Origin of the sequence: Lactococcus garvieae subsp. garvieae (assembly GCF_029024465.1) — a bacterium.
Classification (GTDB): Bacteria; Bacillota; Bacilli; order Lactobacillales; family Streptococcaceae; genus Lactococcus; species Lactococcus garvieae.
Genome location: NZ_CP118950.1, coordinates 1611131 through 1668801 on the forward strand (window position 1 = coordinate 1611131; position 57671 = coordinate 1668801).

General features: G+C 36.7%; 51 protein-coding genes and 2 pseudogenes (2 of these 53 running past the window's edge). 14 read left to right on the forward strand and 39 right to left on the reverse strand.

Annotated elements, in window-relative coordinates; translation table 11 throughout:
* The 10 genes from PYW30_RS08075 to glmU all read right to left on the reverse strand — a co-directional run.
* A protein-coding gene (locus PYW30_RS08075; RefSeq protein WP_042219062.1) for a YggS family pyridoxal phosphate-dependent enzyme crosses the window boundary here: on the reverse strand, nucleotides 1–385 show its 5' portion. Its footprint begins 287 nt before the window's first position; only the first 385 of its 672 coding nucleotides appear in the window; its start codon is at nucleotides 383–385; the stop codon falls past the left edge of the window.
* Nucleotides 385–1659 carry a cell division protein FtsZ gene (gene ftsZ / locus PYW30_RS08080; RefSeq protein WP_014025324.1) on the reverse strand — a complete coding sequence of 425 codons (1275 nt, stop codon included), beginning with the start codon at nucleotides 1657–1659 and terminating at the stop codon, nucleotides 385–387. The genes PYW30_RS08075 and ftsZ overlap by 1 nt, the downstream gene beginning before the upstream one ends.
* A 28-nt stretch (nucleotides 1660–1687) precedes the next feature.
* Complete coding sequence (gene ftsA, locus PYW30_RS08085; protein WP_023889782.1) at nucleotides 1688–3049, reverse strand: cell division protein FtsA; 1362 nt, start codon at nucleotides 3047–3049, stop codon at nucleotides 1688–1690.
* A 119-nt stretch (nucleotides 3050–3168) separates the two neighbouring features.
* The gene (locus tag PYW30_RS08090) at nucleotides 3169–4041 is read right to left on the reverse strand and encodes a DegV family protein (RefSeq protein ID WP_042219064.1); all 873 of its coding nucleotides are present in this window, start codon (nucleotides 4039–4041) and stop codon (nucleotides 3169–3171) included.
* 10 nt (nucleotides 4042–4051) lie between these two features.
* On the reverse strand, nucleotides 4052–4780 hold the full coding sequence (gene rlmB / locus PYW30_RS08095; RefSeq protein ID WP_003133457.1) for a 23S rRNA (guanosine(2251)-2'-O)-methyltransferase RlmB: 729 nt from the start codon (nucleotides 4778–4780) through the stop codon (nucleotides 4052–4054).
* 49 nt (nucleotides 4781–4829) lie between these two features.
* Nucleotides 4830–6140 carry an aminopeptidase C gene (pepC, locus tag PYW30_RS08100; protein ID WP_042219066.1) on the reverse strand — a complete coding sequence of 437 codons (1311 nt, stop codon included), beginning with the start codon at nucleotides 6138–6140 and terminating at the stop codon, nucleotides 4830–4832.
* 75 nt (nucleotides 6141–6215) lie between these two features.
* Nucleotides 6216–6896 carry a 5'-methylthioadenosine/adenosylhomocysteine nucleosidase gene (locus tag PYW30_RS08105; RefSeq protein WP_003133455.1) on the reverse strand — a complete coding sequence of 227 codons (681 nt, stop codon included), beginning with the start codon at nucleotides 6894–6896 and terminating at the stop codon, nucleotides 6216–6218.
* Between the two features lie 96 nt (nucleotides 6897–6992).
* A complete protein-coding gene (macP, locus tag PYW30_RS08110; RefSeq protein ID WP_003133453.1) occupies nucleotides 6993–7271 on the reverse strand; it encodes a cell wall synthase accessory phosphoprotein MacP in 279 nt (92 codons plus the stop codon).
* On the reverse strand, nucleotides 7264–7848 hold the full coding sequence (locus PYW30_RS08115) for an NUDIX hydrolase (protein WP_042219068.1): 585 nt from the start codon (nucleotides 7846–7848) through the stop codon (nucleotides 7264–7266). The genes macP and PYW30_RS08115 overlap by 8 nt, the downstream gene beginning before the upstream one ends.
* A 32-nt stretch (nucleotides 7849–7880) precedes the next feature.
* Nucleotides 7881–9257, reverse strand: coding sequence for a bifunctional UDP-N-acetylglucosamine diphosphorylase/glucosamine-1-phosphate N-acetyltransferase GlmU (gene glmU, locus PYW30_RS08120; protein WP_042219070.1), 1377 nt, complete (start codon nucleotides 9255–9257; stop codon nucleotides 7881–7883).
* A 157-nt stretch (nucleotides 9258–9414) separates the two neighbouring features.
* Here glmU and proC point away from each other — a divergent pair, with 157 nt between their 5' ends.
* The gene (proC, locus tag PYW30_RS08125; protein WP_003133449.1) at nucleotides 9415–10206 is read left to right on the forward strand and encodes a pyrroline-5-carboxylate reductase; all 792 of its coding nucleotides are present in this window, start codon (nucleotides 9415–9417) and stop codon (nucleotides 10204–10206) included.
* Between the two features lie 143 nt (nucleotides 10207–10349).
* Nucleotides 10350–10619: a 30S ribosomal protein S15 gene (gene rpsO, locus PYW30_RS08130; protein WP_003133448.1), complete on the forward strand. Its 270-nt coding sequence runs from the start codon at nucleotides 10350–10352 to the stop codon at nucleotides 10617–10619.
* An 82-nt stretch (nucleotides 10620–10701) separates the two neighbouring features.
* Here the strand turns inward: rpsO and pknB are convergent, their stop codons facing one another.
* The 12 genes from pknB to metK all read right to left on the reverse strand — a co-directional run bounded on the left by pknB (nucleotide 10702) and on the right by metK (nucleotide 24741).
* Nucleotides 10702–12660, reverse strand: a complete 1959-nt coding sequence (gene pknB / locus PYW30_RS08135; protein ID WP_023889766.1) for a Stk1 family PASTA domain-containing Ser/Thr kinase — start codon at nucleotides 12658–12660, stop codon at nucleotides 10702–10704.
* A complete protein-coding gene (locus PYW30_RS08140) occupies nucleotides 12660–13433 on the reverse strand; it encodes a Stp1/IreP family PP2C-type Ser/Thr phosphatase (protein ID WP_023889765.1) in 774 nt (257 codons plus the stop codon). Before PYW30_RS08140 ends, pknB begins: the two co-directional genes overlap by 1 nt.
* Nucleotides 13434–13453: 20 nt before the next feature.
* On the reverse strand, nucleotides 13454–14725 hold the full coding sequence (gene rsmB, locus PYW30_RS08145; RefSeq protein WP_023889764.1) for a 16S rRNA (cytosine(967)-C(5))-methyltransferase RsmB: 1272 nt from the start codon (nucleotides 14723–14725) through the stop codon (nucleotides 13454–13456).
* On the reverse strand, nucleotides 14715–15668 hold the full coding sequence (gene fmt, locus PYW30_RS08150) for a methionyl-tRNA formyltransferase (RefSeq protein WP_042219072.1): 954 nt from the start codon (nucleotides 15666–15668) through the stop codon (nucleotides 14715–14717). The genes rsmB and fmt overlap by 11 nt, the downstream gene beginning before the upstream one ends.
* A gap of 310 nt (nucleotides 15669–15978) precedes the next feature.
* Nucleotides 15979–16458 (reverse strand): nucleoside 2-deoxyribosyltransferase, encoded by a 480-nt coding sequence (locus tag PYW30_RS08155; RefSeq protein WP_023889762.1) that lies wholly within the window; start codon nucleotides 16456–16458, stop codon nucleotides 15979–15981.
* Entirely contained in the window at nucleotides 16442–16996 is a 555-nt protein-coding gene (locus tag PYW30_RS08160) for an LOG family protein (protein ID WP_014025335.1), read from the reverse strand. Before PYW30_RS08160 ends, PYW30_RS08155 begins: the two co-directional genes overlap by 17 nt.
* Entirely contained in the window at nucleotides 16993–17649 is a 657-nt protein-coding gene (locus PYW30_RS08165) for a deoxynucleoside kinase (protein ID WP_042219076.1), read from the reverse strand. Before PYW30_RS08165 ends, PYW30_RS08160 begins: the two co-directional genes overlap by 4 nt.
* A gap of 247 nt (nucleotides 17650–17896) precedes the next feature.
* Nucleotides 17897–20224 (reverse strand): primosomal protein N', encoded by a 2328-nt coding sequence (locus tag PYW30_RS08170; RefSeq protein WP_042219078.1) that lies wholly within the window; start codon nucleotides 20222–20224, stop codon nucleotides 17897–17899.
* A gap of 144 nt (nucleotides 20225–20368) precedes the next feature.
* Nucleotides 20369–20728 carry a DNA-directed RNA polymerase subunit omega gene (gene rpoZ, locus PYW30_RS08175; protein WP_003133436.1) on the reverse strand — a complete coding sequence of 120 codons (360 nt, stop codon included), beginning with the start codon at nucleotides 20726–20728 and terminating at the stop codon, nucleotides 20369–20371.
* 116 nt (nucleotides 20729–20844) lie between these two features.
* Nucleotides 20845–21474 carry a guanylate kinase gene (gene gmk, locus PYW30_RS08180; RefSeq protein WP_003133435.1) on the reverse strand — a complete coding sequence of 210 codons (630 nt, stop codon included), beginning with the start codon at nucleotides 21472–21474 and terminating at the stop codon, nucleotides 20845–20847.
* 158 nt (nucleotides 21475–21632) lie between these two features.
* The gene (rny, locus tag PYW30_RS08185; protein ID WP_003133434.1) at nucleotides 21633–23249 is read right to left on the reverse strand and encodes a ribonuclease Y; all 1617 of its coding nucleotides are present in this window, start codon (nucleotides 23247–23249) and stop codon (nucleotides 21633–21635) included.
* A 298-nt stretch (nucleotides 23250–23547) separates the two neighbouring features.
* A complete protein-coding gene (gene metK / locus PYW30_RS08190; protein ID WP_003133433.1) occupies nucleotides 23548–24741 on the reverse strand; it encodes a methionine adenosyltransferase in 1194 nt (397 codons plus the stop codon).
* A 145-nt stretch (nucleotides 24742–24886) separates the two neighbouring features.
* Here metK and PYW30_RS08195 point away from each other — a divergent pair, with 145 nt between their 5' ends.
* A complete protein-coding gene (locus PYW30_RS08195) occupies nucleotides 24887–25636 on the forward strand; it encodes a biotin--[acetyl-CoA-carboxylase] ligase (protein ID WP_042219081.1) in 750 nt (249 codons plus the stop codon).
* Nucleotides 25637–25703: 67 nt separating this feature from the next.
* Here PYW30_RS08195 and PYW30_RS08200 read toward each other — a convergent pair whose 3' ends face one another.
* From PYW30_RS08200 to PYW30_RS08215, 4 genes are all read right to left on the reverse strand, one after another.
* A complete protein-coding gene (locus PYW30_RS08200) occupies nucleotides 25704–26063 on the reverse strand; it encodes a PspC domain-containing protein (protein WP_003133431.1) in 360 nt (119 codons plus the stop codon).
* Nucleotides 26064–26097: 34 nt separating this feature from the next.
* Nucleotides 26098–26298, reverse strand: a complete 201-nt coding sequence (locus PYW30_RS08205) for a PspC domain-containing protein (RefSeq protein WP_016171039.1) — start codon at nucleotides 26296–26298, stop codon at nucleotides 26098–26100.
* Between the two features lie 37 nt (nucleotides 26299–26335).
* Nucleotides 26336–27424: a DUF4097 family beta strand repeat-containing protein gene (locus PYW30_RS08210; protein ID WP_003133430.1), complete on the reverse strand. Its 1089-nt coding sequence runs from the start codon at nucleotides 27422–27424 to the stop codon at nucleotides 26336–26338.
* Nucleotides 27425–27572: 148 nt separating this feature from the next.
* A complete protein-coding gene (locus tag PYW30_RS08215) occupies nucleotides 27573–29075 on the reverse strand; it encodes a glucosaminidase domain-containing protein (RefSeq protein WP_042219085.1) in 1503 nt (500 codons plus the stop codon).
* Between the two features lie 224 nt (nucleotides 29076–29299).
* On the opposite strand from PYW30_RS08215, the gene PYW30_RS08220 reads away from it, so the two are divergent.
* On the forward strand, nucleotides 29300–30031 hold the full coding sequence (locus PYW30_RS08220; RefSeq protein ID WP_042219087.1) for an alpha/beta fold hydrolase: 732 nt from the start codon (nucleotides 29300–29302) through the stop codon (nucleotides 30029–30031).
* A gap of 16 nt (nucleotides 30032–30047) precedes the next feature.
* Here PYW30_RS08220 and PYW30_RS08225 read toward each other — a convergent pair whose 3' ends face one another.
* The 5 genes from PYW30_RS08225 to PYW30_RS08245 form a co-directional block, all read right to left on the reverse strand.
* On the reverse strand, nucleotides 30048–31484 hold the full coding sequence (locus tag PYW30_RS08225) for a glycoside hydrolase family 1 protein (RefSeq protein ID WP_042219089.1): 1437 nt from the start codon (nucleotides 31482–31484) through the stop codon (nucleotides 30048–30050).
* Between the two features lies 1 nt (nucleotide 31485).
* Nucleotides 31486–32931, reverse strand: a complete 1446-nt coding sequence (locus tag PYW30_RS08230) for a glycoside hydrolase family 1 protein (RefSeq protein ID WP_042219091.1) — start codon at nucleotides 32929–32931, stop codon at nucleotides 31486–31488.
* A gap of 14 nt (nucleotides 32932–32945) precedes the next feature.
* Nucleotides 32946–34871, reverse strand: coding sequence for a beta-glucoside-specific PTS transporter subunit IIABC (locus PYW30_RS08235; protein WP_042219093.1), 1926 nt, complete (start codon nucleotides 34869–34871; stop codon nucleotides 32946–32948).
* 78 nt (nucleotides 34872–34949) lie between these two features.
* Entirely contained in the window at nucleotides 34950–35789 is an 840-nt protein-coding gene (gene licT, locus PYW30_RS08240) for a BglG family transcription antiterminator LicT (protein WP_023889892.1), read from the reverse strand.
* A 193-nt stretch (nucleotides 35790–35982) separates the two neighbouring features.
* Complete coding sequence (locus tag PYW30_RS08245) at nucleotides 35983–36474, reverse strand: YcjF family protein (protein WP_003133417.1); 492 nt, start codon at nucleotides 36472–36474, stop codon at nucleotides 35983–35985.
* A gap of 375 nt (nucleotides 36475–36849) precedes the next feature.
* Between PYW30_RS08245 and PYW30_RS10735 the strand changes: the two are divergent.
* Nucleotides 36850–38010, forward strand: a pseudogene (locus PYW30_RS10735) (IS110 family RNA-guided transposase).
* 183 nt (nucleotides 38011–38193) lie between these two features.
* Here PYW30_RS10735 and PYW30_RS08255 read toward each other — a convergent pair.
* On the reverse strand, nucleotides 38194–39729 hold the full coding sequence (locus PYW30_RS08255; protein ID WP_042219099.1) for a MucBP domain-containing protein: 1536 nt from the start codon (nucleotides 39727–39729) through the stop codon (nucleotides 38194–38196).
* A 915-nt stretch (nucleotides 39730–40644) separates the two neighbouring features.
* Here PYW30_RS08255 and PYW30_RS08260 point away from each other — a divergent pair.
* Nucleotides 40645–41844: pseudogene (locus tag PYW30_RS08260) on the forward strand (IS3 family transposase).
* Here PYW30_RS08260 and PYW30_RS08265 read toward each other — a convergent pair.
* The 5 genes from PYW30_RS08265 to PYW30_RS08285 form a co-directional block, all read right to left on the reverse strand.
* Entirely contained in the window at nucleotides 41793–43904 is a 2112-nt protein-coding gene (locus PYW30_RS08265) for an AAA family ATPase (RefSeq protein ID WP_096822687.1), read from the reverse strand. The pseudogene PYW30_RS08260 and the gene PYW30_RS08265 overlap by 52 nt on opposite strands.
* Before the next feature lie 290 nt (nucleotides 43905–44194).
* Nucleotides 44195–46246, reverse strand: coding sequence for an AlwI family type II restriction endonuclease (locus PYW30_RS08270; protein WP_042219559.1), 2052 nt, complete (start codon nucleotides 46244–46246; stop codon nucleotides 44195–44197).
* Between the two features lie 67 nt (nucleotides 46247–46313).
* Nucleotides 46314–47258 (reverse strand): Dam family site-specific DNA-(adenine-N6)-methyltransferase, encoded by a 945-nt coding sequence (locus tag PYW30_RS08275; RefSeq protein ID WP_042219561.1) that lies wholly within the window; start codon nucleotides 47256–47258, stop codon nucleotides 46314–46316.
* Nucleotides 47259–47266: 8 nt separating this feature from the next.
* A complete protein-coding gene (locus tag PYW30_RS08280; RefSeq protein ID WP_042219563.1) occupies nucleotides 47267–48463 on the reverse strand; it encodes a DNA adenine methylase in 1197 nt (398 codons plus the stop codon).
* 225 nt (nucleotides 48464–48688) lie between these two features.
* Nucleotides 48689–49726: a DUF6287 domain-containing protein gene (locus PYW30_RS08285; RefSeq protein ID WP_042219565.1), complete on the reverse strand. Its 1038-nt coding sequence runs from the start codon at nucleotides 49724–49726 to the stop codon at nucleotides 48689–48691.
* Nucleotides 49727–49967: 241 nt separating this feature from the next.
* On the opposite strand from PYW30_RS08285, the gene PYW30_RS08290 reads away from it, so the two are divergent.
* The 8 genes from PYW30_RS08290 to PYW30_RS08325 all read left to right on the forward strand — a co-directional run bounded on the left by PYW30_RS08290 (nucleotide 49968) and on the right by PYW30_RS08325 (nucleotide 55291).
* On the forward strand, nucleotides 49968–50273 hold the full coding sequence (locus tag PYW30_RS08290; protein ID WP_232254556.1) for a helix-turn-helix domain-containing protein: 306 nt from the start codon (nucleotides 49968–49970) through the stop codon (nucleotides 50271–50273).
* Nucleotides 50274–50367: 94 nt separating this feature from the next.
* Nucleotides 50368–50763: a hypothetical protein gene (locus PYW30_RS08295; protein WP_042219569.1), complete on the forward strand. Its 396-nt coding sequence runs from the start codon at nucleotides 50368–50370 to the stop codon at nucleotides 50761–50763.
* Nucleotides 50764–50898: 135 nt separating this feature from the next.
* A complete protein-coding gene (locus PYW30_RS08300) occupies nucleotides 50899–51264 on the forward strand; it encodes a hypothetical protein (protein WP_232254537.1) in 366 nt (121 codons plus the stop codon).
* A complete protein-coding gene (locus PYW30_RS08305) occupies nucleotides 51264–51791 on the forward strand; it encodes a hypothetical protein (protein ID WP_042219573.1) in 528 nt (175 codons plus the stop codon). The genes PYW30_RS08300 and PYW30_RS08305 overlap by 1 nt, the downstream gene beginning before the upstream one ends.
* A complete protein-coding gene (locus tag PYW30_RS08310) occupies nucleotides 51784–52548 on the forward strand; it encodes an AAA family ATPase (RefSeq protein ID WP_042219575.1) in 765 nt (254 codons plus the stop codon). The genes PYW30_RS08305 and PYW30_RS08310 overlap by 8 nt, the downstream gene beginning before the upstream one ends.
* Nucleotides 52549–52724: 176 nt before the next feature.
* Nucleotides 52725–53639 carry a rolling circle replication-associated protein gene (locus PYW30_RS08315; protein WP_042219576.1) on the forward strand — a complete coding sequence of 305 codons (915 nt, stop codon included), beginning with the start codon at nucleotides 52725–52727 and terminating at the stop codon, nucleotides 53637–53639.
* A gap of 54 nt (nucleotides 53640–53693) precedes the next feature.
* Nucleotides 53694–53942: a hypothetical protein gene (locus PYW30_RS08320; protein WP_042219578.1), complete on the forward strand. Its 249-nt coding sequence runs from the start codon at nucleotides 53694–53696 to the stop codon at nucleotides 53940–53942.
* Nucleotides 53942–55291 carry a tyrosine-type recombinase/integrase gene (locus tag PYW30_RS08325; protein WP_042219580.1) on the forward strand — a complete coding sequence of 450 codons (1350 nt, stop codon included), beginning with the start codon at nucleotides 53942–53944 and terminating at the stop codon, nucleotides 55289–55291. Before PYW30_RS08320 ends, PYW30_RS08325 begins: the two co-directional genes overlap by 1 nt.
* Before the next feature lie 257 nt (nucleotides 55292–55548).
* On the opposite strand, the gene PYW30_RS08330 is transcribed toward PYW30_RS08325, so the two are convergent.
* Both PYW30_RS08330 and thrS read right to left on the reverse strand, forming a co-directional pair.
* Nucleotides 55549–56445: a class II fructose-bisphosphate aldolase gene (locus PYW30_RS08330; protein ID WP_003133412.1), complete on the reverse strand. Its 897-nt coding sequence runs from the start codon at nucleotides 56443–56445 to the stop codon at nucleotides 55549–55551.
* 156 nt (nucleotides 56446–56601) lie between these two features.
* Nucleotides 56602–57671, reverse strand: the 3' portion of a protein-coding gene (gene thrS, locus PYW30_RS08335; protein ID WP_023889894.1) for a threonine--tRNA ligase. The gene runs 871 nt beyond the window's last position; only the last 1070 of its 1941 coding nucleotides appear in the window; its start codon lies beyond the right edge, outside the window; its stop codon occupies nucleotides 56602–56604.

Here is a 57671-nt window from a genome sequence, read left to right on the forward strand (position 1 = left end):
TCGCTTCACCAGAGATATTAACTTCGAGGAAACATTTTATCATATGTTCCGCACGTTTTTCAATTTCTTTGGCAAGCTTGACCGAATCTAAAGCATGAAAGTAATCTACTAAATTAATGACATCTTTTACTTTACGGCGTTGTAAATTTCCGATGAGATGCCAAGTAATATCTTTGTTTTCAAAAGCCTTATATTTTTCAAGAAATAAATCTGTACGATTTTCTGCTAAATGATGAATACCTGCTTCAACTACTTGTGCTGCTTTTGCAGTATCGACATACTTAGTTACGGCAATCACCTGAACGTCTTGATTTGAATAAGGAGATGTAGCTTTTGCCACATCTACCTTGTTCAAAATATTTTTAACATTTTCTGCTATACTCATTATTTACGGAAAAATGGTGGAGTATCGATATCTTCATCTGTAGATGGGACACCTGAGAAGCTTGTAACATTTGATGAGTTTTCACGGTTTTGATTTCCGTTTTGACGCGGTGAAGCATCACGACGAAGATCCCAATCACCAAAAGCTGATCCTGATTTTTGTGCAGGTGCTTGTTGTGTTTGTGAAGGTTGTTTAGCTTGTGCTGGACGTGAAGTTGGCGCTGAGGCTTGTTTCATCGAAGTGTGTTGAAAGTTAGGTTGACGACGTGGCTCTTCTACAACTGGAGCTGTTGAAGCACCTAAGTATTCATCAGTGGCATCTTGTGAAACACCTGTTGCTACAACAGTAACACGAATTTCATCACTAAGTGAATCATCAATAGATGTTCCCAATAAAATGTTTACATCATTACCTGCAGCTTGAATAACGATTTCTGAAGCATCTTGAGCTTCAATAAGACTCATATCCATACCACCAGTAACATTGAGGAGCACATTTTCAGCACCTTCAATTGTTGTTTCAAGCAATGGTGAGTAAATCGCTTTACGTGTTGCTTCAATGACACGGTCTTCACCAGTGGCAACACCGATACCCATAAGGGCATCTCCTTTGTTGGCCATAACTGTTTTCACATCGGCGAAGTCAAGGTTAATCATACCTGGGTTTGTGATCAAGTCAGTGACACCTTGGACACCTTGGCGGAGAACATTATCCGCTTCACGCAATGCTTCAGTCAAAGGTGTTTTCTTATCAACGATTTCAAGCAAGTTATTGTTTGAGATGATAAGTAATGTGTCTACGTTTGCACGAAGATCTTCAATACCTTCTGTTGCAAAGTAGCTACGTTTTGAACCTTCAAAACCAAATGGACGTGTTACAACTGCAACTGTCAAAGCACCAATTTCTTTTGCAATTTGAGCGATTACAGGAGCAGCACCTGTTCCTGTTCCACCACCCATACCAGCAGTGATGAAGACCATATCTGCGCCTTCAAAAGATTGGGCAATTGTTTCTGCAGATTCTTCTGCTGCACGGCGACCAACCTCAGGTTGTGCACCTGCACCAAGTCCACGTGTCAATTTAGGGCCAAGTTGAATTACTGTATCCGCTTTTGAACTGCGTAAAGCTTGTACATCTGTATTAGCTACGATAAAGTCAACGCCAGAAACGCCTTCTTCAATCATGCGGTTAACTGCGTTACCACCGCCGCCACCAACACCGATAACTTTAATTACAGCGCCTTGAGCGATTTCTGTATCAAATGAAAATTCCATGTTTTTATTTCTCCGTTATTAAGTCGTTTTAGTCAAAAAGGTTTGAGAACATGTTGCGCATACGATCCACAACACCTTCTTTTTCTTCTTCAGGTTCAGCTGCTGGTTGAGCAACTGGACGAGTTGGAGCTTCTGTTTGGTAGAAGTTATTTTCTTCATAATCCATTGTATCTGTTGCTGGAAGAACAGGTTCTTCATATTGTGCAACAGGGGCAACATATGTGCTATCAGAAGCAATGGCTTGTGATACAAGTCGATCAATATCTGTGCGCTCACCAACGTAGTTGACAACACTGATTACTTGAGCGAAGGCTGGATTACGTAAGCCCATTTCGCTTGGTACGAAAAGACGCGCGTTCATGCCAATAACTTTTGTTGCAAGATTCACTGTGCCAGGCATTGCCGCAGCTCCACCAAGCACCACAATACCACCAGGGTAGTCCAATGAACGTGTGTTTTCCAAATCAGATTTCACACGGCTAAAAATTTGTGTTAAACGTGCTTCAATAATTTGGGAAAGGTAATATTCTGTGATTTCTTCTGGGTCTGTTTGTCCAACAACGTCAACCGGGAAGTATTCTTCTTGACTGGCGCGTTCTGTACTTGCTTCACCATAATTCAGTTTCAAATCTTCTGCTTCACTCAATGAAGTATTGAGCACAGTAGAGATGTCACGTGTCACATAATCGCCACCTTCTGGGCTTGTATGTGCAAACTTCAATTGTTGATCACGAACAGCTGACACTGTTGTTTGGCCTGCACCAAGATCAATCATTACTGTACCAAACTCACGTTCTCCTTCTGAAAGAACATAGTGACTCATGGCCAGCGGAGCAATCACGAGATTGTCCACAATCAAGCCCGCACGTTCCACAACTTTACGAATGTTATGGACTAATGTTTTTGGACCAGTGTAAATGATACCACGCATACCTAAACGTACACCAAACATCCCACGTGGGTCAGAAATCCCAGTGAAATCATCAACTGTAAACTCAGTTGTCTCTACAGAAATAATTTCACGTTCAGGCACCACACCGCGCATCAATGCATTTTGTACAGTTTGCATGACATCATCTTCTGTAATTTCTTTTGAAGTCCCGATAATTGGAACCATGCCTTGGCAATTTTCCATTTCGAGTTGGTTGGCAGGAATGCTGACATTAATTTTGTCAATCGTAATCCCCGCACGTTCTTCAGCAGCATTAACAGCTTTGCGTAAAGCTGTTGCCACCTTTTCAATATCTACAATAATTCCGTTTTTTAGACCGTCAGATTTCGCATTTCCAACGCCAATTATATTCATTTCGTCTGAGACGTACTCCGCAACCAACACTTTAATAGTATTTGTACCGATGTCAACGCCCGTATAAAGTCCACTTTTTAGCATAAAAGCGACCCCTTTCCTCACATATCACAATTCATATTTTCAATTTATCGAGTTTACACTCACTCTATATTTTAACACAAAATCACAGTAAAACAAGAGTTCAACTGTGATTTTTTATATTAATTTCTATTTTTTTTAGCAATTGAAAAAATTGCTAAAGTTCCAGAACCTGTATGAGTGACAATCGTTGGACTCAGAGGACGGATGTCAACCGTGTCAACATGGTGTGCCAAGAAGGTGTCTTTTACTTCTTGAGCAACTGTTTCACTCCCTGAATAAGCCACAATTACACGTGAATAATCTGGATCCATCTCTTCAAGCGTCATGTCAACTAAACTTTTTATTGCTTTTTTCTTCCCACGCACTTTGGTCAGTTGTGTCAACTTGCCTTCTGCATCTACAGTAAGGAGGGGTTTAATGTTGGCCATCGTCCCAACCATAGCAACAGCTTTTGGAATACGTCCTCCGCGTGCAAGGTGATTCAAGTCGTCAACCATAAAAAGGCTCTTGAGGCGTAAAATAAGAGCTTCAAAAATAGGCAACGCTTCTGTCAAGCTCTTTCCTGATGCTCGTAGATTTACCATTTCTTGGACCAAGAAACCTTCTCCCGAAGCTGCACCCAACGTATCCACTACCGTAATTTTAGCTTTTGGATATTCTTCTAAGACCATTTCCCGGGCGATAAGGGCAGATTGATAAGTTCCTGATAATCCTGATGAAAAGGCCAAGTATACTATTTCTTCTTCTGGATTTTGGCTTATAAATTTTTTGAATAACTCGGAAAACTGCCCCGAGTTAATTTGTGAGGTCTGAACAGTTTTACCTGCTTTAATTTCTCGGAGAAGGTGTTCATTGCTCAGGCTATTTTCACCAATAGTTGGATAGGTTTGCTCGCCAATAGTGACCGTCATTCCTAATACAGTTATATCATGCTTTTGCAAATAATCTTCACTCAAATCCGCTGTTGAATCGGTAACAATGCGAAAAGTCATCTTTTTCCCCTTACATCTTATTTCTAAAAATTTCGTACATCAAAATGCTGGCAGCAACGCTTGCATTCAAGCTTTGAACATGACCAACCATCGGAATAGTGATCATTTCGTCCACTTGTTTCTTAAGATTTTGCCCAATACCTTTTCCTTCATTCCCAATCACCAAGGCAACTTTCCCCGAGGTATTCCATTTAGAATAAGTTGTACCATCCATGTCTGTTCCAAAAGTCCAAAAACCAGCTTCTTTTAATTTATCTAACGTTTGAGAAAGGTTAGTGACACGTACGACAGGCACGTGTTGCAAAGCACCTGTACTTGCTTTTACTGCGGTTGGAGTGATGCCTACCGCACGGTGTTTCGGAATAACAATTGCATCTACTCCTGTTGCATCTGCTGTTCGTGCAATTGAGCCTAAATTGTGAGGATCCGTCAGCTCATCCAAAATTAAAATTGTTGCAGTTTCTTTATCCGCAACTTGTGCTAAAATTGTTGCCAATTCTGCATAAGCAAATTCTGCAACACGTGCAACAAAACCTTGGTGTACTCCGTTTTCTGATATTTTATTTAATTCAGTTTTTGGTGTCCAAGAGATGTTTACTTTTTTTTCACGCGCAAGTTCCTTGATTTTCTCAACGTTCTTACCACGTAATTTTTCCTCGACATAGAGTTTATTGACTACCCCTGCATTGAGTGACTCTGTTACAGCATGTAAGCCGTATATGATATCCGTATTTTCCATAATATTATTATAGCAAAAAAGATGCCCATATGGGACATCTTCTCTTCTTTTAAGCCAAAGCTCCCATGGGATCCCAAGGTAAGAGGATCTGAGGTTCAGCATTGTAGGCCGCAAGCTCTTCTGGAGTGAGCAAATCTTTACGGACTACGATTTGGTAGGTATATTCATCCATCCAAGCATCAGAGGCCACAAAATAGCCTTCCTTACCAACATCTTTCCCCCAAGAATTTTCCACTTTCCATTTTGTAGGTGCTCCATTTTCATCCAAATCTACACCTGTCAAAACCATAGCATGTGTCATCAAAGATTCAGCATAATCTAAGCGTGAGGCTTTATCCTGTGTAAACTGAATATCAAGTGCTGTCTCAAAATTATAGGCATCAAGAGTCAGCAAGCCATCCTTACGATTTGAGACTTGCCCAACATCACACCCAAACCACACTGTTTCACCTGCTTGCATTTGTGCAATTGCGAGTTTTTTGAAACGATCCATGTCAAGGTTCAAGTGTTTAACATCACGAGCTCCAACCACATTTCCTAGAAATTCAACCGTGTAGGATTTGTTGTAAGGTTTATCTTCTGTTGGTGCATTAATGACTGAAACATAGTCATCAAGTTTGATGTCCACATATTGAGCATAAAATTCTTGAGCTGTGCCTGAGAATTTTTCTAATGTGTTTTCTTTGTCACGGAATGCATAATCAAAATGTTGCGGAGGAAGTCCAAGAGTTGCAGCTAAAAAGTTAAAAATTTCTTGTAACAAGTTTTCTTTAAGAGCTTGTACATCTTCGCCCTTTGCCAGTGCTTCTCTCAATAATTGCGCATCTTGGCGCAACAATTTATCCAAGTACTGGTTGAGTTCACGTGAATTAGAAGATGCTGCTGATTCAGGATAAATATCTTTAGGAACGACACCATATTTTTCAAAAAGTGCAACAACCATATCCCATTGTCCACCATCTTGTTGTGGAGTTTGGAGTAAAAATTTCAAGCGACGATCGTCCATGTCCACATGGTTAATGATTTGTTCCATAAACCAATTTGACTTTTCGTATTTGTCCCAAAAGAAAGTGTAAGCCTGTGACAGTTCAAAGTTTTCTAACTTAAATTGCCCAATCATTTTATGACGGAAAGTATTCAGGGCAGCAAACATCCAACAACGCCCTGATTGCTTTTGATTCGTTACTTTGTCCTTGGTAAGGTCAATTGAAAACTCTGGAATATTGTTGGCATGTGAGCTACGTACTTCCAAGGCATTAAGAAGACCATTTTTCGTCGCTGCGTTTTCAACAGCACGAAATTTAGGGTTTTCCGCAAAGTTGTCATAAAGTTTTTGTGTGAAATCTTGAGTAATAGTCATTTCATTCTTCTCCACTTCCATGTATTGATTTTATTATTATAACTTTTTCTAGTGAAAAAGTCAGCTAATTATCGTTTATTCCATATTGTTCAGAAAATTCATTAATGTTTGGGCAGATTTGCGTCCTGCTTCAATAATAAATTCATCGAATTTCACATTTGCATCGTGGCTTGCTGTATCCGACATCGCACGAATAATGACAAAAGGTTTTTTCAAGGCTGTTGCTGCTTGGGCAATAGAAGCCCCTTCCATTTCAACGGCCAAAACCTCTGGAAAGTGTTTTTTAATTTCAGCAATGCGACCATCGCTAGAAATAAAACTGTCCGAGCTTGTAATCAAACCAACTACAGGGTTCTCAATCGCTTTTTTAAGCTCTGAGACGAAATATTTACTGCTCTCAAAATAAAGCGGTTGTTGCGCCATTTGCCCAAAAGCATAGCCAAAGGCTGTAACATCTACATCATGATAAGCCAATCTGTCCGCAACAACAACATCACCTATTTTTAATTCGTGATTGACCGCACCAGCTGAACCGGTATTGATAATCCCGTCAACGGAAAAAACTTCAACCAACAAAGTAACTGCCATTGCAGACATCACTTTACCTATTCCTGATTGGACAAGTACAACTTCGTGACGGCCTATTGATCCTGTATGAAAGACATAACCGTGGCGTGTAATCTTACTTGCATGGTCAAGATTTTCTACAAGAGTACGTAGTTCTTCTTCCATTGCACAAATAATTCCTAATTTCATTTTTTTATTCTCCTTTTTCTTTCATTGTGGTAAGTACATTATATAGTATAAAAGATTAAAATAAAACCCCACATCTCTGTGAGGTATAAATATCATTTAGAAGTAATACCAGAAAAACAAAATTCCTATCCCAATTACAACAAGAGAAGTAATCAGGAGCCATTTGTTGACACGACTGCTTCGTTTTTTCTGCTTGGCATTTTCAATGCGACGACTTTTATAAACCGCATTTTTAGATAAATCACGTTCAAGCTTATCGTACTTCTCTGAAATTTCTCGATCTTGCTCTAATTCTTCTTTGAGACTTCTCTCCAAACGTCTTCTTTTTCGCTCTGCATCCTCAATGATATCATCTGTCAAAAGTGGTTTAGGCATCTAAATCTCCTTGTGCTTTCAGATTTTTCAGTTCCCAGTACCAAACAGCCACGATTGTCTTAGCATCACAAATTTGCCCTTCTTCAATCATTGTCTTAGCTTCCGGAAGTGTCACTTCAATCATTTCAAGAAATTCTCCTTCGTCTTTAGGACGAGGGTTTTCGACCTTCGTGAGTCCAATAGGGAAATAAAGATATGTTTTTTCAGAAGAAAAACCCGGTGTACCATAAAAGCTCGTAATTTCAACAAGTTGTTCAGCTGTGTAGCCCGTTTCTTCTTCTAATTCACGTAAAGCAGCAGCTTTAGGATCATCCAACTCATCAGCTTCAAGTTTCCCCGCAGGCACTTCATAAATAAATTTTTCAAAAGCTTTACGATATTGTCCTACCAATACAAGCTTGTCTCCACTTATTGGTGCCACAGCAACACCACCATTATGAAAAACTAACTCTCTCGTTGCCATTGTATCATCCGGTAAGCTTACTAAGTCTTTTACCACTCGAAAAATTTGTCCGTGAAAAATTTGCTCACGAGACAAAGTGGGTTCTTCAAACTTTTTCTCGTCAAATTCTCGCATGTTTATCTCCGTTATCTTTATTTTCTTATGTCTTACTCACCACGAAAATGTGGCAAGCGGCGTGCAGCACCTGACTTTTCAACTTGACGTGAACGTCCAATTGCGATACTTTCTGGTGCCACATCCTTAGTAATGGTTGAGCCGGCAGCAGTCAAGGCGTTTTTACCCACACGAAGGGGTGCAACTAATGTTGAATTGGAACCAATAAAGGCAAAATCATCAATTTCTGTATTGTATTTGTTTTGACCATCATAATTTACAGTAATTGTTCCAGCACCAAAGTTTACTTTTTCACCAACTGTTGCGTTACCGATGTAAGTAAGGTGTCCGGCTTTTGTTCCTTTACCGAGTGTTGATCCCTTGATTTCCACAAAGTTACCCACATGAACTTTTTCGCTGAGAACTGTTCCTGGACGCAAGTGAGCATAGGGACCAACATTACTCATGATGTTCATTTTACTGCTTTCAATCCATGAAGAACGAATTTCACAATGAGAGTGAATTTCTGAATCCTCAATGCGGCTGCCACTTGTAATCAAGGTTTTTTTACCAATAACGGTATTCCCCATAATTTGCACATTTGGTTCAATGATCGTTTCTTCACCGATTTCGATATCTGCATCAATATAAGTTGTTTCCGGATCAATAAGCGTTACACCATTGACCATATGTTGATGGTTGATGCGACGGCGCATAATTTTTTCTGCTTGTGCTAACGCCACGCGATCGTTTACACCAAGACTTTCATCGAAATCTTCTAAAATATGAGCGGTAACTGTTTTTCCTTGCTTTTTGAAAATTTCGATAACATCTGTTAAGTAGTACTCGCCTTGTGCGTTGTCTGTTGTGAGATTTTCAAGTGCTGAGAACAAGGCCTTGTTATCAAAGATATAAGTACCTGTATTGATTTCTTGGATCGCTTGTTCTTCTGCAGAAGCATCTTTTTGCTCCACAATTTTTTCCACACAGTCCTCAGCATCACGGATGATACGACCATAGCCTGTGGGATTGGGTGCAAGAGCTGTTAAAATAGTTGCGGTCGCTTTTTGTGCGACATGATACTCAAATAATTGTTCTAAAGTTTCGCCTGTAATTAAAGGGGTATCTCCCGCAATAACCAATGTTGCGCCTTCTTCATTTTCAAGCAAATCTGAGGCAATACGCACGGCATGACCGGTTCCTAATTGCTCATCTTGTTTCACAAAGTTTGTTCCTTTAGGAAGAGTTTCAATGACTTTATCTGCTTCATGTCCAACAATCACGATGCGTTTTTCCATATCCACTTGATTCACACTTTGTAAAACGTGACCGAGCATTGTTTTGCCCGCCACCTTGTGAAGAACTTTTGGTAAAGACGATTTCATGCGCGTCCCTTTTCCAGCCGCGAGTATAATTGCATATTTTTCCATTTTATATGGCCTCCAAAACTTGTTAAATTTCTAATAGAATATACATCGATTATATCACATTCTAAGAGTATTTCTAATTATTGTCTTTGTTTCTATAAATATGCTAAAATATATGCTAAAATGAAGGAAGTTCTACTATAAAGAAAATGGAGATAAAATGAAAACAATTGGTTTTATAGGTGTCGGTAAGATGGCATCTGCTATCATTACTGGATTGGATAAGTCGAAAGCCCGCGTGCTTATTTCGGGACGTGATTTGAGAAAGACACAGGAACAAGCTGATAAATTAGGCGTGTTTGCGAGTCACTCACATGGTGAGCTCGTTGAACAGTCTGATCTTATCGTTATGGCTGTTAAACCTCAAATTTTGCCTGACATTATGGAAGAGATTTCCCCTCTGTTTACGAAAGATAAAACCCTTATTTCTATCGCAGCCGGTTTCGATTTAGAAGCCTTATCAGACATGTCTAAAACATATGACTTCCCTATCATTCGCGTAATGCCAAACATTAACGCACAAATTCAAAAATCAACTTCTGCAATTGTACGTAACGAATACGTAAGTTCTGATATCTACCAGTTGACTCAAGAAATTTTCTCTTCAATCGGTACTGTTCATGAAGTTGCCGAAAAAGATTTTTCTACTTTTACAGCGATTGCTGGTTCTAGTCCTGCATATATCTATATGTTTGTTGATGCTTTGAGCCGCGCTGGTGTTCTTCATGGCATTCCTAAAGATCAAGCGACAAAAATCGTTGCAGAAACCGTTGCGGCCTCTGCTCAAATGATTTTGGAATCAGGTGAAGGCCCTTGGACCTTGGTGGATAAAGTCTCAAGTCCTGGTGGGACCACTGTTGCTGGTGTTGTTTCTTTAGAACAAAATCATTTTGTAGCTACAGTGATCGATGCCATCACTGCAACGATCGAAAAAGAAAACACATTAAACTAAAACCGCTTTTGTTACCCAATAAGCTTGTAAAAAGTCTAAAAATAGTGTAAGATAAGTAGGTAGTTTTTTACAACTCATTCTTGGTTTTGCGCTTTGCCTGCGCTCTACTCGGTATGAGCACTAAATAAAAAGGAGAAAAACTCATGGCAATCTCAAAAGAAAAAAAACAAGAACTCATCAAACAATACGCACGTACTGAAGGCGATACTGGTTCACCTGAAGTTCAAATCGCTGTTTTGACTTGGGAAATCAACCACCTTAACGATCACATCAAATCACACAAAAAAGACCACGCTACTTACCGTGGATTGATGAAAAAAATCGGTCACCGTCGTAATCTTCTTGCTTACCTTCGTGAAAAAGATGTTCAACGTTACCGTGAACTTATCGCTTCACTTGGTCTCCGTCGTTAAGACTCAGAAAAAACTGTCTGTAGACAGTTTTTTTATTTTACTCTATAAAAAAACTTCCAGAGTATCTGGAAGTTTTTTTGTCTTAAGACGACTGCTCCGTTGTACTATTCGTATTTCCATTGTTGGAAGAAGAATCTTTTTCTTGGTTTGAAGAGTCCTTACCTTGTTCTGGTGAAGTCGCTGGTGTTGTTTCTGGAGTCGTCGCCGGTGTTGTTTCCGGAGTGGTTTCAGTTGTTGTTTCTGGCGTTTGATTGCCACCGGTATTACCATTGCTAGCTTTAGCCACTGTCAAAGTAATTTTTGTATTTGAAGGATTAAATTCTTTTCCTGATTCAGGACTGGTTTGCGTTACGTAGTAACCATCGAGGTTAGAACTTGAAACCTTGCTCGCCGTGCTGGCATCAACAAATGTTATATTTGATGTCGGTACGCCAAGACTTTCCAGCTGATTGAGGTAACTGATTGCTGATGTTGAGCTTAACCCACCTGAAGTAAGGGCAAGTGCAGGCATAATTACTGTCTCCCCTTCAGATACATCAAATGTGATTTGATCGTTACCTGTCGGATCGAAAAACTCTCCTTTAGCTGGCGTTTGTTTCACAATAGTGCCAGAATCTTCAGAGCTTGTCACGTAGTTTACCTTAATTTGGCTCTTACTGATATTTTTATTCAAAACAAGCTCGTCAACAACGTCTTCATATTTTTGACCCACATAGTCGTCCATCTTGAAGCCAGTTGCACCTTGTGAAACATAGATATCTACTTTGCTATTTTTTCGAACATTTGAACCAGATTCAGGATTTGTACGTGTTACTTTATCTTTTTCAACTGTTGTACTTAATTCGGGAATAATATTTCCTACAGCAAGATTTTTCTCTTTCAGTTTACTTTCTGCTTCTGCCTGTGTCATATTTGTCACATCAGGAACCGAAACATTTTGAGGCGTTGTAATCATCCAAGCTGTAACACCTCCTGCGATAAGCACAAGAGCAAGAATAATCCAAGCAATCAAGCGTTTATGTGATTTTTTCTTTTTCTGCTCAGAATCTGCTTGTGCCTTATCTTCAGTAGCTTTATCTTTCGCTTCATCCTTTTGCTCAGATTGAGAATGATCAATGAGCGGTTTTGTATCATAAGGATTGATTAACTTACTAGGCAAAGCTTTAGTAGCATCTAAATCCTTATCAAAGGTAAGCTTCGGCTCTCCTTTACGATCCAAACTGGTAGCTGTAGCAAGATCCGTCATCATCTCTTCAACATTTGCATAGCGATTGTTGATATCTTTAGCTGTTGCTTTGATGACGACATTTTCCAATGCTTGAGGGACATTTTTATTGATGTTGATAATGCTTGGAACATTTTCTTGGAAATGTTTCAAGGCAATGGCTACTGCAGAATCCCCATCAAACGGGATCTGTCCTGTCAACAACTCAAATAAGATAATACCAATGGCATAAATATCGGACTGGAGTGTTGCATTTGCACCACGCGCTTGTTCTGGCGATAAGTAGTGCACACTACCAAACATCGTGTTGGTTTGTGTTAAACTCGTTTCTGTCAAAGCCTTGGCAATGCCGAAGTCCGTCACTTTCACGTTACCACTTTGCGAGAGTAGCACGTTTTGCGGTTTCAAATCCCGGTGAATAATGCCGTGGTTATGTGCACACTCCATAGCCGAAAGTATTTCTGAAGTAATGTTCACTGCTTCGTCATTTGACAAAGGGGCGTGTTCATTGATGTATTGTTTTAAAGTCATGCCATCAACATATTCCATAACGATATATTGTTGATTTTCAGACTCTCCTACATCAGAAATACTCACGATATTAGGGTGAGAAAGTTCTGCCATTGCGAATGCTTCTCTTTGAAAACGAGCAATGGCAATATTGTCATTTTCAAAATTAGAACGCAAAACTTTAATAGCGACTTGACGATTATCAAGATAAGTATCCTCACCTTGATAAACATTGGCCATACCCCCACGACCAACTTCTTTAATGATTTTATAGCGATCTGCAAAGATTTTTCCGATTTGAATCATCAGTCAACCTCCACATCTTCGTTTACCACCGCAGACTCTTCGTCAATTTTCACCAAGATTACTGTGATATTGTCATGACCACCTGCTTCATTTGCAAGGCCTACAAGTATTTCCGTTTTCTCTTCAATACTAGCATCAGAATAAACAACTTCTAAAATTTCCTCAGAAGAAATCATATTGGTCAAACCATCAGAATTCATCAGCAGATAATCCCCTGGCTGAACGTCAACAGCTTGTAAGTCAGCTTGTACTTCGGCCGACTGACCAAGAGAACGTGTGATGATATTTTTGTTAGGGTGTATTTCAGCTTCTTCTTCAGTAATTTGACCTGCATCAACAAGTTCTTGAACTAAAGAGTGGTCTGTTGTAATTTTTTGCAACTGACCATCACGAATGAGATAGGTACGACTGTCCCCAACGTGGGCTGAAATGACTTGTCCTTCTTGCATCACTAAAGCTTCAAGCGTTGTTCCCATCCCTTGATATTCATCAAGTTTACCTAAATCTGCAATATTTTCACTTTCATTACGGATTTGGTTGCGAAGCCATGTTTCCATTGTCGCAACAGGTGTGCCCTCATCAAAAAATGATTCAGACCACAATTTTCCCAAATCCTCTACGGTTAATTTACTCGCGACATTGCCTGCTTTATGACCGCCCATACCATCTGCTAAAAGAAAAAGACGATAACCTGCGCGGTTAACATAAGTGCCTGCAAAGTCTTGGTTGGCAGTACGTTTCATACCAATGTCTGATAAAATACTATATTCCACTTTTGCTCCTTATAAAAGAATTAAAGTTTTCTGAATTTCGCAATAAAGAAACCATCTGTATGGTACATTTCCGGTGTAATGAAAATACAACCGTCTGTGACAACATCCTCTTTTTCGTGCGAAATTTCAACCTGTTCAAATTCTGGATGAGACTCAAGGAACTTATTCACCACCTCGAAGTTTTCTTCATCAAAAATTGTGCAGGTACTGTAGACCATTATACCATTTTTCTTTAGCTTTTTCGAAGCACTATCTAAAATTTTCAGTTGAATTTCCTGTAAATTAAGAAAATCAGAGCTTTCTTTACGATAGCGGATATCAGGTTTACGACGAATCAAACCAATCCCCGAGCAAGGTGCATCCACCAAGATGCGGTCAAAGTCCTCTTCATCCGCAAAACGTTCTGCTAATTGTGTTGCATCAGCTTTGACTGTCGTAATTTTTTCCCACACGCCTTGACGTTCCGCATTATCTTCAATGAGCTTTAGTTTGTGATCGTATAAATCACAGGCTGTAACATGTCCTGTATCAAGATATTGAGCGATATGCGTTGTTTTTCCGCCTGGGGCAGCACAAGCATCAAGGACACGTTCACTCCCCGTTAAATCAAGCTGTGGTGCTACCAACTGACTCGTCTCATCCTGAATGGTAATTTTCCCTTCAATAAATGCTTGGCTATGTGCAAAATTACCATGGTCTGCTACACGGCCAACTGGCGAGAGTTCTGAAGGAACTGTGTCAGGAACTGTGACTTGTGGATCAATTATTCTGAGACTGGCTTTGCTTGGTGTTTCTAAGCTCTCTAAAATCATCCCTGTACGTTTTCCACCAAACTGACGTACCATTTTATCCAAAAGAAGTTTCGGCATAGAGTATTTGATTTCCCAAGTTTTTGGCTCTTCATTTCGGCGTTCTGAGCGCATAAAATTACGCAAAACAGCATTAATAAAGTTTCCTGCTTGCTGTCCATCCTTACGTTTAGCTATCTTCACAGCTTCATCAACGGCAGCTGAAGTTGGTACTTTATCCATAAAAAGGATTTGATATATGGTCATTATCAAAAGCATCTTAGCCCAAGGTTTCGGTTGTTTTTTAAAGAAGGGCTCTAGATACCACTCCAAAAGTTTTTCCTTGGACACGACACCATAAACCAAAGCCGTTACAAAATTACGGTCTAAGTCCGAAAGCTGCACCTCACGTAAGGTTCTGTCTAAGGCGATATTCGCATACGCATCATTCCCAAAAATATCATTAAGCACATCGAGTGCGACTTGTCTTGCATTACTTGCCAAATTGATCACCTATATTTACTTTCTGTCCTAAGCCATTGAGGAAACTAACAATATCCATTTTAGGCTTTCCAGCGGGTTGTACTTCCAGAAGTTCTAAAGCCCCCGAGCCTGTCGCCACTACAAGCGATTTTTTTGTTTTATCAATAATCTCGCCAGCTTGACCGTTTTTTTCTGTGTCAATTGGACGACTATCGTAGATTTTGAAACGTCCTTCATTCCAGGTGGTATGTGCCACGGGGAAAGGATTCATTCCGCGAATCTGATTAAAGATTTGACGGTTACTTTTCGTCCAATCAATTTTTTCTTCTTCAGGGCTAATGTTTGGAGAAAAGGTTGCTTGGGTCTCGTCTTGTGCTTCTGGCTTGATTTCTCCTGCAACATAGAGAGGGAGAGTTTCAAGAAGAAGGTCACGACCGACAACAGCTAATTTTTCAAACATTGTACCTACATTATCTTCTTCTAAAATCGGAGTCGAAGCTTTTGCGACCATATCGCCTGCATCCATTTTTCTAACCATCTCCATAATGGTTACACCTGCTTCTTTCTCGCCATTCATAATTGCATAATGAATAGGTGCGCCACCACGATATTTAGGCAATAAAGACGCGTGGACATTTACCGCAAAAGCCATTGCATCAAGCAATTTCCCTGGCAAAAATTGTCCAAAAGCCGCTGTCACAATACCTGCACCTCGTGCGCCAAAAGCTAACAATTCTTCCATTTCAGGTGAACCAGATAATTTCTCTGGTTGTAAAATTTTCAAGTCAGCTTTCAATGCCAACTCTTTGACAGGTGTTTGCCGAAGTTCTTGCTTACGCCCTACCTTGCGATCCGGTTGCGTTACCACAGCTAAAATATCATAACGTTGGCTATCAATTAATCCTTGCAAAACCGTTTGAGAAAACTGAGGTGTTCCCATAAATATGATTTTCGTTTTTGTCATAGTATTCTTTTAACACGTCATCTAAACCTTTTTCTTAATACTTCAAGTTTATGATCATTCCCTTGAACAGGTTCCCCGTGTTCTTCATCCTCCTCTTTTATTTTTCATAAAAAATTTTTTCTTATCCTATAAAAAATGTGTGCCTCTTATTATAACATTTTCTTACCCCCTATTCCTTTTCATACCCTTGATGATAGCCCTTAAACTCAAGGAATCTTTTATTTGCGATAAAAAAGAAAAAAGAGAGAAAATTAACTTCTCTCTTTTTGTTATCTGTTCGCACCGAAATGAATTAAAAAATAAATAAGAACTATATATATTTTCCGGTATAAGGTATCGCTTGAGCTTCCATAAAATCATATGTTTCTACTTGCTCAGCTGAGGTAAAGAAGGCAGTATTTCGCTCAGTGAGCATAATATTTCCTGGGCCATTTTCTTCAAAACGTACCAAGAAAGTCGGTTTGCCCTTCGCTATCGCATAGCCTAATTCCCATGCTGTACCTGAATCAGTATCCTGTCCATCATAGTCTAAGATGGCAACAATCACATCGGCAGCCTCGACTTCTTTAACATCGTTTTCCATCGTAGCTTTTGCCCACACAGGTGTAAATGGCTCAACCTCTTCTGCTAATCCTTCTGGACGTTGACACCGCATCGGACTAAAATAAGAGGCAACAGTCTCATTATTTGCAAGTGCTGTTTCTAATTTCTCCACTTTTTGAATCTGACTATCGCTAAAAAAGGGTGCTGCAAGGTATACTTTTACTGCCTGTTCAAATTGCTTGTTCATAATTTAAATCTCCTAATAATTCCATTGCTTGTTCGGTTGTTTCAACAAGATGGACGGCTTCTAACACTTCTAAAGACAACATTTCTTCTTTGGTTTGTTGCTGAATCATATCAAATAAAGGAAGATAAAAGTCTTTATCAATGAAAATAACAGGGCGTATTTCTGTTTGCCCAATGCTCATCTCCGTCAAGAGTTGAAAAACTTCCTCCATGGTCCCAAAGCCCCCAGGCAAAATAATAAATGCGTCACCTAGATCAATCAACTTACGTTTACGTTCATCCATATTTTTGGCCAAATAAAGTTCTGTGGCGTTTTGGCGAGGTGGCTCTAAAGGTAAAGCCCCATCCGGGTAAACAGCAATAACTTGCCCTTTATGCTCTAGCACCGCATCTGATACAGCACCCATACACCCTTCTTGGGAACCTCCATAAACTAAGGTATGGCCACAGCGCGTTATTGCTTCTCCAAGTTTCTTACTGCGTAATAAATGGGTTGGATTTTTCCCATCACGAGCCGATAAGAAAACAGTCAAATTCATTTGCTGTTCTCCTCTTCAATTTCTGCGAGTTTATCTTTAATTTGTTCAAGGACAAACAGTTTTGCCTCTTCATCCTCAACAAAATCATACTTGTCGCCGTCAATTTGAATTTTAGGACAAATATCAAAATCTTCAAACCATTTTTCGTAACGCTTGTTTAACTCTTGATAATAGCCATACAACGAACTGTCGTATTCCAATTGTTCAAATTCGCGCCCTCTTTTTTGAATACGTTCCAGCATTTTTTCAAAAGACACACTTACATGAATCAATAAATCAGGACGCTTTTTAAAAGTTAGCGTATTGATTTCTTCTAACATGTTTTCCAGTAAGGCATCATAAACCTCTACTTCAATATCTGTTGCTCGTCCCAAATCTGCATTCAGGTGAAAAAGCAAACTGTCCTCATAAATTGAACGGTCAAGTACGTTATTGTTATGCGTAAGTGCTCTTTTAATGGAATCAAATCTCTTATTTAAAAAATAGATTTGCAACAAGAAGGCATATTTCTGTGGATCTTGATAGAAAAGAGGCAAAACCTCATTATCATCTACGCTTTCATAGAACGCCTCTGTTCCCAGCTCTTCTGCTAACATCTCTGTAAGTGAACTCTTGCCAGCTCCAATTGTTCCAGCTAATACTAACACTGCCATTTTTTCCTTCCTAACTTTTTGTATTCTTACTTCCAGAATACTATTTTGAAAAGGTCCATTGAGCTCATGAACACACTTTTTTTGTTTTAAATCGCCTCAGCCCACAAACACAACATGTAGTGGAAAAAGACATTTTTAATTATAACACAACACAACATATAGTGCTTGCTTTAAAAATGTAAGCAATGAAAACCTCAGGAAACTCAGACAATTTTCCATAAAAAAAATGACAAATAGTTTGTCATTTTTATACAAAACTTTGTGGTTCACTATCAATGAGAACTCTAACCTCTTTATTTTCACGTTTTTGTGTTAAATCAAGGACCTGATTCAAGACTTCTTCCAGTTGTTCCTCAAAGCGATACTTCACCAGTATCTGATAATGATAAAGATTATGTGTTCGCGCAATAGGTTTAGGCGTTGGTCCTAATATTTTAGCCTTCTCTGATAAACTTGCCTTAATGATGCTTGCTATCTCATAAGCTTTTTTTGCAACTGTATCCTCATCCTTATGACTCACTAAGATCTGAACCGTAAAATAATAAGGCGGGTAAGACAGCTGTTGACGGTAATACATTTCTTGACGATAGAAGGCTTCGTAATCTTGGTCAGCCACAAGTTTAACCGCATAATGTCCAGGATTAAATGTCTGGATGATAACTTCACCTTTTTTATCCGCACGTCCTGCACGTCCTGCCACTTGCATGAGTAACTGGAAGCTGCGCTCACTTGCCCGAAAATCTGGGAGATTTAAGCCAGTGTCCGCATTAATCACACCGACCAGAGTCACATTAGGAAAATCCAGCCCCTTCGCAATCATTTGTGTGCCTAAAAGCACATCTGCCTCGTGACGCCCAAATTTCTTTAAAATTTTCTCATGTGCATTCTTTGTTTTTGTTGTATCCACATCCATACGTAAAATACGGATTTCTGGCAGAAGTTTTTCTAATTCTTCTTGGACCTTCTGCGTACCTGAACCATAATAACGTATTTTTCGACTTTGACAGCTCGGACAAACGTGTGGAATGCCTTCTTGATGGCCACAATAATGACAATTTAAAGTTTTCGTATCCATATGAAGGGTTAAAGAAATATCACAGTTTGGACATTCAACGACAAAGCCGCACTCTCTACACATCACAAAAGAACTATAGCCACGACGGTTAAGCATTAAGATCACTTGTTCATTTCGCTCAATTTTTTCACGTATTTTTTGAAGTAAAATCTCTGAAAAATTGGCCGACTTGTCACTTAGGTTATTACGCATATCTACGATTTGAACTTCAGGCAGGAAAGCTTTATCGTTGGCCCGATGGGTAAGGGTCAACAAATGATAAACATTTCGCTGCGCACGTGCTCGACTTTCGAGACTGGGGGTCGCTGAACCGAGAACTAACCGTGCCTGATGATATTTTGCACGTAATAAGGCAATATCTCTGGCATGGTAACGCGGACTTGAATCTTGCTTGTAGCTTGTTTCATGCTCCTCGTCAATGATAATAACTCCAATATTTTCCAAAGGTGCGAAAATAGCTGAACGTGCCCCTACAACAACCTGTGCTCGCCCTTCCTTTATCTTACGCCATTCGTCATACTTTTCACCGTCTGAAAGTCCCGAATGCATGATTGCAACTTTTTCCCCAAAGCGCGCAATAAAACGATTAGACATTTGTGGGGTTAGGGAAATCTCAGGAACCAGCATAATTGCCGTTTGTCCCTTTTCCAAAAAATGTTCTATAACCTGTAAATAAATCTCTGTTTTTCCTGAACCTGTAATTCCCTCAAGTAAAAAGGGCTTGTCTGCAGAAGAAACAATGGCATCAAAGGCAAGCTGCTGCTCATGATTTAAAACTTTCGCTTTATCAGGTACAACGGCTTCAAAAACAGCTGCTGTTCTTGAAAGCTCTTTTTCAGTCACTTCAACAAGTTCATTTTCTATAAAATACTTGATGATAGCCGAAGAAAATGGCAAGTCTTTTTGACGCACACTTGCTTCTTGGTTTAAAAGATAATCTTTCAATTCAGCTCTTTTTTTGGCCGCTTTGCCAATCTCAAAGGTGGCCAATTTGGCATTAGCCTTTAAATACTTTTCTGTTTTCTTATTTTCTTTTGACTTTGCAGAGTAACTAACGGCTAACTTTCCTGACTTGACCTCTTTTAATGCTTGGACTTTTTGACTTTCACTCAACGTGCTCCATTTGGTTTGAATACCTTCTTGATTCGTCAGAATCTTATCATAGCTTGAATTCAATAAATTAGGCAACATCGCTTTCAGGCAAGAAATTTTGTAAGAAAATACAGTATGGCGCATGTCATCGGCCAAACGGAGTTGTTCCTTTGTCAAGACAGGTTCTAAGTCGAGCAGCTCAGCTATTTCTTTGAGTGCCTCTTCTTCCTGATCTACTCTTTCAATAACAATTCCCTGAACCAACCGATTGCCTTTACCAAAGGGAACATGGACGCGCATTCCTGGCTCAATCATCTCTTGCAATTCTGTAGGAATCGCATAAGAGAATGGTTTATCTGTCTGCATCAGAGGAACATCTACAATAATTCGTGCTGTTTTTTTGAACATTTTTCTCCTCTGCTTACTTTTTCTGTCTCTAAATAGAATAGTTTAATTATAGCAAAAAGAGATGACCGAATGTCAACTCTGAATTGAGGAAAAATAAAAACTTCCAAAGATTTCGTATATAAACCTTTGAAAGTTTGGACCATTTTATTCAGCAGCAGCTGCCGCAGCTTTAGCTGCACGGTTTCCTTTTTGTTTTGCTTCTTCTTCGGCTTCTTCTTTCGCGATTTGTTCACGGATAAGTTTTTCAGCCATTTTTTGTTGGAGACGTTCTAATTCACGTTTTTCTTTCAATGTTTCACGTTTAGCATCTGGAGAAGGGTGAATCGTTACCGTTCCTGCCGCAATTTCTTCCAAGGCTTGTAATGTACGTTTAACAGATTTGAATTCCATTGTAGGACGTTCGCCATCACGTAGTTCATGGGCACGTTTTGCTTCCAAAACCACGAGTGAATATTTTGAATCCACGTGTTGTAGTAATTTGTCAATTGAAGGTTCTAACATCATATCAGTTTCCTCTTTTCTTTTCTGTACGCTGTGGCATTGGACTTTAGGCACCAATGGGTTCTTCTTATTTGAAGCAACCTAAGCGTCTTTCAGCTAAAAACTCAAGCCTCTTGTTTTTAATTCTTACCGTCTTCGTCTAACTTCTCAATCATATGTGCATAACGTTCCATCACACGATCGACACGATAATGTTCTGCCTCAATAATCTTGATGACACGTTCTGCAGCAAGTTCAACCTTATCGTTGACAACAGCATAGTCGTATTCACTCATCAAGCGAATTTCTTCTTTAGCTTTCATCATCCGGTTATTGATAACTTCTGCGCTATCAGTACCACGGCCAACAAGTCGACCACGTAGCTCCTCCAAATCTGGAGGCGTCAAGAAGACAAATACGCCATCTGGTACTTTCTCCTTAACTTGTAAGGCCCCTTGCACTTCGATTTCAAGAAATACATCCTTACCTTCATCCAAAGTTTGATTGACATAAGTTAAAGGTGTGCCGTAGTAGTTGCCGACATATTCAGCATACTCTAACATTTCACCTTTACGTATCATTTCTTCAAACTCTTCACGTGTACGGAAATAATAATCTTTTCCATCTATTTCACCAGGGCGTTGTGCACGTGTTGTCATTGATACAGAGTAATCAAAGTTATTTTCATTTTCAAAAATTTTCGCACGGACAGTACCTTTTCCTACTCCCGAAGGACCAGAAAAGACAATTAATAAACCACGTTCGGGCATCTTTTTAACCTCACTTATTGTTTACAATATATTCTAGCAAAGTTGAGCTTGTATATCCACTTCGCGTAACATAAAGTAACTTTAATTAATTTAATTGTAACATAATTTGATCGTTTATTCTTCTTTAAAATAAAAAAAAAGCACTCCTAGAGTACTTTTTATTTTGCATAGTCAATAGCTCGTGTTTCACGAATAACTGTAACTTTAATGTTCCCTGGATAATCCATCTCGTCTTCAATACGATTTTTCACATCTCGTGCAAGTATTACGATTTGATCATCTGTAAGCTTTTCTGGTTTAACCATGACACGAACTTCGCGTCCTGCCTGTAATGCAAAGGCACTTTCAACACCATCAAAACTTGTTGAGATATTTTCCAAATCACGCAGTCGTTTAATATAATTTTCAATCGATTCACGACGTGCTCCGGGACGCGCTGCACTTAAAGCATCAGCTGCAGCAACCAAAGTAGCAATATTACTGTTTGGTTCTGTATCTCCATGGTGACTTGCAATAGTATTAATAACGATTGGATTTTCCTTGTACTTACGTGCAAGTTCTGTACCAATCTCGACGTGACTACCTTCAACTTCATGATCCAGTGCTTTACCAATATCATGTAAGAAGCCGGCACGTTTAGCGAGAGTCACATTTTCGCCCATTTCACCCGCAAGATTTCCGGCAACATTTGCCACCTCAACTGAATGGTCAAGCACATTTTGTCCATAAGAAGTTCGGAAATGCAGGCGACCCATGATTTTCATTAAGTCTGGATGAAGGTTGTGAGCCCCAACTTCAAAGGCAGCTTGTTCGCCATATTCGCGCATCTTGTGATCCAATGCTTTGCGATTTTTCTCAACAAGTTCCTCGATACGTGCAGGGTGAATACGACCATCTTGAACCAATTGTTCCAAGGTCATTCGTGCAATCTCACGTCTAATCGGATCAAAGCCAGATAATACAACAGCTTCTGGAGTATCATCAATAATAACATCAATACCCGTCAAGGCTTCAAAGGTACGGATATTACGGCCCTCACGTCCGATGATCCGTCCCTTCATACCATCATCTGGTAAAGTCACTACTGATACTGTTTGTTCAGCAACCGAATCGCTAGAGACACGTTGGATTGCAAGTGAAACAATGTTTTTCGCACGTTTATCAGCTTCAGCATGTGCTTTTTCTTCGCTTGAACGAATAAGCTGTGCCATTTCTTTTGTTAAACCATCACGGGTTTCACTAAGAATGATTTCTTTCGCTTCCTCTTTTGTTAAAGCAGCGATACGTTCTAATTCTTCTTGTTTCTTTTCTTCAATTTCTAAAAGTTCTTGCTCACGTTTATTGAGTGTATCAGTTTTTTTAGAGAGCGCTTCCTCTTTAGAGTCTAAGCTACGTTCTTTGTTTGTAAGTTTATCATCCTTACGGTCTAGAACTTCTTCACGTTGTTTTAGGCGTTGTTCAGTTTCTTTTAACTCCTTACGATCTTGCTTAAATTCATCTTCGATTTCACGGCGTTGCTTTTGTTCTTCTTCACGAAGATTAAAGCGCGCTTCTTTCTTGAATGCTTCTGCTTCGTCCCTCAGGATCTCCGCTTCTTTTCTTACAAGAGCAGCATCACGCTGTGCATTTGCCGTTATCTCATTTGCCTTGTTTTCTGCCTGCATAAAAAGACTCTCAGCATCTTGCTTGTTTTTCTTAATATTTTGGGCATAAAAAATAAAGGCAATAACCAATACAATCAATAAGACAAGCAGAACGAGTGATATGACGTTCATTTGTCTCCTTTTATTCATACCTGCCCTATCGCGGTTCAATAGGGCAGATAGCTTGATTATAATTCATGTGTGTTTGCAGAGAAACACTCCCTATATTTTACCATTTTTTAGGATATGTTTCAATTAAGTATTTTACCGCTTTCAACTTTTTAACATTTTGATTTTAAAAGCATGATATTCTGCAGCGTGAGAGATCAATGATGATTATGAGTAAAATCAGTAAAGCTACAGCGTAAAGGCATCCTTTATAGAGTTTTGATGACATAAAAAAACTGTGCATAATACACAGTTTTGTTTCTTAAAGTAATTCTTTAAGTGTTTCAACCTTGTCTAAACGTTCCCATGGAAGATCCACATCTGTACGACCGAAATGACCATAAGCGGCTGTTTGTCCATAAATTGGGCGGAGCAAATCGAGCATTTCGATGATACCAGCCGGACGCAAATCAAAGTTTTCACGGATAGCTGCCAATAAGATGTCATCAGAAACTTTTCCAGTACCAAAGGTTTCGATATTAACAGAGGTTGGTGTAGCTACACCAATCGCATAAGACAATTGGACCTGAGCTTTATCAGCCAAACCGGCAGCCACAATATTTTTGGCCACATAGCGTGCGGCGTATGAAGCTGAACGGTCAACTTTTGTAGCATCTTTACCTGAGAAAGCACCACCGCCATGAGGGGCGTACCCGCCATAAGTGTCTACGATTATTTTACGACCAGTCAACCCAGAATCCCCTTGAGGGCCACCAATAACAAATCGGCCCGTTGGATTAATAAAGTATTTTGTTTCATCATCAAGAAGGTTTGCAGGAATAACTTCCTTAATTACTTTTTCAATAACATCTTGGCGAATTTCTTCGTTGGTAGCTTCAGCTGCGTGTTGTGTTGAAATAACCACTGTATCTACACGCTTGACTTGACCTGCTTCATCATATTCTACTGTAACTTGTGATTTTGCATCTGGACGAAGGTAGCTAATCGCACCTGACTTACGTAAATCGGCTAATTTCTTCACCAGCTTATGGCTAAGTGAAATCGCAAGTGGCATGTATTCTTCTGTTTCGTTGGTTGCATAACCAAACATCATCCCTTGGTCACCAGCACCGATAAGGTCAAGTGGGTCAATGATTTTTCCATCTTTACCACGAACTTCTTCTGCTTCGTTTACCCCTTGGGCAATATCTGGTGATTGCTCTACAAGTGAAACATGAACACCGACTGATTTGTAGTCAAATCCATTTTCACTGTCTGTATAGCCAATATTTTTGATTGTCTCACGAACCACTCCAGCGATATCAACATAAGCTGATGTTGATATTTCCCCAAATACGTTGACTGTACCTGTGTAAACTACTGTTTCACAGGCTACGTGTGCGTCTGGGTCTTGTGCCACGATGGCATCTAGGATTGCATCCGAGATTTGGTCAGCAACCTTATCTGGATGTCCCTCTGAAACTGATTCTGATGTGAATAGACGTTTTTCTGACATTCTTTATTTCCCCTACTTCTTAAGTATTTTTCGGTTACAGGCTTAATGGTAGTGATTTCTCACTTGGAGAGTGCTCTCCCGCCATCGGAAATTGTAACTCTTTTATTTTAGCACAAAAAGAGAATTTTTGATATACTTTGCCTAAATGAAAAATCCTTTAGATAAAAAAATTATTTTAGATGCTAATCCTTGGTTAAACGACGTTAAAATTCTTGATGAATCCATCTCAACACAGTTGGATGCCAAAACTGATGGTCAAGCCAATACTTTATATATGTCTGAAAAACAAACAGGTATTTATGGCCGTTTTGGGCGGGAATACTATGCAAGTCCTGAAGGAGGTATCTATATGACACTCCTCTTAAAGCCTGGCGGAGCCTTGGGGGCTCTGCCTAATTACACACTACTTGCAGCTGCAGCTGTCGTTTCAGCAATTGAAACACTCACCACAAAGAAAGTAGATATTAAATGGGTCAACGATATTTACCTCAATCATAAAAAAATTGTGGGGATTCTCGCAGAGGCCCAAGTCCAACCAGACACGAGTTTGCAGGTCGCCTTAGGCATCGGAATAAATTTTCATATTTCAAAATTTCCTGAAGCAATCGCTCACAAAGCCGGATCATTATTTACAGAAACTCCCACAATAACACGCTCTGAGCTTGTTGCTAAAATCTGGTCAGAATTCCATCGTCTCTCTAAGCGGAACTTTTTTGAAATTTATAAATCTCATTCCTTCGTTCTCGGGAAGACCGTGGAATTTGAGGAAAATAAAGTCTTATATAAAGGTACCGCAGTAGATTTAACGCCCTCTGGTCAGCTTGTTGTTCACCTTGAAGATGGTCAGACAAAAATCCTCTCGAGTGGTGAAATCTCACTAAAAAAATGGACGTGATGGACGTCCATTTTTATTTTTTTCATTTATATTATTAGGAGTTTAGGAAATTCGGAATTATTATATTTTAAAAATCTGACCAATCATCTTTTTTTTCATCTTCAACTGGCTCAGCCTCTTTCATCTTACGGCCAGATGAGTGAGATGAAGATTTGCTTTGCCAACGGTCCGCATAGCTTGACCAGTTTTCTTCATTTGTTCTGCGGTAGTTTTGTCTCCCAGCATTACTTCCAGCACTTGGAATAATCCAACTGGCAATAAAGTATACAGGAATGAGGCTTCCCCAACTTCCGAAAGCTAAGAGGACATACAAGATACGTACAAAAGTAATGATGTCAGGGCTCCAACCAAAGTATTCACAGATACCTGCAATCGTACCCGTCAACATTCGATTGTTTGATGATTTTGTTAATTGTTTTTGAGACATTTTCTTTCCTTTCTAGAAGCTGTCCTTCGAATGATTAATGAGGGCTAGGTATTAGCCAGCTCGCTACGATATATACAAGTGCAAGTGTTCCAAAACTTCCTAAAGCGAAGAACACATACAAAATACGCATGAGTGTAATTATATCACGACTTAAGCCAAAATACTCGCCTACGCCTGCTATGGTCCCCGTAAACATACGGTTACTTGATGATTTTGTAAGTTGTCTTTGAGACATATGTTTTCCTTTCTAAAAAGTTTGGAAGGATTTCTGCTTAGTCAATATCTTTAAGCCAGATTGTTCCTGATTTTGTTTCGAGTTCAAAGGTTAAAGTATCTGGGCCAGTACGAACGACTGCCGCACCGTTACGACTCGCTTCAAAAGGATTATCCAAATTCAAGCGTGTTTTATAGCCACCAAATACTGTCCGTACATGTCCAACGAGGCCGAGATATTCTGGTACAGAAAGTTTCACATCGCCATTGACATTTTTCACCATTAATTTTCTTGGTGTATCTTGGTTTTGTGTCAAGAGAATATTCCCATTGACCAAATTGACATCTCCATCTTCAAAGGCTGATGTAACTCGGATGTTCCCGTTGACTGAATTTAGCTTCAAAACATTTGTTGAACCATCTAAAACTTTAATTTCACCATTTTTAATAGTTACGTTAATATCTTTATTGGTTGTTTCCACAAGTTCAACTTCACCATTGACTTGATCAATTTCCAAGTTATCCACTGCGATTTTTTCTACTTTGATATCCCCATGTGCAAACTTGAAATCAAAAGTTTCGTACACTTTTTCAGGCAAGTAAAGTTCCAAATTCACAGCTGTACGCAAGCTATCAGATGTCGTAATCTCTAAAACACCGTCGCTAACTTCGAGTTTTGTTTTTTCAGCCAGATATTCATCAATTTTTTCTTGGTCTACTGCACCGTAAATTCTGTATTCAGCTTTTACATGAGCATTTTCCCCAGGATAAACGGAAATTTTACCAGCCTTAATGTCTAAATTAACGGAATGAAAGTCACCTTCAATATCTTTTTCCACAGTTTTTACTGTCGATTTTACTTTTGGAAAACCTTTAGAGAAGTCGATATTATCATCGATTGCTTTCGAAGCATCTTTGAACACCACTTTTCCTTTTGTTACGATTTGGTCCATGATACCTTTGAAGGAGTCCATAAAGTCAACCTCGTGGTTAACAAATCCTTCTGTATCTGTGTAGTTAAATTTTTCTTTATTTTCGCTGTGGCCTTCTTCAGCCATAGGATTTGATTTGTCAAGCAACTCTAATGCTTCGTCTTCAGTGATGATCCCCCGACGCATCAAGTCCATAATTCTATCTTTTTTATTCATTGTTGTTCCTCCTGTTATAGAACTGAGATCTGTCAATCTCTATATTTACATTATCCCATACTTTATTGTGGATAATCTCAGTCTTTGGACTGATTTTTTTCTTTAACTTTTTTCAAAAGGACAAAAAAAGGCTCTTACGAACCTTTTTTTATTTTTGAGGTTGAATATATGTGGATAAGCTTGCATCACTTGCTGATATCGTACGATAATTTACAACGTTAAGTCCTTTAACATTCATTTCGGAAACAAGAATTGAACCATCCTTATTTACTTTTTCCACAAAAGCAACGTGACCATACTCAGCAGAAGCTCCAGCTACGCCCGGTGGGAAACTTACCGCATAGCCCACTTGTGGAATAGTTGTTGTATAGTAACCTTGTGCGGCGCCGCTTGAACCCCAAACGCCACCATTACCCATGAATTGGCCAATTTTTCCGCCCAGTTGGAAGATACGGTTATACACATATTGTGTACAATTTCCCCAGGCATAGCTTGAGGCTCCTGGGTATTGTTTCCCATCATATTCTGGGAATTTCAAATCACTCGGCATTGCTTCCAATAAGGGGCTTGCAGGAGCATCGAGATTTTTAAACTCCTCTGACAAGTTTTCAATATCGTCATACTGGGTCAAGTTGTATTCTTTAATAATTTGAATAAGCTTAGCGGCATACTCTGGATCTGTAGCAAAGATACCTTGTAATGAACGTGCTGCGTCTTCCACACTGGCACTATTTACCTTCCAGCTTCCAGCATAAATCTTGCTGTTCCAAGTTGTTCCATGCAACATCAAATTAATGTAATCTACAAGGGATTGGTCAAAATTTTCATAGGCACGGTAAGTTCCAGACGAAATTGTTACGGACTGTCCATTAAATGCACCGATAATATTAAATAAATTATGGTAGATTGCTGCGACATTACTATGTCCGTAGCCAGATTCCAGAATAGCTTGCGCAATAATTAAAGAAGCATAGAGATTGTTTTGGCCTGCAAGTTGTGAAATACGAGGGGCAATACTTTTGATAAAATCTTCAGCAGTTGTAGTGTTAATTTTTGTCAATGGTGGTACTGCAATATTTGTTTTATTAAATTTCAAGTCGCCATCTGTACTTGCCTGTTTATAAGTCGTTACCGCATCCTGTGCTGTATAGTTGGCTCCAGAATAGACGGGAGCAACGTAATTATAGTTAGGTGCAGACGGAGCTGGAGCTGGAGTTGGTGCTGGTGTGCTCGGTTTTGGCGTTGATGGCTTTGGCTGAGAAGGTTTTGGTTTCTCTGGCTTCGGTTTCTCTGGATTCACGGGTTTTTCAGGTTCCGTGGGATCTGTTGGATTTGTCGGATCTGTTGGGTCCGTTGGGTCTGTCGGATCTGTCGGATCTGTTGGATCTGTTGGATCTGTTGGGTTTGTTGGATCTGTTGAATCTGTTGAATTTTCTGTTTCACTACTCTCCAACTGCCCATTATCCCCAGCTTCAACCATGTTTTCCTCTGAATTCAGAGCTAGAGTGTCCAAATTCGTCACCGCTTTGATATCTGATGCAGTACTTGTTGCACTATCTGCATGCGCATTTGCACCAAAAGCAGCGACACCTAATACTGCCGCTGCACTTAGAGCGACCTTTGGTAGAGCTTTGCGCTCCTTTACTTTCATATATTTATATTTTTTTCCGCCATTGTTAATTTCATCTCCTCAAATCAATCAAACTTTCTATTTTTTTTATAATCTTTTTTTAATAAATCGATAGGTCACTTTATTCTAACAAAAATTATTATCTAACTCAACCAATATGTGCGATTATTTTACAGTTGTTTCATTTATTTTACAAAGCCCCATTTCTACGGCTAATCTGCTATACTAACATTAAGGACAAAATCATGGAAAAATATATTATTACAAGTGATAAGGTGAAAATTTACTATAAAGTTGAAGGTGAAGGTCCTGCGCTTTTTCTGCTGCACGGCAACTCACAAAATAGTAATATCTTTAAACGACTTATCAAAAGACTAAAGGGTGAATATACTTGTATTTCAATCGATACGCGTGGTCATGGAAAAAGTCTTTTTCGCGGAAAAAAACTTAGTTTTAATCGTTTAATGCAAGATGTACTTGAAGTGATGCAAGCTGAAAATTTGCAAGCCATCAATCTCCTTGGTTTCAGTGATGGCGCAAATATTGCAATGCTTCTAGCCAGCAAGTATCCTGCACGTGTACATCGTTTAATCCTAAACGCTGGCAATTCCACTTATGCTGGACTTTATGGCTTGGTACGCTTCACCGTAAAATCACTCAACTTTTGTGCACAGTTACTGCGTCGACCTTCACCTGCTTTGCAACTTCTTTTGGAAGATGTGCTTCAAAATATGAATGAATTAGAAAATATAACAGCTCCCACACTTGTCATCAATGGCCAGTTTGACGTGGTGAAAACCGCCCATGCTCATGATATTGCAAGGCACATTCCTAATAGTCAGTTTTTTATCATTCCTGGGGGCAGCCATCTAAGTTTCTATTTTCGTCCCACAAATTTTAGTCGGATTGTCCGACATTTTCTAGAGGATACCTGGAAACCTCCTCTTAATAAATCCCTCAATAAAAAAACCACTTGAAGTGGTTTTTTTATTTTTAAAGTCTTTGACCATTAGATGCAATGACCTCCTTGTACCAGTCAAAAGATTTTTTCTTAGAACGTTTTCCTGTCCCTTGGATTTTATCATCCAAATCCACATAAATGAAACCATAACGTTTACTCATTTCACCGGTTGAGGCAGAAACAAGGTCGATACAGCCCCAAGGTGTATAACCCATCACATCAACACCATCTCCGACTGCTTCTTCCATAGCAATAATGTGTCGACGTAAATAGTCAATACGGTAATCATCTTGAATGCTACCGTCAGCTTTGACTTTATCGATAGCTCCTAAGCCATTTTCTACTATAAAGAGGGGAAGCTGATAACGCCCATAAAGATCATTTAAGGCATAGCGTAAGCCATCAGGATCAACGGCCCATCCCCATTCACTTTCTTTCAGAAACGGATTTTTTACACCCCCGAGTACCATATTTCCACTTGCTTCAACCCCTTCTTGGGTTTTGGATTCTACAGTTGACATATAGTAACTAAAACCGATGTAATCGACTGTTCCTTTTTTCAAGGTGTCCAAATCTTCTTTCGTAATCTCTAAGTCTTCTGTTTTAATCCCATATTTCTTATGCAAGCGATGTGTAAAGACAGGATACTCCCCTCGGACTTGCACATCATTACAGAAGTAATTGAATTCTTGAATACTTTGTTGAGCAGCTATCTGATTCACAGGATTGGCATCAAAGGCATAAGTGGTTGAATAAATACTCATACAGCCGATTTGCAAATCTTTGTTCAAGGCATGACCAAATTCTACAGTTAAAGCACTTGCAACAAACTGATTGTGCCAAGCTTGGAAGACATTCTTTTTGTCATTTCCACCATTTGAAGGCACTAAACCTTGACTCAGAGCTGCAAAGAAGGTTGCAGAGTTGATTTCATTGAAAGTCATCCAGTATTTGACTTTGTCCTGATAACGTTCCAACAAAACTTTTGCATAACGAACATAGAATTCAATCAATTCACGATTTTTCCATCCGCCATATTCTTTAGCAAGATGAAGTGGCATTTCATAGTGAGAAATTGTGACTACAGGTTCGATATTGTATTTCAAACATTCATCAATCAGTTGGTCGTAGAATTTCAGACCGGCTTCATTAGGCTCACTTTCGTTCCCCTTCGGAAAGATGCGGGACCAGGCCACAGAAAAGCGATAAGCTTTAAAACCCATCTCCGCGAATAAAGCAATATCTTCTTTAAAATGATGGTAATGATCAATCCCTTTGTGGTTGGGATAAACATACTTGTCTTCATCAATGGTCCAATCAAAGTCTGGTGAATTGAGAATTGCTAAGCGTTCTTTTCCGCCCGGCATCGCATCTGCGACAGAAAGTCCTTTCCCATCCATATCAAAGGCACCTTCCAATTGATTAGCAGCTGTGGCGCCGCCCCATAAAAAATCTTTTTTAAATGTCATTTTATTTCTCCCTTAAAATATTTTCGCCATTTGAGGCAATTACTTCTTTGTACCAGTCGAATGATTTTTTCTTGGAACGTTTTAATGTTCCTTTACCCTCATTGTCCATATCCACATAGATAAAGCCATAACGTTTCCGCATTTCTCCAGTCCCTGCGGAAACCAAATCAATACAGCCCCAAGGTGTATAACCCAGGAGGTCAACCCCTTTATCAACTGCGCGGCTCATCGCCTGGATATGTTTTTGGAAATAATCGATACGATAATCATCATTGATTGTCCCATCTGCTTCAACCTTGTCTTCCATGCCTAATCCGTTTTCGACGACAAAGAGTGGGATTTCATAACGGTCATACAAGTCAGTTAGAGTATACTCCAAACCGGTAGCATCAATCTGCCAACCATATTCACTGGCTTCCAAGTAAGGATTTGCTGCACCACCCATCAAGTTCCCCATCGAAGGCTCTGCCCCTTCTTGAGTCGTTACGCAAAGTGTCATATAGTAACTGAAAGTGTACATATCAACCCTTCCTTCTCGGAGCAGCGCATCATCACCTTTTTCTTTATGAATGTCAATATTTTTATTTTGGAAGTATTTTTCGATGAGCGCAGGATATTTTCCTTTGACTTGAACATCACCGACAAACTTATTCACAAGAAGATCGTATTCTTTGGTTTGCAAGACATCTGCTGGGTTTGGTGTAAGAGGGTACATGGTCAAATGCGCAATCATACAGCCAATCTTAAACTCTGGATTAATCTTGTGGCCCTCAATTACTGCTTTTGCACTGGCAATAAAAGTATGGTGCAAGGCTTGAAATCTTTTATGCTCATCCTCTGGAATCGCATTAAGCGCAAAATCACCATGTGGATGAAGGCCTAAAACCGTAAGTTCCCCGTGGGGCATTGAGCCAAAATTAAGTTCGTTAAAAGTGATCCAATACTTGACTTTATCTTTGTAGCGCTCAAAACATACTTTGGCATAATTCACATAGAAATCAATGGTTTCGCGGCTTAGAAAGCCATCGTATTTTTCCATCAAGCCCAGTGGAATTTCAAAGTGACTGAGTGTAACCAATGGTTCAATGCCATGTTTCAAGCATTCATCAAACACACGATCATAAAAGAGTAAACCTTCTTCATTAGGTTGAGTTTCGTCTCCTTGAGGGAAAATTCGTGACCAGTTTATACTCAGTCTGAATATTTTAAAGCCCATTTCCGCAAACAAAGCAATGTCTTCTTTGTAATGATGATAAAAATCAATCGCCCGATGTGAGGGATAATATATCTCCTCATCAAGCACAGGTGTAAAATGACGTTCCTTGTTTTTTCCACCTACAGTTTTCATATCAGCCACAGACAGTCCTTTACCGCCAACATTATAAGCACCTTCTGCTTGATTGGCCGCGATAGCTCCGCCCCATAAAAAGTCTTTTTTAAAGCTCATCTCCATCTCCTTTTTTATACTGGCTGAACGACCAAGTCATCCGCTGTTTTTACAAGCCCTGTTAATAACTCTTCTGCTTTATGAATAACTGTCTTGTCAGTTATTACAATATCCTCAAAATCACTGCTATTGGTTACAATAATCGGTACTTGTGTACTGAAACCTTCAGCTTCAATAGCTTCCATATCAAACTTCAGCAATAAATCGCCTTTTTGAATCTTTTGACCTTGTGAAACGAAGGATTCAAAATATTTCCCTTCCAGCTGCACTGTATCAATACCGACATGGATAAGGAGCTCTGTTCCTTGATCTGAAATTAAACCTATAGCATGTTTTGTAGGAAAAACGGTCATCACTTGTCCATCAAAAGGTGCGTAAACTTCACCAAGTGTCGGCTCAATTACTGCTCCTTTACCCATAACACCGGCTGAAAAAGCTGCATCATTGGCTTCAGATAATGGAAGGACCTTGCCTTCTAAAGGAGTCGCAATATGTTCTTCACCTGCTTCTTGTGATACACGTTTTTGACTTTTTGTTGCTTCTTTTGGTTGTTCTTCCTCTGAGCTTTCATCTTCAAAACCAAGAATCCATGTCAAAACAAAGCCTGCAATTACACCAATGATTGCTAAAATGATCATCTTAACTGCTCCCGAAATATCACCATCTAAACTGATATTTGTTGTGAAACTAAAGACACCTAAGCCGCCCATTGTGTAACCTTTTATGCCCAATCCCATAGCAAAAGCACCAATAATACCACTTACCACACACGAAGCCCAGAAAGGACGTTTCTTTGGAAGTGTTATCCCGTAGATGGCTGGCTCTGTTACGCCAAACCATCCTGAAATGAATGCAGGAATTGCTAACTCACGTAATCGTTTGTCTTTTGTTTTCAACATCACTGCCCCCACTGCACCAGTCTGAGCAAATGAAGCACCTGATGCTGCAATAAGTAATGCAGTTGGCTCACCTTGCGCTAAAGAAATGATGGCAAAAGGAATGATTGCCCAGTGTAAGCCAAACATAACCAAAATTTGCCATGTAAAACCTAACACCAGTCCAAAGATAATGGGACTGAAACCTTGCAAGGCAATAAGCCCTTTTCCTAAAGCATCAGAAGCAATATTCATGACTGGTCCAATAATTAGGAAACCTAAAGGAATTGCAATCAAAGCTGTAAAGAAAGGTGCTAAGAAAAGTTTCACTACGTCAGGGATAATTTTCTTGAGCTGTTGTTCAAGAAAAGCCGCAAAAGCTGTAATAGCGATAATCGGCATGACGGATGAACCATAACCTGCTGCTGGCACTGAAAATGGTATTCCAAAGAAGTTTAGCCCCCCACTCTCAGCGAAGGTTTTAGTAACTGCTCCATCCACAAATCCAGGGTAAACCAAGGCTGCGGCAATCATCATCCCAACAAAGGGTGACCCGTTGAATTTTTTCATCGCGGTATAGCCGATAAAGATTGGTAAGAACAAGAAAAGTCCATCGCCCATAGAATTAAGGACAGCATAGGTTGAAGATGCTTGGAAACTTGCACCCAGTGCAAAGGACAAAATCGCATTCAATCCTTTAATCATACCTGCTGCTGCCAAAGGTGCTAAAATAGGCTGGAAAATTCCCGAAATCATTTCGACAAACTTATCGAAGATATTTCCTGTGGCTTTTGTCTGAGAAGAATCTGTCTCTAGCTTGCCGATAATATTATCCACATCAGCGCGGACATCAGGAACATGGTTCCCAATAACGACTTGGTATTGTCCACCGGCTTGCATGACCGTGACCACACCATTCATCTTCTTCAGTACTTCTGTATTCGCGATACTTTCGTCTTTTAACTTAAAGCGTAGTCGCGTAATACAATTTGTCAATGAGAGGATATTTTCTTTCCCTCCCACATTTGCTACAATGTCTTTTGCAAGAGCTTCATATTTGCCCATCACAAACCTCCAAATAATATATTTTTTAGAGGTCTCGCCAACTTAATGTCACGATCCATTTGTTACCAAAGTTTAGTTTTATTGGATTTTCTCCAAAATACGTGCCAAATGCACGGTCATATAAATCTGTTCGCTTTCTGAGACTTCATAATCCCTTGTTTGCTTTAAAAATTCGCTCACTTTACGTGTGCCAAGATAAGCATTGGGATATTTGCGCATAATAAGAGCAAAAAGTTCCTTATCGGTTTCTTCTACTCTGGCACTCCCAGCTAAAATTCGCTCCGTAAAGAATTTGAGGTGCGTAATGAAACGTTGGAAGTAAATATCTTGTTCATCAAAGGTGATTTTTAAGGTATACTTTAATGTCGTTAAAATTTCTTCCATAAGCTTAGTCAACTGCATCGCGTACTCATGACCAGTACCAAGTGTACCGTTCACGATATGCATGGTCAGAAATCCTGCTTCGTCTTCTGGCAGTTCTACACCGAATTGTTCTTTTACCTTTTCCAATGCTTTCAGACAGATTTTAAACTCTTCTGGAAAGAAACGTTTAATATCCCAAAGCAGGAAATTCTTTACTGAGATATTTTCTTCGGTCCGCAGAAGTGCTGCATGAAGATGATCCGCAAAAGCAACAAGCGTTGTGTCTGAAACTTCTTTATCAAATTTAACTTTAACCTCAGACAAAGTCACCATCGACAGCTCAATAATAGTACTCGGTATCTCATTTAAAATCTCCGAAAAGCTCTGTATATCCGAGCTGGCTTTTAGGCCAAAAATCTTTTCGATTTTATCAACCTCAACTGCTTGACCTATTTTTTTCTTGAAACCAATACCCAGCCCCATAAGGATGATTTCTTCATTTCTGCTATTAATTGCTATGACCACGTTATTATTTAGGATTTTTCTGATTTCCACAATTTTCCCCTCATTTCACAAAAATAGACCCTATCGCCCCTATGACAAAAATAGAGTACGATAAGGTCTAGCTTAACTTAATAATCACTATCCGTTTTTATGAAACCGCTTTTATATTAGTATACTGTATTATCAAAATCTTGTCAAGGATAAATTTTAAAATAAAAAAAACGGCTAAGCCTAGCCGTTTTTTTTATTTTTTTTGTTGAATCAAAGTTTTGAGTGTATCTGTCAGTATTCCTTCAAATTTTTCGGTATCTTTCGTAATGTCGATGCCTTTTTCTAAAGAAGCTGCTGCACTCCAGCCAATCGCTTCAGTAATTGCTGCAGCTATTGAAGCATTGACCACACTACCTACACCTGGAATCAAAGTAGCCAACGATCTTCCGATGTACGGAATCAATGTCACTCTTATAAAGTTTACAACAAATTTATCACTGAACTTGACGTCATAAATTTTATAAATATTTTTCAGCATCTTTAACTGAATAGGTACTAAAATTAAGGCATCGGCAATAGGTATCGGTAGAGCGCCTACACCTGCAGCAGTAATTGAGGCCCCATGAATGGTTCTATGAACCTTAGAAGCTTTGTCACTGCTTATAGATTTTTTCACCGTTTGAGGTATTTGTCCGTTCATTTCTTTTGAAAGTTCGGTATTCTTACGTTTTTTTATCCCTATCATCTCTCCCCCTCTTTTCTTCACTATTGATGGTTTGAGCGGTATCACTCTAAATAGCAGATTTATCCTGCGAAACAGAGGAGCTTTGCTCTTCTTTAAGTTTAACATTTTCTTTCAAATTTTTGACTCAAACTGCCTTCATTTATTTATATTAAGCAGTTCGCTACTGCTAAAGCTCAAGTGTTAAACTTGAAGTAGATAGCTGTGGATTAGTTCCCAACTCCAATCGCTTGACGATTAGTGAATGGCTCTAGCCACAGCTTTTTGTTCAATTGGTAATTAGTTTGATAACGCTAGACGTTTTATATCTAATATGGCTACAAGACAAAAAGTGCGTGGAGTTATCACTGTGAGCTAAATTTTATCTAGGAGAACTATATGACACTTTATGTTGGAATCGATGTTTCTAAATTCAAACATGATCTCGCAATTCTTGAAGACCAAGGTGAAATCATCACAAAAAACTTACGCTTTGAAAACTCCTCTCAAGGTTTTCAAATTTTAAAAGACCATTTGGAATCTCTCGAAAATCCAATTTCTGAAATCCATATCGCTCTTGAAGACACCGGACATTATGGTGATAACCTCATTGCATTTCTTCAAAAGTTAAGTTACTCTGTATTTACATATAATCCATTGCTTATCAAAGAATTTGTCAAATCACAGACACTCCGTAAATCCAAGACAGATAAAAAGGATGCCCTTGTAATTGCTCGAAAATTACTCAATGACTCTTATTCTGAACGCTTTATCGTCGAACCTCAAATGCGTGAACTCAAAGAATTAACACGATATCAAAACCGCCTCATACATGACCGTTCTAAGGCCAAAACTTTGTATGTTCGTGTATTAGATATTATCTTTCCTGAACTAGCGAAAATCGTGACAAGTCCTCACAATCAATACGTTTATTAGCTTCTCACAAGATATCCCTCAGCTTCAAAGATTAGACATGCACATTTTAATTCGTTGCTCAAAATCAAACGTTTAAAAGCAGATAAAGCTAATCAAATCCAACAAGCTGCTCAAGATACAATCGGAAATCCATCATTCGCTCTACAACTGGAATTGACTCAACTCATCGCAACCATTAGACATCTTACAAGCCAAATTGATGAAATTCAAAACCGAATCAACTCAATTTTATACGAACTCGACTCTCCTATTACTTCAATTGCAGGTATTGGAGAACGCTTAGGTGCTACCATCTTAGCTGAAATTAAGAACATCAATAACTTTAAGAATCCTGCTCAACTTCAAGCCTATGCAGGACTTGAACCTTCCATTTATCAATCTGGAACCTTAGACACTACAGGGCGTATGGTCAAGAGAGGTTCTCCTTATCTTCGTTATGCACTGATGCTCGCAACAACATGTGTATGTCGCTTCTCACCGCATTTCCAAACCTACCTCGCCCTGAAACGAAGTCAAGGTAAGCATTATTACGTAGCCATTTCTCACGCTGCTAAGAAGCTCATTCGAGTAATTTTTCATCTCCTCAAAACTAATCAAACCTTTGATGAAAACAAACTAGCCTAAATAAATCCGCCCTCCCTCCACAAAAAATAATTTTTTAAACTTGCACTCTTGCAAGACTTTTTGTGTGCCTTCAACTATTTGTTAAACCTTTTAGTTTCAAGACACCTTATTCTTGATTTTTAATATAGTTTTTAATTTTTTGATAAGAAAAAAGAAGTTATATCTCATAACTTCTTTTTGGTATTATTTATTTGCTTTCTTAAAGCGGAAGATAGAAACGACTGTAGCCAAAGCTATAAGGATTAGTCCTAAGATGATGCTCATCATCGTCATTCTTTCATTCTCCCCTGTGGCAGGTAAAGCGTGTTGTGTTGTAGATATTGTTCCTTTATTATTGTTTTTATCCTTAGAATCTGATTTCTTCTCAGGTTTTGGTTCAGGGAGCACCGGATTCACTTTATTTTTAGTATACACGTAAGTTACGGTTTGAATTTGTTCTGTGAATTGACCAGTTATATTACCTTGAACCTCTTTGAAAGTGTAACCTTTAATTTTTTTCTTTTCAGTACTATAGCCTTCTCCAACAGTTCCTGATTTCACAATATCTTCTGAGATTTTGTTTCCATCTATGTCTACATATTTAGCAAGAACTATCCCAGTAATATTAGGTATTTCATTCTTAGTATACACATAAGTTACCTTTTGAGCTTTATCAGATAAAGTACCTTTCGCATTAGTAGGAAGCTTGCTTTCGTCTAAAGTATAACCACCAATTGTTAACTTATATACGTCCGTAGTAGCATCATAGGAATCTCCTACATTACCACTGATAGTTTGCGGAGAAACACTAGGAATTGCGTTTCCATCTTCATCTACATAATTTACCGCAACATCTGCGGCTTTGACTGGATTCTTAGTATACACATAAGTTACCGTTTGAGCTTGGTCAGATAAAGTACCTTTGGCATTAGCAGGAAACTTACTTTCATCTAATGTATAACCATCAATAGAAGGTTGATATTGAGAGGTAGTAGTATCATAAGCTTCTCCAAGTTTGCCGGAAATTGTTTGTGGCGCATGTAATTCTTTACCATTCTCGTCCTGATAAATTACTGTAAGGTCTGCGGCTTTGTCAGTAAACGGACTAAAATACAAGGGGCTCCATTCGTATGTACTACTACCGTATCTATATGTATGCTTAACAGCAACAACACCCTTATTATCTGGAATTGCTTCCATAATTGGTTTTACAGAAAAAGTTGTTACAATAGAGGTTTTTTTAGGAATTGTACCCTCCACTAATACATTAAATGCTTTTACTAACTCTAAATTTGCTGGAGCACTGTCAGTAAAGGTTACTCCATCAATAGAGTACTGTATTTTATACAAGTTTGAAGATGAGAGGCTTACAGTAGGTACTGAAGCAAGTTTTCCGTAGTTTGTTAATATAAAGCCATCAATATAGTCATTGACTGTAAAAGAATCTTCAGTGAGTGTTGTTGTTTTAACATTAATATTTTCAGGATTATCTTTATTTACTCTAAGACTCCAGACAAGTTGTCTGTTACCGGAATCATCAATTGGTTCTTGCCGATATGTTGATTGCGCATAAGATGTATTCGCATTTACATAAGCAGAAGCCTGAGCTTGTGCAATAATACTTGGGAATAACAACACTGCACTAATGAAAAGTAATACCGCTATACGGATTTTCTTCATACCTCTAAATAAGCTATAAAATGAAATACGCTTTTCTTGATTTTTAATGTAGTTTTTCATTAATATTCCTTTGCTGATTATTTTAATTTAAAACTTCACTGTCTACTTACAGCTTTTAGAGTGTTGGTAAAATGTTAATTTTCTCGACACACAATGCCACTAAAGGTTGAAATTAAGGCATTTATATTATTATCTAACATCCTAAAATTGATTACTATTAAAAAGTAGTACCTCTACATTTTATCATGAAAGTGTGATATACTTGAGTTACGTTATAGTAACAAACATAAACAAGAGTCAGTAAAATTAACATTTTGTTGACTCTTGTTTTCTCATTGACACATAAAACAAAGCATTGAAAAATTTCTTTTATGTTTTATATTTAACTTTTTAAATAGTTTGTTATTTACTTCCTTCTCCTAATTTCACATAAAAAAAACGCCTGCCATTTCTGACAAGCGTTCTTTTATTCGTATTTATAAAGCTGATTAAGCTTTGTTTGCTCACAATCAAAGATTGTTTCGCAGATCAAGACTTATGCTTTATTTGCTGAATTTAGCATAAAAATTTTTATAGTTCCGCATGTTTCTAAAATTTTTGCTGTTATCACTTTTATTCAAGGTTCTTAAAAATTTTCATATTCTATAAATCTAAATAAATCTATGAAAAGTGTGGCAGATTTATGGCAAGTTTAATTATGTGGCAATAAAATCATTTCACCAAAATCAAGAAAACTAATATCATACTCCACTATAAGCGTCAAGTTTCTTGTTATAAACACTAAATAATATTTAATCTTTCCAATTTCTATGAAAGTGGTTACCAGCGTTATTCTCTACAAAAATTTGTTTAAATAACAACATCATTTGTTCTTTATCTTCAGTAAATGTTTCTGCTTGGAGCTATACTATAAAAGTAGACACAAATATGTGTGTTATAATCTGTCTAAGAAGACACAAAAATGAAAGGACTTTTATGTCAGGCTTTAAACGTTACGACGAGGAATTCAAACAATCTCTCGTCAACCTCTATCAAACAGGTAAAACTCAATCCGAACTCTGTAGAGACTATGGCGTCTCCGTCTCTGCTCTTGCAAAATGGATTAAGCAGTACTCTCAAGTTCGTCTTGAAGATAATACGGTGTTGACTGCCAAACAGATTCAAGAATTACAAAAAAGGAATGCACAACTTGAGGAAGAAAATCTGATCTTAAAAAAAGCGAGTGCCATATTCATGCAAAACTCCAAGTGAGATTAAAAGCAGTCTATAGACTCCGATTTGAACACACGACAGTTATGCTCTGTCGTGTTTTACATGTCAATCGTTCCACCTACTATAACTTCATTAACAAGAAGCCTTCGAAGCGTGAAATAGAAAATCAACGCTTGAGAAAATTACTCCTTGAGATTTATATGAAAGCTAAGAAAAGAATTGGAACGAGAGCTTTTAAAATCATTCTTCTGCGTGATTATGGCGTTAATATTTCTGAAGGCCGTATCTTACGACTTCTCAAGTCTATGACACTCCCTAAAATGTCGACCATTAAACCTCGGGTTAAATCAAAACACTCTCCTGCATTTTCTTCTGATAATCTCCTTAAACAAGAATTTAATCCGAAGTCCCCGAATCAAGTTTGGACAACTGATTTCACTTATATTTCTATAGGACCTAAGCGTCACGTTTATCTCTGCGCCATTCTTGACCTCTACTCTAGAAAATGCATCGCTTGGAAAGTAAGTGATAAGATTGATGCTAAACTTGCTTGTGACACCCTAGAGATGGCTATAAATAAGAGAAAACCTAAGGAACCAATTATTTTTCATTCAGATCAAGGGAGTCAATTTAAATCAGCTTCCTTTAGAAAAATATTAGATGAGCATCAGTTACTTGCTTCTTACTCTAAACCTGGGTATCCTTATGATAATGCCGTAACTGAGGTCTTTTTCAAGTACCTTAAACAAAGAGAAATTAATCGAAGAACTTATCACACCATTCAAGAGGTTCAACTCTCTTGCTTTGAATACATCGAACAATTCTACAACAACTATAATCCTCATTCTGCCAACAATGGTTTAACTCCAAATCAGAAGGAAGAAAAATATTTTAAGAAAATATAGCTCATTTTATGTCCAATTATTTGACATTAGTCCAGCTGATAAATCATCAATAGAATGAGAATTAACATTAAAAAGTTTCAAATATTGTTCATTATCCTTATAAAACTTTGATTGATTTATTGAATTAAATTTCATATAAGTTTCGATGATCCTTCTCATAGAATTAAGCATTGAATTTTTGTGACCACATAGATACAAATCTTTTAGCTCAATCCAAAGTGATTCATAGCTCGTTTTAAAGTCTTCTTTCTCACTTAATATTTGAGTAAAGTTTCTATTCGTAATACGATAAAAATTACATTTATCATATTTTGTTTTCCCCTTTTCATCCTTAAAATATCCTTGAGGTTGAACATTCAAATAAAAATGAATGTTATGTGTGAGAATAACAATAAAATCTTTTTGATGATTAAATTTTTTTACTTCTTTTCCAGAATATAGTTTCTGAAGCTCATTAATAATCAAGTATTGCATCATATCATCATTGGAACTCATCGGATCATCAAAAACAATAATTTTTTTACTTCTAGTATTTTCATCAATTGCTTCTAATCTTTCAATAAAATAAAGAAATGCAATCACATTTTTTTCACCCGTAGAAAGCTCCTTAACACCTCTATATTTTCCATCTTGTTTTATTCGATAATATCCTGAATCTCCGTCACAAAAATCCAATTCCCATTGAACTTTCAGACGTAACTTTTTGTTGATATCCTCTACTGCTTGTTTTTCAGCTATTGGTTTTAATGTAAAAATTTCCCGATTTAATTTTTGAATTTCTTCTTCTAAAACTTTTTTTTTAGCTTCTTCAACTTCATATTCCTTTTTAGATTCATCAAAATTTTTCTGTGCATTCTTTAATTCATTTTCTAATACAGGATATTGAGCCCTCTCTATCAAATTATATATTTCATGATAACGTAACTTATCTCTAGCTTCTTTTTGTTCATTAGCTAAATTGTTTGAATATTCATTATTCTTGGTGACTATCTTGTTGAAATTAGATAAGTCTATATTAGAGCAAATGGAGATTTCTAATTTGGCACTCTCAGAAAAAAGATTTTTCTCTTTTACTTCTAGTGCGTTTAGTAAAATTTCCAAGAATGATTGAACTTCTCGCTTTTGCTCCTCCACTTGTTCAATTTCATAATTCACTTTGCTAATGAACTCTGGATAAAAATCTTTAGAACTTAAATCTATTTCTTTTAATCTTTTTATTTCATTTGAGATTTGGACTTTTCCGTTAGATATCCTACCTCTCAATAATTTCACTTCATCTGCTGAAAAATAACTTTCTAATTCTTCTAGGGTACTGCTTGAAACTTCATTCCCACAGAAAGCACATGTATTCTTTCCATCATGCTGATGTATCTCTAAGCCTTTTTGAGCGAAATTGATTCTTTCTTGTGAACTTAATCTTGCAATTCTTGTTTTCTCTTCAACTTTGCTTTGAATTATCTCGTTAACAGAGATAAGATATCTTTCATAGTTAGAGCTATTAAAATCTATCTTATCAATTATTCTAGATTCAGATTTTAGTAAATCTTTAATTCTTGCTACCTCAATTTCTTGCAACTGATATTTCTTTGACATTTCGTCTTTAAAAGTCTTTTTATTGTATCCTCGTTGATTATCGGTTAGAGCAGGATTTTGATGAAGACTAATATATTTTCCAGATTCATAAAAAAATTTATCAATCTTTTTCTCCTTTTCATCCAGCTGATTTTTATAATTTTTCCTTTTAGTAAAATAATTATCTATATTTTTTCCATCAGGTTCTTCTAAAGAGAAAACTATTCTTTCTTTCTCATCCTCCTTAACAAGTTTAACTTCCTCCAATTCTCTTATTTTTTGCTGGTTCTCCCCTGCGCCTATAGCCAGAGCAAATGCATTCAACTTATCATTTTCTCCTAAAACAGATTCAAACCCTTTAAAGATATGGACATCAAATTCATTACTTTTTTGAATTTCAATTGCATCCGTCAGTGTAGATTTACCCGATCCATTTTTTGCAAATATAAAAGTTTTATTTTTTAGCTCAAGATCATTACCTAAAAATAAAGGCTCATCTGCATCATTAAATTTTATTTTAGTTAAATCAATTTTGGTATCAATCATCTCAATCTCTCACTTTTATTTATTAGTTAATTATAACATTTTATTAAAGCGGATACATTTTTTTATTGTTTCCCATAAACTGGATAAATCTATATTTTAAGAGTTTTTTTGTTCAAAACGTCATTTGTTAAGTCCTGATAGTATTTTTTATTTAGTGAAATCTATTTCAACTGATATCACTTTCATAAAAGTTTTTAACCATTTTGCATCTCTTAATTTTATTTGTAGTAACATTTTAATTTTAAACTGCAAAAAAACTACGACCCCAACTGAAATCATAGTTATTTTGATTATATTTCATTCATGATTTTTTCAACTATTGAATTTCTCCAACTATTTTTAACTAAAACTGGAGATGAATCAATATTTGAGTTTATTTCTGCAAGTATAGCTGTATCTCTCTTGCTAAGTTTCAAAAGATTCATTACTTCCTTAGTAGTAAATGCAAAAATATTTAAACCTGACAAGCATCCATTATTTTGTTGGGTTCCATTTAATTCAATAAACTGCGTTCCTCTAAAAACGTTTAGAACGTTATTATCTAATTCATTGGCAATAAAAATAGACTGGGTAGAAATAGAGCTATTTTCAAGTGCAAAATTGATTGAATGACGAATGACAGGCTCCATTTCACCACGTTTTTGAGTGTTCATGTCCATCAATGTTGCTTCAATTAAAAGTGCATACTCATCCGTTATAATTTCAATATCTCCAGCTCCACCACCTCTATGAGATAACGGCAATTTATTTGCATCTAGAGTAACTTGAAATGAGGTACTTAATTTGAAATTCTTAGTTTCTGAAAGATGATACCAAGCAATCGTCAATATATATTCATAGATTGTCGGAATTGTTGCACTATCCGTCACTAAGCCAAAAACTGATTCATCATCCCTAACTGAAATATTTTCTAAAATATTAATAATCTTTTCTCGTGGAAAATGAGACTCTACAAATTCACGATATTCTTTTTCTCTTTCATCTTCAATGTGTTGAGAAATTACAATTAAATCCGTTGTATTAAATTTTTTACCAATAATATTGAGTAGTTCTATTTCATCCTCAGGAGAAATATTCAAGATTTCTGATAACGTTAAATCTTGAAACCATGAGCTATCCTCATTTTCCTCATATGATTTATATGAACTGCTTCCCGATAATTCAAAAGAATCTCCTAAAATATTCAATAGTGGTTCGAACAGCCACTTACTATTTAAATTGACTAAACCATTATCAAATTGAATGATACCTGTAACTTGAAATGCCCTTCTCCCCATATCAGAATACTCTCTAATTAAATCATCATGCTTTGAAAAAATAAACTCAAGATAAATGTCGTAGCTATCATTGCTTAATAGTGGATTACCGATATTATTTTCAAGGAAAGTAGTTATGGAATCATTTCTTCTAATCGTAAATGGAATTTTCCCTTCACTAAAAGCTTTTTTTATTTTGTCATCTCGGCTAAGTCGCTTTATTGTTTCAAATGAAGACTCACTGTGATTATCAATCAAGTCAATTAACGAAAGAACAAACTTTTTATACAGTAACGATGTATCATTACTATCACGATTATAGAAATACTTAATAAAATTTTCGTCCGTAAAATCTTTATTTTGAAACATTTCTTTGACAGCTTTTAGTTCCTCTTCTGTTCGCAATGTTGTTGAGAAAGTCTCAATATAGTATTCTTCAAAAGTTTTATAGCTTCGATAAACTTCTGAATAATCATCTATTATTTTTTGGATTTCAAAATCGGCTTGACTAGGTTTTACAGATTCAACAATTTTTAAAAAATCATTTTGCGGAATGTTTTCATATCTGGATAAAAATTTAATCGCAAATCTGAAGTTATTAAAATAGTCATCAGTCTTTGAATCATAAATGCGTAACTTTAGATATTGTCTTAGGTAAATTAAATTATCTACATCCAATCCTAGAATTTTTTCAATATTATCAGCAGGTTTAATATTATCTTGCAAATATTTTTTACCAACATCAGTAATTCTTCGTTTAGAGTCTAACAATCCACTCTTTACAATCGCATTTGTTAAAGTTCTCCCTCGTAAACCAACTCTCCCTTTTGAAGGAGGTGTGTAATTTCTAGAACGAGCAAAATCTCGAAATAAGTTTACTCCTTCCTCGCTTTCAATTTTCACAATTTCTTCTAAAAAGTTACAATAAAATTCTTCTTGAGCTAGAGTGTTTCTCTCCCATCTTTCTTGAGATAACATGAACTTCTGAACTTGTTGAAGAATAATTTTATTCACTTCAACAAATTGATTTACACGAATTGAGGTATCGCCCATATTAAAAATACTTGTATTACTATCGAGCCTCATATATTTTCTCCTGACTGTTTATTTAGTATCATTATAACAAAAAAATCAGGAACGCTACATTTCCTGATTAATAGTTTTTTATTAAGACCTCAATAGTCTCTGAATGTTTAGCTTTTGATTGATAATTGCTGTTGTTATAATCAAACTTCAAAGGAATTTTTGAAAATTTTCCATATTTTTTACTCCACTCAACCAACTCGCTATTTATTTTCCCTTTATGTGCTACTACATTAGATAAAGCAAATTTTGCACCAATAGAATCAATCTTATCTAGATAATCAAATAAATCTAAATCATCTTGAGTGGTCCAACCACCTCTTTCATTATAAGCAGCAGTTGTAATTCTATAAGGTGGATCAGCATAAATAAAGTCATCCTTACTGACATCAATAATATTCCGAAAATCTTGATTTCGAAAATCAAAATTATTAGAAGACAAAACTTCTTGAAAAGAAATAAGTTTTGATTTCATCTGTGAATTAAAATCTCTTTTCCCAACTGGTAAATTAAATTGCCCTTTTGAATTAAATCTTACTTGATTATTGAATCCAAACACAATTAATAAATAGAATAAGATATCAATGTCTTCCGAGACTGACATATTATAGTCATCTCGTAAAATTTTATATTTTTCTTTATTAAATGCACTAACATCTCTTTTATCCGTTAATAAATATGGCTCATATCCATATTTTTCCGTATCTGATAATCCATATTTCCTAATGTAAAAATAAATTTTTTCAAGGATATTATCTATGTTTTCTTTACTCAAATAATTCAACAAACTTATGACATGAGGTTCTATATCATTAACTACAATATCTTTACCTATATCATAATTCTCCAATTGATATTCTCTTGCCATATTTACTGATACAACCCCTCCACCAGCAAACAAATCAATAAATCTTTCAAATTTATTTGCTTCTGGAAATAATGGGAAAAGTTGCGGTAATAATCGATATTTTCCACCAGTATAGTTCAAAGCACTTTTAAGAAATGGATTTTTCAAAACATCACCTACTTTACTTTACATAGATATAGTAACTCTTTATGGTTTTTTATTTCAGATTTTCCAGTTGTGAATGGGTTAAAATCTGTTTCAAAAACCTCTACATTTCCTTTAATTTCCAAAGTATCAAAAATCTCTTTGCCTGAAATTTTAGCATTAGATCGAGAATTTCCTTTTTTCTCCATGTTGTTATAAGAAACCAAGATATATTTTGCACTTATATTCGAAATTAAATCACGGAATGCCTCTGGAGCTTTAGATTTTGTATATGCAGAGCCCTTTTCAGAACGATTAACAGCTTTACGAGCTACTCCTTCGACTTCTGGCTTCTTCCACTCAGCAATATTTTCAAGAACATGATAAGCATTCTCATACCCTCTAGAATTATATGGAGTATCTATATACACTAAATCTGCTTCAATTTCTCTTACAAGTTCATTCGCATCCATGTTAAAAATAAAATTTTTTTGATGGCTTTGAGTAATATCTGGAACTCTCAAAACTAAGTTATTATTCGTATCCATCTTTTTACGATAAGCATCAAAATGTCCTACTGTATTCGCTATTTTATCCATTGCATAAATCAATGAGGTAAGTAAAATATCCTTTTCTCTTTGCTTTAAATCCCTATTACCAGCAATAGATTCTCTAATTCCATCTATTTTTTGAGAATTCTTTATACTAAAATATCGATCCCCAAAATTTTCAGTTACATAGCCACTAAAGCCTACTTCCCTATTTAATTCATCAATTATTTTTTCAATTTTATTCATATCAATATTTTCGTTTCCAAACCAAGTATTGTAACTAACAAAATTGCTGTAAAGTAAGTCATTAACAATGATTTTTTTTCCTTGTTTAGAGAATAGGTCAGCAACAACCCCTGTTCCACCAAAAATATCGGCAACTGATTGAACATTTTGGGTTTGCTTAGAAACCACTTCAGAAATAAAATTTAACATCTTTTGCTTACTACCTAAGTAACGTCTATTTTGAATTTCTAATTTTTTATTTGATGATAAAACGTGACGTTGATTCCCTGATTTCAACTCAACTATCTTTTTTACTTGTTCAATATTCTGTTCTAGCCATAAGTAACCCTTATTATCTTTTTTAGGACGCTCAATCTCTCCATGTCGGATATAATTTTGAAGCGATTGGCGAGTTATATTTAGTTCCATTTCAAGTTCTGCTGTGCGCATCATAGGCATCGCTCCTTTTTTACAATGAACTAATTATATCACTTCTATGAAAAAAATTCTATTCGGAAATTCATAAATGTCAATCACAATAAATTAGATAATATCCACTAAAAAAGCTTGTCACAAATTTTGTAACAAGCTTTTTTCTTTAGTTTCATACCAAAACTGTATTTATCATAGCGAAAAAACTATACATGATTTTTTTATTTACGTTCTTATCGTCGTTAATCATTCTCTTTGATATATTTCAATTGGATGCTTACCCTTTCCATCCCAAGTAATAGTCATTCTATCTTTATTTATATCAATTTCATTTGGTAGTACTCCATAATTTTTGTTCATTTCAACACCTGCAGGGATAATTTCAATATTACATATATCATTTTCCAGCTGTAAAACATCGTTTACCTGATAGATCATATTTTCCAATTCCACATCTGATTTTATCTCCTTTGTATCAAACGCTACCTGATTTGTCCATATTTTAAATTTATCAATAGTCAGCTTATTTCTTAGCACCTTATTTTCAGTTTGATACGGTTTCTCTATTCCTGATTCACCTCGCTCGTTATACGCAACCTCTTTCCATCCATCCATTAAACTAGAAAAGTTACCACTCTTGATTGATTCAAAATTAACTTTTGATTTGGTACTAATATCTTTTTTGTTTTCTTTACGTTGAAATATTTGAATATAGTATTTTGAGCCTATTACTATCCTATCCTTGTTATTATCTACGGTAAGTGGCGGAGTCATTCCAAAGTTGGACAATTCAACATTTTTAGGATAAAAAGATGTAGACCAGATATCATTATTAGTGGTACAAGTGATTGATAGATATCCCTGTTTTAATTTATACTCAACTGGAGTATTAATATTTTCAATAGACACCCCTGTCTTCGTCAATGTTTTTGAATCTCCTCTAACAAGATTTTGAATCATATTTTCTGTAACCGTCAGTTTATCAGAGTTGGTCACCGACCATACACTACCTTTTCCATCTTGCTTATTAACAAATATAGCAACTTCTTCCCAATTGTCTTGTATGCTTGAATAGTTCCCAGCTTTAATTTGATTTAGATTCATTTTTGATTGTTTTTCAAATTTTTTCTCATTTGATTTATCGATTTCTTTCTTTGTTGTACTATTTGAAGCTTTGTTTATCTTGCTAAAGGATTTACTTGTAGTAGTATTATCACATCCAGTTACGATTCCCATCGCTAAAAAAACTATCATCCATAATAAAAATTTCTTAAATTTATTCATATTTATCAATCTCCTAATCCAACTATTTTAAGTATATATTTTATTATTATAGAGCTTATTAGTATAAACAATTTATTCTCTATCCACACTCACACTTAAAGTAAATTTATGAACATAACCAACACTAATTGTACTATTTTTTTGATATTTTTTCCACTAAAAGTAAAAACATAACACTTAAAGAAAAAGCAAAACAACTATACTGTAAATAATACTTTTAGAATAGAGGAACACTATGGGAATGGAATATTTTGGTGATAAATTAAAAGCCATAAGAAAATCCAGCGGATTTACACAAACGGAACTAGCAAGAAGGCTCAATATGTCTGTATCTACAATCTCGGCTTATGAACAGAATGCGAAGTATCCTAGTCTCTCTGTTCTGATCCAACTTTGTGAAATATTAGATGTTTCTTCTGACTATTTACTTGGGATAGGAGATGATGTTACTGTTAAAACGGGAGGCTTAACTTCTGAACAAGTTCGTCCTTTCTTAGAAATTATTTCTATTGTTGAAAAATATAATATGCTAATTAGTAAAGAATAACAATAATTGTACTCCTTTTCTAATGGCTTTTTCTTTTATTTTTTGCTAAACTATATTTAATATATATATCTGTGAAAAGTTGGTGTTATTAACTATGAAGATTGGTATCAGATTATCTAGTGAAGCATTGAATGGAATTGCTGAACTAAAAGATTTCTATAATGAAAATAATTTTATGGATGGACTCAAAATCACAAATGGTGCTACAATTGGTATAGCACTAATGGAAATTAAACATAAAGCTCCACTCAATAAGTATGATTGGGAGTCTATTATTTATGGTAATAAGTTTCTAGGTATAAATAATAAAGCTGAAAAATCAAGCATAAGGACAAGTTTAACACTTGATGAGGATGTAATTTCTGATATTAATGAATTAAAAACTATATTTCCTCACTTCACTAAAACAAAATATGTCACCACTTCCTATGTTATTAGAATTATAGTAAGAGCGGCACTAAATCAAAATAATTTAATCAAAAAAGTGTGATATTTTTGTATATCATATTTTTTTATACGAAAATAATTGTACTTCTAACTTGACGTCTATAACGAATTGTGATTAAATATAATTGTACTTCGATTTATACACTCGTTTAATTCTGGTATATAATATTTTTTAAACATGAAAGGAGGTCATTTTTTTATGACTCTCAAACCGGTAATTTTCCCCCCCCTAACCCTTGGAACAACTCTTGTTCTTCTTGATGTCATTGAACGAAGGGAAGTGATAAAAAAAGAAGATGGTTCTTTTGATAAAACTGACAATATCTTGGGATACAACTATGAAGTTGTCTGTTTAGATCGTAAATTCGAAAAAATCATTGTTAAAACTGAGGAAAAACGCCCATTGTTTTCCCCTGACGAAGAAATTCCTGAGAATACCCTCGTAGAATTTGAAAATTTAACTATTACTCCTTGGGTAAAAGACGGTTGGATTCAACTTTCTTTCAAAGCAAGCAAATGTATTATTGATGAGGAGCAAGAATAGTGAAAAAATTACGTGAACCTAACGAAACTTTAGTTAACTTTCTAAAAAAGATTATTCTAACTTTACTTGTGACTACAATAGTATCATGGGGACTGGTCATTTATATCATTCCACACAATATTATCCCATTTCTACAAGTAACATTCTTAAAATACCAATCAAAAATATTATTCGTAGCTTTCTTATCAACATTTCTATTAGTTTTATTCACTACACTAGATTTTCTATATTTTTCGAAAAACAGTACTCTTGCTAATGTTCAGATGAGATATAAGCTCCTATCTTTTTCTAATTCTTATATAGAGGATGGTGCAGATGTATTTTTTAAGATATTTGATGACAGTGTTAGAATAGAAATATTTTTTAATGGTACAACTTCTGATGAAGAAGTGTTAGGGAAAAAGTTCTCTCAATGGCTTAAATTACCATTAATTGAATATCATGAACAACACGCAAACATTCCCGCTATTTATATTTTGGGAAAGACTCCTGAAAGAAAAGATGGGATAGAGCTTTTAAATGATTGAACCTGATTATAATGACATTCCTTTGTATAATAATGTGTTTTGGTCTTTAATATCCGAATCCTGCCATATACTTTTAATTTCCCCAAGTGGTGCAGGGAAAACTATGTTACTCTCATTTCTGGGTGCCATGGTTTTAAAACGCAAGCACAAGCTATACCTTATTGATGGAAAACAAACTTCATTTGGAGCAACATTTAGAAGTGTAGGAATCCAAACAGCAACAACTCCAAGCGAAATCATCAATATGCTCTCATATTTAGTAAAAGAGATGGAAAAAAGCTATTCTGAGATTTTCAACTCAGAAAATACAGGACTTAATACAAATTTCTCTGATTTTTCCTTACCTGCTCATGTTCTGATATTTGATGAAGTACTTTCTGCACTAGATTCAGGTTCAAAACAGGAAAATGCTGAAATGGTACGTTTACTTAAACAATTAGCATTAAAAGGAAGAATGGCAGGTTTTATTATCATCATTGCTGCTCAAAGAATTTTAGCAACAGATTTGCCAAAATCAATAACTGAACAGTGCCAAACTCGTTTGCTTATGGGAGCAAATATTTCTGAAGAATTGTACCATGTTACGCTTGGTGGATATAAGAAAGATTTGACAACTGGTTATCATGGAGGAGTTGGTAAAGGTTATGTAGTCACTCCAAAAACAGGATTAACCTATTTTGAAGCACCATACATGGATTTTTCTAAAATAAATTTTAAGGAACTTCTTGAAAAATTAGTACACAAAAATAATGAATAAAATCTATCTAAACAATTAGCACTCTCTAAGTAGTCAGGCACAAATGCCTAAAAGCATTTGAGCGGAGCGGTGGCTTACTTCTTGGAGAGTCCTCAAAATAATCGCAAACGATTATTTTGACTATTGGCTTGTTTTTAATTAAACAATAAGAGAATTTGAAAAATCTAGGAGAATAAATGAATGATGATTTTTCAATAAATAATAATTCTTATGTCACTTTAACCATAATGAATGATATTTTTGAAATTCAATACATGGAAAAATCAAATTTCACGAATAACATTCAAAAATTAGACGCAGACAGATATGTCGTTTTAGATACTGGTGAAATCAAAGAATTTGATAAATCAGAAAATCGGAGCGAAAATAAAAATTCATTAAATCAAACTATGAAAAGTTTGCGTTATCTGATCAATGCAAATTTTTCAGGACAACCTAATGAATTATGGATTACACTTACTTTTGCTGATTCCTCATTAGCAAGAAACACCAGTACTGTTTACCTTTGCTTTAACAAATTTATTAAACGATTGAGATATAAGTATGGAAAAGATTTAGAATATATAGCTATCCTTGAACCACATGAAATTAAAGATGGAGATATAAAAAATTGGCATGGCTATCATTTTCATCTTCTTCTAAAATCTTATATAAGAAAAAATCTATATATCCCTCATGAAGATTTTGAAAACGTATGGGGGTTAGGGTGGTGTAGAATCGAAAGGCTCAATGATGTTGACAATATTGGAGCATATCTTAGTGCCTACTTGACCAATATTGAAGAAAGTTCTGAAAATTCCAACGATTTAAACAATAAAGCTCAGAAGAAATACATTAAAGGTGCTAGACTCTGGCTTTATCCAAAGGGAATACGCTTATATCGTAAAAGTAAAGGAATAAAAAAACCAACTCGAATTAAAATGACCTATTCAGAAGCTAGAGCTATTATTGGAGTTGAACCACATTATCGAAAAAAAATACCGATTGAGATAGATGATTTTCAAAATACTATCATCTATGAACAATTCAATCGACGACGAAAAAAGAACCTTTCTAAAAAGAAAGATTCTCCTATAATTGGTAAGCACTAAAGTTTGGTCGCCGAAGTGCTTACCTCCATTTTACCATAGAATGAGGTATTCAAGATGATTAAAATAAACTATGTTCCAGTTGAAAACTGCGAAGCAGAATGGGGTAATAAACAAGCCATCTGTAAAAGATTTGAAGGCTTAAAAATTAAAACTCTCAATGCTCTACTTACAGAAATGAGAAACACTTTTGAGTTTCAAAAATTTATTATTAATCCCACTCAAAAAATTGTGATGATAAATTTTGAAGGTTTTCTTCTCTTCTTGCGTTATCGTCAAGAACACCGTTATAAAAGGAGTGCTTGATGGATAATATTAAAATTAGTAATATCACAATAAAATCTATTAAAAATAATTTGAAAAAAGGAAGCAAAGAAGTCAAATTTCGTTCTTCTTTCAAAAATCCTTTAACCAATAAAAGAAGAGAATTTCTCTCAGAATGGTACACCGTAAATGAAAATTATGATGATAAAGGAAACCTGAAAATTTCCTCACAGCTTCAAAGTATTGTTAAGCGTGACATGCAAAACCTTGCCAATACGCTTTATCAAGACATTTCAAAAGTTCAACTCATATCAAAAGACAATTTAACTATTGAAAAAATTTGGTCTGATTGGCACAATGATAGAGTTATCAAGAAAAAAGTAGCTCCCAAAACTCTTGCAGGAGAAGTCGGACGATTTAATAACCATATCACTCGTTTTATCCCAAGGAACAGTATTCTAAAAAATATCCGTTTCGAGTTGATTCAAAGCTTACTTGATGATTTGTATCCCTTAGGAAATCACAAGCGAGTTGCACAAGCTATCAAATCTGACTTAAATTCAATTTATACCTTTGCGATAAAAAAGAATTATATTTTACCTGAGCAAAACCCAATGCCTTATATTTCTGTTGAAGAAAAAGGATTGAGTGAACAGATCAAACAACTTGAAAATAACAATATTAAAAACCATTATTTGGAAAAAGAGGAGCTACATGAGGTGCTAAGTATTGTCAGAGAGCATAATCAACAATATGCTAGAATTTTGGAATTTCAAGTTTTAACTGGAATGCGAATCGGAGAGGCTCTTGGGTTAAAAAGGTCTGAAATTTCCTTTGGTAGCCAGTTAGCAACGATCAAACGAACACGTGCAACACATGGAGGGGCTTCTAAAGAAGATTACGAAGGCGACGTTAAAAATAAGCAAAGTTATCGTACAATTAAGCTATCAGCTAAAGCTCTGCTTCTTCTTCAAGAAGAACTAGAAATTAACCAACATCATATTATAGGCAATCCTGACTATAAAGATAAAGGTTGGATATTTACTTCTAAGAGTTCCAATAAAAGTGATTATAATGGTACTCCTCTTCATTACTCAGTAATCAATAATTTTCTTAATTCGTCTGAAACAGGGAAAATTACTAAAACGGGGCATGTTAAAAAAGTTGGCATAAACATTGATAATCGACTTAGCTTTAACAAGCATATAAGTACTCATATTTTCCGCCATACATTTGTCAGCCATATGGCAGAGCAAGGAGTTCCCTTGATTGCTGTTCAACGTTATATAGGTCACAAATCAGGAAGTAAAATCACAGAAGAAATATATACACATATCACAAAGAAAATGAGCGATACAATAACAGAATCAATAGATTCGCTAATTGATTAACAATATATAGGACTTATCAAATACGATACGTCCTATTTTTATGGCAAAATGTGGCAAAGAATTTTGGAAAATATCACAGAAGCATAAAGAAGCTTCAAATGCTTGTATAGCAATATCTACAATCTTACTAGTCCAAAACTGCTAATTCTAAGCTTTTTTAGCACTTGTGGCAGAAGTGTGGCTAAGCCTAAAATATTGTACTAAAAAACGCCTGCCACAAGTGACAAACGTTGATTTAATCATGTTTTAAAAGTTGATTAAGCTTTGTTTGCTGAACCGAAAACGTCGATACGTTCTTCAACTGATGCAGTGATTGCATCGAAACCAGGTTTCAAGAATTTACGTGGGTCGAAGAGTTTTTTCTTCATGTATTCAGCTTCGTTAGCGTTAAATTCAACGACGAATTCACGAGTTGCTTTTGCAAATGCAAGTTGGCATTCTGTGTTTACGTTGATTTTAGCTACACCGTTAGCGATTGCTTCGCGGATTTGATCGTCAGGGATACCTGAACCACCGTGCAATACGATAGGAACATTTTTGCCCATAGCAGCAACAAGTGCTTCGTTCAATTTAGTCAAGTGATCGATGTGGAGACCTTTCCAGTTTTCTGGGTAAGGACCGTGGATGTTACCGATACCAGCTGCAAGGAAGTCAACACCAAGTTTAGCCATTGCTACTGCATCTTCGATAGGAGCAAGTTCGCCTTCACCGACGATACCGTCTTCTTCACCACCGATAGAACCAACTTCACACTCAACTGAGATACCTTTAGCGTGAGCTTTTGTGATAACTTCTTCAGCAAGTTTAAGGTTTTCTTCGATTGGAAGGTGTGAACCGTCAAACATCAATGAAGAGTAACCAACTTCGATACATTCCAAAGCATCATCAAAGTGACCGTGGTCAAGGTGAATAGCTACTGGTACAGTGATTCCCATTGATTCTACAAGAGTTTCAATGAGGAGTTTACACATTTTGTAACCACCCATGTATTTAGCAGCACCCATTGAAGTTTGGATAAGTACTGGAGTTTGTTTAGCTTCTGCTGCACGCAAGATAGCTTGAGTCCATTCAAGGTTGTTTGTGTTGAAACCACCGATAGCGTAACCATTGTCACGAGCGGCTTGTACGAATTTTTCTGCTGAAACGATTGCCATTTCAAATTCCTCCGAATATTTTCTATTACTGTCTTAGTATAGCATTTTGTGAACTATTTTTCTAGTTATAAGTCGTGAATGCGCTTGTATTCTGGATTTTTTAGAAAATACAACCTGCTCTAATAATAAATAAAAAGAGAGTTTCCTCTCTTTTTATTATTTAGTACGACTGTAGTTTGCTACATCTTCTTGAATATTTTCGATAAATTGATCCAAGCTGATAACTTCAGTATCTGTAGAGCCATAACGACGGATATTTACAGTACCATCTGCCATTTCTTGGTCACCCACAACGATTTGATAAGGAACTTTACGTGTTTGAGCTTGACGAATCTTATAACCCATTTTTTCATTTGATTCATCAACGACGATACGCAATCCTTTTTCTTGGAGACGTTTTTTGATTTCCCATGCGTAATCGGCATGAATTTCATTGTTTACAGGAATGATGATGGCTTGAGTAGGTGCCAACCAAGTTGGGAACGCACCTTTATAAAGTTCAATCAAGTAAGCTGTAAAGCGTTCCAAAGTTGAAATTACACCACGGTGAATCATGACTGGACGGTGTTTTTCACCATCTGCACCAACATATGTGATGTCAAAGTTTTCAGGGTTAAGGAAGTCCAATTGGATAGTTGAAAGTGTTTCTTCATTACCCAAAGCTGTCTTCACTTGAATGTCTAATTTTGGTCCGTAGAAGGCTGCTTCACCTTCAGCTTCAACGTAGTCAAGATTCATGTCATCCATTGTCGCTTTAAGCATACGTTGTGATTTTTCCCACATTGCATCGTCTGGGAAATATTTTTCTGTATCTTCTGGATCACGATATGACAGACGGAAGCTATAATCGTCGATACCAAAATCACGATACATTTCCATAATTAATTCAAGAATTTTACCAAATTCTTCTTGGATTTGATCAGGTGTAACAAAAGTATGACCATCGTTCAGTTGCATCACACGTACACGTTGAAGTCCTGAAAGTGCGCCTGATTTTTCATAACGGTGCATTGTACCAAACTCAGCGATACGGATAGGCAATTCGCGGTAGCTGTGTACATGATGTTTATAGATTGCAATGTGCGATGGGCAGTTCATTGGACGAAGCTCCATTTGTTCACCATCACCCATATCCATTGGTGGGAACATGTCTTCATGATAATGTTGCCAGTGACCTGATTGTTTATAAATATCCAAGTTCATCAAGTTTGGTGTGTTAACGTGCA

Coding starts and splice junctions, on each gene's coding strand:
- PYW30_RS08330 (WP_003133412.1), bottom strand. CDS start 56,445: ATGGCAATCGTTTCAGCAGAAAAATTCGTACAAGCCGCTCGTGACAAT.
- rlmB (WP_003133457.1), bottom strand. CDS start 4,780: ATGGAAAATACGGATATCATATACGGCTTACATGCTGTAACAGAGTCA.
- PYW30_RS08290 (WP_232254556.1), top strand. CDS start 49,968: ATGGAATATTTTGGTGATAAATTAAAAGCCATAAGAAAATCCAGCGGA.
- PYW30_RS08270 (WP_042219559.1), bottom strand. CDS start 46,246: ATGAGGCTCGATAGTAATACAAGTATTTTTAATATGGGCGATACCTCA.
- PYW30_RS08235 (WP_042219093.1), bottom strand. CDS start 34,871: ATGGGCAAATATGAAGCTCTTGCAAAAGACATTGTAGCAAATGTGGGA.
- glmU (WP_042219070.1), bottom strand. CDS start 9,257: ATGGAAAAATATGCAATTATACTCGCGGCTGGAAAAGGGACGCGCATG.
- PYW30_RS08090 (WP_042219064.1), bottom strand. CDS start 4,041: ATGACTTTTCGCATTGTTACCGATTCAACAGCGGATTTGAGTGAAGAT.
- PYW30_RS08230 (WP_042219091.1), bottom strand. CDS start 32,931: ATGAGCTTTAAAAAAGACTTTTTATGGGGCGGAGCTATCGCGGCCAAT.
- PYW30_RS08295 (WP_042219569.1), top strand. CDS start 50,368: ATGAAGATTGGTATCAGATTATCTAGTGAAGCATTGAATGGAATTGCT.
- PYW30_RS08170 (WP_042219078.1), bottom strand. CDS start 20,224: ATGTTCAAAAAAACAGCACGAATTATTGTAGATGTTCCTCTGATGCAG.
- PYW30_RS08115 (WP_042219068.1), bottom strand. CDS start 7,848: ATGCGAGAATTTGACGAGAAAAAGTTTGAAGAACCCACTTTGTCTCGT.
- PYW30_RS08200 (WP_003133431.1), bottom strand. CDS start 26,063: ATGTCTCAAAAACAATTAACAAAATCATCAAACAATCGAATGTTGACG.
- PYW30_RS08315 (WP_042219576.1), top strand. CDS start 52,725: ATGAATGATGATTTTTCAATAAATAATAATTCTTATGTCACTTTAACC.
- macP (WP_003133453.1), bottom strand. CDS start 7,271: ATGCCTAAACCACTTTTGACAGATGATATCATTGAGGATGCAGAGCGA.
- PYW30_RS08325 (WP_042219580.1), top strand. CDS start 53,942: ATGGATAATATTAAAATTAGTAATATCACAATAAAATCTATTAAAAAT.
- PYW30_RS08160 (WP_014025335.1), bottom strand. CDS start 16,996: ATGAATTTGACTGTTTTCTTATCGGCTCGTGATGGGAAAAATCCAACC.
- PYW30_RS08165 (WP_042219076.1), bottom strand. CDS start 17,649: ATGGCAGTGTTAGTATTAGCTGGAACAATTGGAGCTGGCAAGAGTTCA.
- PYW30_RS08220 (WP_042219087.1), top strand. CDS start 29,300: ATGGAAAAATATATTATTACAAGTGATAAGGTGAAAATTTACTATAAA.
- PYW30_RS08215 (WP_042219085.1), bottom strand. CDS start 29,075: ATGAAAGTAAAGGAGCGCAAAGCTCTACCAAAGGTCGCTCTAAGTGCA.
- PYW30_RS08225 (WP_042219089.1), bottom strand. CDS start 31,484: ATGACATTTAAAAAAGATTTTTTATGGGGCGGCGCCACAGCTGCTAAT.
- PYW30_RS08210 (WP_003133430.1), bottom strand. CDS start 27,424: ATGAATAAAAAAGATAGAATTATGGACTTGATGCGTCGGGGGATCATC.
- PYW30_RS08310 (WP_042219575.1), top strand. CDS start 51,784: ATGATTGAACCTGATTATAATGACATTCCTTTGTATAATAATGTGTTT.
- ftsA (WP_023889782.1), bottom strand. CDS start 3,049: ATGCTAAAAAGTGGACTTTATACGGGCGTTGACATCGGTACAAATACT.
- PYW30_RS08300 (WP_232254537.1), top strand. CDS start 50,899: ATGAAAGGAGGTCATTTTTTTATGACTCTCAAACCGGTAATTTTCCCC.
- gmk (WP_003133435.1), bottom strand. CDS start 21,474: ATGCCCGAACGTGGTTTATTAATTGTCTTTTCTGGTCCTTCGGGAGTA.
- PYW30_RS08280 (WP_042219563.1), bottom strand. CDS start 48,463: ATGATGCGCACAGCAGAACTTGAAATGGAACTAAATATAACTCGCCAA.
- PYW30_RS08265 (WP_096822687.1), bottom strand. CDS start 43,904: ATGATTGATACCAAAATTGATTTAACTAAAATAAAATTTAATGATGCA.
- PYW30_RS08195 (WP_042219081.1), top strand. CDS start 24,887: ATGAAAAATCCTTTAGATAAAAAAATTATTTTAGATGCTAATCCTTGG.
- rpsO (WP_003133448.1), top strand. CDS start 10,350: ATGGCAATCTCAAAAGAAAAAAAACAAGAACTCATCAAACAATACGCA.
- metK (WP_003133433.1), bottom strand. CDS start 24,741: ATGTCAGAAAAACGTCTATTCACATCAGAATCAGTTTCAGAGGGACAT.
- PYW30_RS08245 (WP_003133417.1), bottom strand. CDS start 36,474: ATGATAGGGATAAAAAAACGTAAGAATACCGAACTTTCAAAAGAAATG.
- PYW30_RS08285 (WP_042219565.1), bottom strand. CDS start 49,726: ATGAATAAATTTAAGAAATTTTTATTATGGATGATAGTTTTTTTAGCG.
- rpoZ (WP_003133436.1), bottom strand. CDS start 20,728: ATGATGTTAGAACCTTCAATTGACAAATTACTACAACACGTGGATTCA.
- PYW30_RS08255 (WP_042219099.1), bottom strand. CDS start 39,729: ATGAAAAACTACATTAAAAATCAAGAAAAGCGTATTTCATTTTATAGC.
- pepC (WP_042219066.1), bottom strand. CDS start 6,140: ATGACTATTACTCAAGATTTCACACAAAAACTTTATGACAACTTTGCG.
- PYW30_RS08320 (WP_042219578.1), top strand. CDS start 53,694: ATGATTAAAATAAACTATGTTCCAGTTGAAAACTGCGAAGCAGAATGG.
- PYW30_RS08155 (WP_023889762.1), bottom strand. CDS start 16,458: ATGAACAAGCAATTTGAACAGGCAGTAAAAGTATACCTTGCAGCACCC.
- proC (WP_003133449.1), top strand. CDS start 9,415: ATGAAAACAATTGGTTTTATAGGTGTCGGTAAGATGGCATCTGCTATC.
- fmt (WP_042219072.1), bottom strand. CDS start 15,668: ATGACAAAAACGAAAATCATATTTATGGGAACACCTCAGTTTTCTCAA.
- PYW30_RS08105 (WP_003133455.1), bottom strand. CDS start 6,896: ATGAAATTAGGAATTATTTGTGCAATGGAAGAAGAACTACGTACTCTT.
- pknB (WP_023889766.1), bottom strand. CDS start 12,660: ATGATTCAAATCGGAAAAATCTTTGCAGATCGCTATAAAATCATTAAA.
- PYW30_RS08205 (WP_016171039.1), bottom strand. CDS start 26,298: ATGTCTCAAAGACAACTTACAAAATCATCAAGTAACCGTATGTTTACG.
- ftsZ (WP_014025324.1), bottom strand. CDS start 1,659: ATGGAATTTTCATTTGATACAGAAATCGCTCAAGGCGCTGTAATTAAA.
- rny (WP_003133434.1), bottom strand. CDS start 23,249: ATGAACGTCATATCACTCGTTCTGCTTGTCTTATTGATTGTATTGGTT.